56 protein-coding genes and 2 tRNA genes (3 of these 58 only partly in view) are annotated in these 56156 nt (G+C 69.2%); 31 read left to right on the forward strand and 27 right to left on the reverse strand.

The window, feature by feature from the left end:
- Window positions 1-14, forward strand: partial view of a dihydrolipoamide acetyltransferase family protein gene (locus F6A08_RS11130; protein WP_151459464.1) — the 3' end only. Its footprint begins 1345 nt before the window's first position; 14 of the gene's 1359 nt are visible here — the last part of the coding sequence; the start codon falls outside the window, past its left edge; it ends in the stop codon at window positions 12-14.
- Here the strand turns inward: F6A08_RS11130 and F6A08_RS11135 are convergent.
- Window positions 1-609: the 5' portion of a TetR/AcrR family transcriptional regulator gene (locus F6A08_RS11135; protein ID WP_017202075.1), read on the reverse strand. Its footprint begins 42 nt before the window's first position; the window shows 609 of its 651 coding nt (coding positions 1-609); it begins with the start codon at window positions 607-609; its stop codon lies beyond the left edge, outside the window. The two genes, F6A08_RS11130 and F6A08_RS11135, sit on opposite strands and share 56 nt — an antisense overlap.
- A gap of 111 nt (window positions 610-720) precedes the next feature.
- Between F6A08_RS11135 and F6A08_RS11140 the strand changes: the two genes are divergently transcribed.
- Genes F6A08_RS11140 through F6A08_RS11160 form a run of 5 tightly spaced genes read left to right on the forward strand, consistent with a single transcriptional unit; the run spans window position 721 to window position 6681 of the window.
- Window positions 721-2274, forward strand: coding sequence for a carboxyl transferase domain-containing protein (locus F6A08_RS11140; protein ID WP_225855811.1), 1554 nt, complete (start codon window positions 721-723; stop codon window positions 2272-2274).
- 5 nt (window positions 2275-2279) lie between these two features.
- On the forward strand, window positions 2280-4196 hold the full coding sequence (locus tag F6A08_RS11145) for an acetyl/propionyl/methylcrotonyl-CoA carboxylase subunit alpha (protein ID WP_151459465.1): 1917 nt from the start codon (window positions 2280-2282) through the stop codon (window positions 4194-4196).
- Entirely contained in the window at window positions 4193-5347 is a 1155-nt protein-coding gene (locus F6A08_RS11150; protein ID WP_151459466.1) for an acyl-CoA dehydrogenase family protein, read from the forward strand. The genes F6A08_RS11145 and F6A08_RS11150 overlap by 4 nt, the downstream gene beginning before the upstream one ends.
- 9 nt (window positions 5348-5356) lie before the next feature.
- On the forward strand, window positions 5357-5878 hold the full coding sequence (locus tag F6A08_RS11155) for a MaoC family dehydratase (RefSeq protein ID WP_151459467.1): 522 nt from the start codon (window positions 5357-5359) through the stop codon (window positions 5876-5878).
- Window positions 5875-6681, forward strand: a complete 807-nt coding sequence (locus F6A08_RS11160; protein WP_151459468.1) for an HpcH/HpaI aldolase/citrate lyase family protein — start codon at window positions 5875-5877, stop codon at window positions 6679-6681. Before F6A08_RS11155 ends, F6A08_RS11160 begins: the two co-directional genes overlap by 4 nt.
- Before the next feature lie 18 nt (window positions 6682-6699).
- Here F6A08_RS11160 and F6A08_RS11165 read toward each other — a convergent pair whose 3' ends face one another.
- Together F6A08_RS11165 and F6A08_RS11170 are read right to left on the reverse strand one after the other, a co-directional pair.
- The gene (locus F6A08_RS11165; protein WP_017202081.1) at window positions 6700-7287 is read right to left on the reverse strand and encodes a histidine phosphatase family protein; all 588 of its coding nucleotides are present in this window, start codon (window positions 7285-7287) and stop codon (window positions 6700-6702) included.
- Complete coding sequence (locus F6A08_RS11170) at window positions 7284-8123, reverse strand: Sir2 family NAD-dependent protein deacetylase (protein WP_151459469.1); 840 nt, start codon at window positions 8121-8123, stop codon at window positions 7284-7286. The genes F6A08_RS11165 and F6A08_RS11170 overlap by 4 nt, the downstream gene beginning before the upstream one ends.
- Before the next feature lie 91 nt (window positions 8124-8214).
- Between F6A08_RS11170 and F6A08_RS11175 the strand changes: the two genes are divergently transcribed.
- Complete coding sequence (locus F6A08_RS11175) at window positions 8215-9015, forward strand: TrmH family RNA methyltransferase (protein WP_151459470.1); 801 nt, start codon at window positions 8215-8217, stop codon at window positions 9013-9015.
- Between the two features lie 3 nt (window positions 9016-9018).
- Here the strand turns inward: F6A08_RS11175 and F6A08_RS11180 are convergent, their stop codons facing one another.
- Window positions 9019-9846, reverse strand: a complete 828-nt coding sequence (locus F6A08_RS11180) for an SGNH/GDSL hydrolase family protein (protein WP_151459471.1) — start codon at window positions 9844-9846, stop codon at window positions 9019-9021.
- Window positions 9847-9993: 147 nt separating this feature from the next.
- Here F6A08_RS11180 and F6A08_RS11185 point away from each other — a divergent pair, with 147 nt between their 5' ends.
- Together F6A08_RS11185 and F6A08_RS11190 are read left to right on the forward strand one after the other, a co-directional pair.
- The gene (locus F6A08_RS11185; RefSeq protein WP_017202085.1) at window positions 9994-11736 is read left to right on the forward strand and encodes a DEAD/DEAH box helicase; all 1743 of its coding nucleotides are present in this window, start codon (window positions 9994-9996) and stop codon (window positions 11734-11736) included.
- Window positions 11737-11888: 152 nt separating this feature from the next.
- A complete protein-coding gene (locus F6A08_RS11190) occupies window positions 11889-12986 on the forward strand; it encodes a VIT1/CCC1 transporter family protein (RefSeq protein ID WP_151459472.1) in 1098 nt (365 codons plus the stop codon).
- A 94-nt stretch (window positions 12987-13080) separates the two neighbouring features.
- Here the strand turns inward: F6A08_RS11190 and F6A08_RS11195 are convergent.
- Window positions 13081-13163 (reverse strand) — tRNA-Leu (locus F6A08_RS11195).
- A gap of 112 nt (window positions 13164-13275) precedes the next feature.
- Between F6A08_RS11195 and F6A08_RS11200 the strand changes: the two genes are divergently transcribed.
- Together F6A08_RS11200 and F6A08_RS11205 are read left to right on the forward strand one after the other, a co-directional pair.
- Complete coding sequence (locus F6A08_RS11200) at window positions 13276-14571, forward strand: M20/M25/M40 family metallo-hydrolase (RefSeq protein ID WP_017202087.1); 1296 nt, start codon at window positions 13276-13278, stop codon at window positions 14569-14571.
- 40 nt (window positions 14572-14611) lie between these two features.
- Window positions 14612-15436: an undecaprenyl-diphosphate phosphatase gene (locus F6A08_RS11205; protein WP_017202088.1), complete on the forward strand. Its 825-nt coding sequence runs from the start codon at window positions 14612-14614 to the stop codon at window positions 15434-15436.
- Between the two features lie 6 nt (window positions 15437-15442).
- On the opposite strand, the gene F6A08_RS11210 is transcribed toward F6A08_RS11205, so the two are convergent.
- Window positions 15443-16291, reverse strand: a complete 849-nt coding sequence (locus F6A08_RS11210; RefSeq protein ID WP_124895519.1) for a PAC2 family protein — start codon at window positions 16289-16291, stop codon at window positions 15443-15445.
- A 79-nt stretch (window positions 16292-16370) separates the two neighbouring features.
- On the opposite strand from F6A08_RS11210, the gene F6A08_RS11215 reads away from it, so the two are divergent.
- The 9 genes from F6A08_RS11215 to lnt are packed head-to-tail and all read left to right on the forward strand — an operon-like array spanning window position 16371 to window position 26100.
- The gene (locus F6A08_RS11215) at window positions 16371-17063 is read left to right on the forward strand and encodes an HAD family hydrolase (protein ID WP_263971440.1); all 693 of its coding nucleotides are present in this window, start codon (window positions 16371-16373) and stop codon (window positions 17061-17063) included.
- Window positions 17060-18079 (forward strand): tRNA (adenine-N1)-methyltransferase, encoded by a 1020-nt coding sequence (locus tag F6A08_RS11220; RefSeq protein WP_017202091.1) that lies wholly within the window; start codon window positions 17060-17062, stop codon window positions 18077-18079. The genes F6A08_RS11215 and F6A08_RS11220 overlap by 4 nt, the downstream gene beginning before the upstream one ends.
- A 10-nt stretch (window positions 18080-18089) precedes the next feature.
- The gene (locus F6A08_RS11225; RefSeq protein ID WP_151459473.1) at window positions 18090-19022 is read left to right on the forward strand and encodes an FKBP-type peptidyl-prolyl cis-trans isomerase; all 933 of its coding nucleotides are present in this window, start codon (window positions 18090-18092) and stop codon (window positions 19020-19022) included.
- Window positions 19022-20014, forward strand: coding sequence for a helix-turn-helix transcriptional regulator (locus tag F6A08_RS11230; RefSeq protein ID WP_124896846.1), 993 nt, complete (start codon window positions 19022-19024; stop codon window positions 20012-20014). Before F6A08_RS11225 ends, F6A08_RS11230 begins: the two co-directional genes overlap by 1 nt.
- Window positions 20011-20997, forward strand: a complete 987-nt coding sequence (locus F6A08_RS11235; RefSeq protein ID WP_017202094.1) for a helix-turn-helix transcriptional regulator — start codon at window positions 20011-20013, stop codon at window positions 20995-20997. Before F6A08_RS11230 ends, F6A08_RS11235 begins: the two co-directional genes overlap by 4 nt.
- A 44-nt stretch (window positions 20998-21041) precedes the next feature.
- A complete protein-coding gene (tatA, locus tag F6A08_RS11240) occupies window positions 21042-21278 on the forward strand; it encodes a twin-arginine translocase TatA/TatE family subunit (protein ID WP_124895522.1) in 237 nt (78 codons plus the stop codon).
- Between the two features lie 57 nt (window positions 21279-21335).
- On the forward strand, window positions 21336-22094 hold the full coding sequence (gene tatC, locus F6A08_RS11245) for a twin-arginine translocase subunit TatC (RefSeq protein WP_151459740.1): 759 nt from the start codon (window positions 21336-21338) through the stop codon (window positions 22092-22094).
- Entirely contained in the window at window positions 22091-24565 is a 2475-nt protein-coding gene (locus tag F6A08_RS11250) for a DEAD/DEAH box helicase (protein ID WP_151459474.1), read from the forward strand. Before tatC ends, F6A08_RS11250 begins: the two co-directional genes overlap by 4 nt.
- Window positions 24566-24576: 11 nt before the next feature.
- Entirely contained in the window at window positions 24577-26100 is a 1524-nt protein-coding gene (gene lnt / locus F6A08_RS11255; protein ID WP_151459475.1) for an apolipoprotein N-acyltransferase, read from the forward strand.
- Here the strand turns inward: lnt and F6A08_RS11260 are convergent.
- The 4 genes from F6A08_RS11260 to F6A08_RS11275 all read right to left on the reverse strand — a co-directional run bounded on the left by F6A08_RS11260 (window position 26097) and on the right by F6A08_RS11275 (window position 28788).
- Window positions 26097-26480: an RNA polymerase-binding protein RbpA gene (locus tag F6A08_RS11260; protein WP_151459476.1), complete on the reverse strand. Its 384-nt coding sequence runs from the start codon at window positions 26478-26480 to the stop codon at window positions 26097-26099. The two genes, lnt and F6A08_RS11260, sit on opposite strands and share 4 nt — an antisense overlap.
- 122 nt (window positions 26481-26602) lie before the next feature.
- Window positions 26603-27379 carry a glycerophosphodiester phosphodiesterase family protein gene (locus F6A08_RS11265; RefSeq protein WP_017202100.1) on the reverse strand — a complete coding sequence of 259 codons (777 nt, stop codon included), beginning with the start codon at window positions 27377-27379 and terminating at the stop codon, window positions 26603-26605.
- Entirely contained in the window at window positions 27376-28305 is a 930-nt protein-coding gene (locus F6A08_RS11270) for an SPFH domain-containing protein (protein WP_017202101.1), read from the reverse strand. Before F6A08_RS11270 ends, F6A08_RS11265 begins: the two co-directional genes overlap by 4 nt.
- Window positions 28306-28314: 9 nt before the next feature.
- The gene (locus tag F6A08_RS11275) at window positions 28315-28788 is read right to left on the reverse strand and encodes an NfeD family protein (protein WP_017202102.1); all 474 of its coding nucleotides are present in this window, start codon (window positions 28786-28788) and stop codon (window positions 28315-28317) included.
- A 122-nt stretch (window positions 28789-28910) separates the two neighbouring features.
- Between F6A08_RS11275 and F6A08_RS11280 the strand changes: the two genes are divergently transcribed.
- Window positions 28911-29675 (forward strand): SDR family oxidoreductase, encoded by a 765-nt coding sequence (locus F6A08_RS11280; protein WP_151459477.1) that lies wholly within the window; start codon window positions 28911-28913, stop codon window positions 29673-29675.
- 71 nt (window positions 29676-29746) lie between these two features.
- Here F6A08_RS11280 and F6A08_RS11285 read toward each other — a convergent pair whose 3' ends face one another.
- Window positions 29747-30337 (reverse strand): HdeD family acid-resistance protein, encoded by a 591-nt coding sequence (locus F6A08_RS11285; RefSeq protein ID WP_017202104.1) that lies wholly within the window; start codon window positions 30335-30337, stop codon window positions 29747-29749.
- A 181-nt stretch (window positions 30338-30518) separates the two neighbouring features.
- On the opposite strand from F6A08_RS11285, the gene F6A08_RS11290 reads away from it, so the two are divergent.
- From F6A08_RS11290 to F6A08_RS11300, 3 genes are read left to right on the forward strand one after another with little or no spacing between them, the layout of a single operon-like run.
- The gene (locus F6A08_RS11290) at window positions 30519-30917 is read left to right on the forward strand and encodes a helix-turn-helix transcriptional regulator (protein ID WP_051000833.1); all 399 of its coding nucleotides are present in this window, start codon (window positions 30519-30521) and stop codon (window positions 30915-30917) included.
- A 5-nt stretch (window positions 30918-30922) separates the two neighbouring features.
- Window positions 30923-31333, forward strand: coding sequence for a VOC family protein (locus F6A08_RS11295; RefSeq protein ID WP_026049712.1), 411 nt, complete (start codon window positions 30923-30925; stop codon window positions 31331-31333).
- A 29-nt stretch (window positions 31334-31362) separates the two neighbouring features.
- Entirely contained in the window at window positions 31363-33720 is a 2358-nt protein-coding gene (locus F6A08_RS11300) for an ATP-binding cassette domain-containing protein (protein ID WP_151459478.1), read from the forward strand.
- 47 nt (window positions 33721-33767) lie between these two features.
- On the opposite strand, the gene aspS is transcribed toward F6A08_RS11300, so the two are convergent.
- Window positions 33768-35072 (reverse strand): aspartate--tRNA(Asn) ligase, encoded by a 1305-nt coding sequence (gene aspS / locus F6A08_RS11305; RefSeq protein WP_151459479.1) that lies wholly within the window; start codon window positions 35070-35072, stop codon window positions 33768-33770.
- Window positions 35073-35368: 296 nt separating this feature from the next.
- Window positions 35369-35917 carry a dihydrofolate reductase family protein gene (locus F6A08_RS11310; RefSeq protein ID WP_151459480.1) on the reverse strand — a complete coding sequence of 183 codons (549 nt, stop codon included), beginning with the start codon at window positions 35915-35917 and terminating at the stop codon, window positions 35369-35371.
- Between the two features lie 118 nt (window positions 35918-36035).
- Here F6A08_RS11310 and F6A08_RS11315 point away from each other — a divergent pair, with 118 nt between their 5' ends.
- The 3 genes from F6A08_RS11315 (at window position 36036) to F6A08_RS11325 (ending at window position 38521) form a co-directional block, all read left to right on the forward strand.
- On the forward strand, window positions 36036-36662 hold the full coding sequence (locus tag F6A08_RS11315; RefSeq protein WP_151459481.1) for a TetR/AcrR family transcriptional regulator: 627 nt from the start codon (window positions 36036-36038) through the stop codon (window positions 36660-36662).
- Between the two features lie 131 nt (window positions 36663-36793).
- Window positions 36794-37255 (forward strand): HIT family protein, encoded by a 462-nt coding sequence (locus F6A08_RS17925; protein ID WP_225855840.1) that lies wholly within the window; start codon window positions 36794-36796, stop codon window positions 37253-37255.
- Between the two features lie 162 nt (window positions 37256-37417).
- On the forward strand, window positions 37418-38521 hold the full coding sequence (locus F6A08_RS11325) for a hypothetical protein (protein WP_151459483.1): 1104 nt from the start codon (window positions 37418-37420) through the stop codon (window positions 38519-38521).
- Window positions 38522-38535: 14 nt separating this feature from the next.
- On the opposite strand, the gene F6A08_RS11330 is transcribed toward F6A08_RS11325, so the two are convergent.
- Window positions 38536-39081 (reverse strand): GNAT family N-acetyltransferase, encoded by a 546-nt coding sequence (locus F6A08_RS11330; RefSeq protein ID WP_225855812.1) that lies wholly within the window; start codon window positions 39079-39081, stop codon window positions 38536-38538.
- A 50-nt stretch (window positions 39082-39131) separates the two neighbouring features.
- Window positions 39132-39500, reverse strand: a complete 369-nt coding sequence (locus tag F6A08_RS11335) for a VOC family protein (RefSeq protein WP_017202115.1) — start codon at window positions 39498-39500, stop codon at window positions 39132-39134.
- 54 nt (window positions 39501-39554) lie between these two features.
- Here F6A08_RS11335 and F6A08_RS11340 point away from each other — a divergent pair, with 54 nt between their 5' ends.
- Together F6A08_RS11340 and F6A08_RS11345 are read left to right on the forward strand one after the other, a co-directional pair.
- Window positions 39555-40880, forward strand: a complete 1326-nt coding sequence (locus tag F6A08_RS11340; RefSeq protein ID WP_124895534.1) for an MFS transporter — start codon at window positions 39555-39557, stop codon at window positions 40878-40880.
- An 18-nt stretch (window positions 40881-40898) separates the two neighbouring features.
- Window positions 40899-42074, forward strand: coding sequence for a DUF4232 domain-containing protein (locus tag F6A08_RS11345; protein WP_151459484.1), 1176 nt, complete (start codon window positions 40899-40901; stop codon window positions 42072-42074).
- A gap of 32 nt (window positions 42075-42106) precedes the next feature.
- Here F6A08_RS11345 and F6A08_RS11350 read toward each other — a convergent pair whose 3' ends face one another.
- The 7 genes from F6A08_RS11350 to polA are packed head-to-tail and all read right to left on the reverse strand — an operon-like array spanning window position 42107 to window position 51385.
- Window positions 42107-42919 carry an arginase family protein gene (locus F6A08_RS11350; protein ID WP_151459485.1) on the reverse strand — a complete coding sequence of 271 codons (813 nt, stop codon included), beginning with the start codon at window positions 42917-42919 and terminating at the stop codon, window positions 42107-42109.
- Window positions 42920-42973: 54 nt separating this feature from the next.
- Window positions 42974-43720, reverse strand: coding sequence for a formylglycine-generating enzyme family protein (locus F6A08_RS11355; protein WP_151459486.1), 747 nt, complete (start codon window positions 43718-43720; stop codon window positions 42974-42976).
- Between the two features lie 31 nt (window positions 43721-43751).
- On the reverse strand, window positions 43752-44507 hold the full coding sequence (locus tag F6A08_RS11360) for an SGNH/GDSL hydrolase family protein (RefSeq protein WP_192576754.1): 756 nt from the start codon (window positions 44505-44507) through the stop codon (window positions 43752-43754).
- Between the two features lie 35 nt (window positions 44508-44542).
- Entirely contained in the window at window positions 44543-45895 is a 1353-nt protein-coding gene (locus F6A08_RS11365; protein WP_151459487.1) for an MFS transporter, read from the reverse strand.
- A 49-nt stretch (window positions 45896-45944) separates the two neighbouring features.
- The gene (locus F6A08_RS11370; protein WP_151459488.1) at window positions 45945-46979 is read right to left on the reverse strand and encodes an LLM class flavin-dependent oxidoreductase; all 1035 of its coding nucleotides are present in this window, start codon (window positions 46977-46979) and stop codon (window positions 45945-45947) included.
- A 55-nt stretch (window positions 46980-47034) separates the two neighbouring features.
- Window positions 47035-48711, reverse strand: coding sequence for a DUF885 domain-containing protein (locus F6A08_RS11375; RefSeq protein WP_151459489.1), 1677 nt, complete (start codon window positions 48709-48711; stop codon window positions 47035-47037).
- A 40-nt stretch (window positions 48712-48751) separates the two neighbouring features.
- Entirely contained in the window at window positions 48752-51385 is a 2634-nt protein-coding gene (polA, locus tag F6A08_RS11380) for a DNA polymerase I (protein ID WP_192576755.1), read from the reverse strand.
- A 45-nt stretch (window positions 51386-51430) separates the two neighbouring features.
- Here polA and F6A08_RS11385 point away from each other — a divergent pair, with 45 nt between their 5' ends.
- Window positions 51431-51859 (forward strand): hotdog fold thioesterase, encoded by a 429-nt coding sequence (locus tag F6A08_RS11385; protein ID WP_017202125.1) that lies wholly within the window; start codon window positions 51431-51433, stop codon window positions 51857-51859.
- Here F6A08_RS11385 and F6A08_RS11390 read toward each other — a convergent pair.
- On the reverse strand, window positions 51834-52397 hold the full coding sequence (locus tag F6A08_RS11390) for a GNAT family N-acetyltransferase (RefSeq protein WP_124895540.1): 564 nt from the start codon (window positions 52395-52397) through the stop codon (window positions 51834-51836). The two genes, F6A08_RS11385 and F6A08_RS11390, sit on opposite strands and share 26 nt — an antisense overlap.
- A 4-nt stretch (window positions 52398-52401) precedes the next feature.
- Window positions 52402-53022, reverse strand: a complete 621-nt coding sequence (locus tag F6A08_RS11395) for an ANTAR domain-containing response regulator (protein WP_017202127.1) — start codon at window positions 53020-53022, stop codon at window positions 52402-52404.
- A 100-nt stretch (window positions 53023-53122) separates the two neighbouring features.
- Between F6A08_RS11395 and F6A08_RS11400 the strand changes: the two genes are divergently transcribed.
- A tRNA-Leu gene (locus tag F6A08_RS11400) sits at window positions 53123-53208 on the forward strand.
- A 15-nt stretch (window positions 53209-53223) separates the two neighbouring features.
- Here F6A08_RS11400 and F6A08_RS11405 read toward each other — a convergent pair.
- From F6A08_RS11405 to pyk, 3 genes are all read right to left on the reverse strand, one after another.
- Entirely contained in the window at window positions 53224-53826 is a 603-nt protein-coding gene (locus F6A08_RS11405) for an esterase/lipase family protein (protein WP_225855813.1), read from the reverse strand.
- 50 nt (window positions 53827-53876) lie between these two features.
- Window positions 53877-54683 (reverse strand): alpha/beta fold hydrolase, encoded by an 807-nt coding sequence (locus F6A08_RS11410; protein ID WP_151459490.1) that lies wholly within the window; start codon window positions 54681-54683, stop codon window positions 53877-53879.
- 107 nt (window positions 54684-54790) lie between these two features.
- Window positions 54791-56156 carry the 3' portion of a pyruvate kinase gene (pyk, locus tag F6A08_RS11415; protein WP_017202130.1) on the reverse strand. The gene runs 83 nt beyond the window's last position, so only the last 1366 of its 1449 coding nucleotides appear in the window; its start codon lies off the right edge, out of view; its stop codon occupies window positions 54791-54793.

The following is a 56156-nucleotide window of genomic DNA, read 5'->3' on the forward strand; positions in this document are numbered from 1 at the left end:
TGCTCCTCGCGTAGCTGCGCGCAGCGCCGCCTCCGCCATCGCGATCAGGACGCTCGCGGTGGCGGAGTGTCGCCGCGCGGTCGCGCGGGTGCTGTGCGGAGTCGAGTTGATCAGTCCGAAGCAGGCCTGGACCCGGAGCCGCAAGGCGTCCCTGTCGTCGGCGAGGGTCTCGTCGAGAGCGGCGAGGGCGTCCATCCACAGTTCGATGTACGCGCGCTGCAGACGGCGCACCTCGGCTCGATCGCTGTCCGACAGGTAGGCGACGTCACGGTCCTGCACCTGGATGACCTCGGCATTGCCGAGCGCGAAGTCGACGTGGAAGCGGATCAGTCCGTGCATGCGCTTCTCGGGTTCGGACACGTCGGTGCCGACCTCGTCGCCGCCGCGCAGCAGGTCTTGGCTGACCTTGATCAGCACGGCGCCGAGCAGGGCCTGCTTCCCCGCGAAGTGCCGGTACACCGCGGGTCCGGACACGCCGACGGCTGCACCGATCTCCTCGAGGCTCACCCCGCTGTAGCCCCGGGCGGCGAAGAGACGTGCAGCCGCGTGCAGAAGGGCGTCGGAGCGCTCCGCCTTCGCGCGATCCCGTGCGGTGACCGGGGTTGTCATCTCAGTTAATCCTCGCTAACCTGAAGCATCGGGTTAGTGAACACTAACCGAAAGTGCATGCACCGCGCCAGGCCCTCGGCCGCGCGGACGTGGGTCAAGGAGGACATCACGATGCCCGCTACCCAGGAGTCCCTGGCGCAGGAGCTGCGCGACCGTCTCGCCGTGGCCGCCAGGGGAGGCCCGGAATCGTCGCGCGAGCGGCATGTCGCTCGGGGCAAGATGCTTCCCCGCGACCGCGTCGCACGCCTGCTCGACGAGGGCAGCCCGTTCCTCGAAGTGGCGCCGCTCGCGGCCCACGGGCTGTATGGGGGAGAGGCTCCCGGAGCCGGCGTCATCGCCGGGATCGGACTGGTCCACGGCCGACACGTCATGGTCGTGTGCAACGACGCGACCGTGAAGGGCGGGACGTACTTCCCCCTCACGGTCAAGAAGCACCTGCGGGCGCAGGAGATCGCGTTGGAGAATCGCCTGCCGTGCCTCTACCTCGTCGACTCCGGCGGAGCCTTCCTGCCCAGACAGGACGAGGTGTTCCCCGACCGCGAGCACTTCGGACGCATCTTCTTCAACCAGGCCCGGATGTCGGCGGCCGGCATCCCGCAGCTCGCCGCGGTGCTCGGTTCCTGCACGGCAGGCGGCGCCTACGTACCGGCGATGAGCGACGAGACGATCATCGTCCGCGGGCAGGGCACGATCTTCCTCGGCGGCCCACCGCTGGTCAAGGCCGCGATCGGCGAGGTCGTCACGGCCGAAGAGCTCGGCGGCGGAGAACTCCACGCCCGCCGCAGCGGCGTCGTCGATCACCTCGCGGAGGACGACGAGCACGCGCTCGAGATCCTCCGCGACATCGTGGCCACCCTCCCGCCGCCCGTCGCACCCGCGTGGGACGTGGCGGAGAGCCGTGCCCCGTCCGAGCAGGGCTCGCTGTACGACGTCGTGCCCGTGGACGTCAACGCCGCCTATGACGTGCACGAGGTCATCGAGCGACTGATCGACGCCGACACCTTCCTCGAGTTCAAGCCCGAGTACGGCACCACACTGGTGACCGGGTTCGCGCGACTGCACGGGCATCCGATCGGCGTGATCGCCAACAACGGCGTCCTGTTCAGCGAATCGGCCCTGAAGGGCGCGCACTTCATCCAACTGTGCGACCAGCGCGGCATCCCCCTGCTCTTCCTGCAGAACATCACCGGGTTCATGGTCGGCTCCGACGCGGAGGCCGGCGGCATCGCGAAGGACGGCGCGAAGATGGTCACGGCCGTCGCCAGCACGCGCGTTCCCAAGCTCACCGTCATCATCGGCGGGTCGTTCGGCGCCGGGAACTACTCGATGTGCGGGCGGGCGTACTCGCCGAGGTTCCTGTGGAGCTGGCCGGCCAGCCGGATCTCCGTGATGGGCGGCCCTCAGGCGGCCTCGGTGCTCGCCACGGTCAAGGAGGACCAGCTCGGCGGTCGCGGAGAGAGCTGGAGCGACGAGCAGCGTGCGGCCTTCGAGGCCCCGATCCGCGAGCAGTACGAGCAGCAGGGCGAGCCGTATTACGCCACCGCGCGGCTGTGGGACGACGGCATCGTCGATCCCGCGCAGACCCGCGACCTGCTGGGTCTCGCCCTCGACGTGGTCGCCCGCAGCCCCCTGCCCGAGCCGCGTTTCGGCCTCTTCCGGATGTGAGTGCGATGTCTTCCTCCCGAGCTGTCTCCTTCCACACCGTGCTCGTCGCCAATCGCGGCGAGATCGCCCGGCGCGTCATCCGCACGCTGCGGGCGCTCGGCATCCGCAGCGTCGCGGTCTACAGCGATGCCGACGCCGCGGCACCCCACGTGCGCGAAGCCGATGTCGCCGTCCGGATCGGGCCGGCGCCCGCAGCCGAGTCCTACCTCGACATCGATGCGGTGATCGCGGCCGCCCGCCGTACCGGTGCGCAGGCGATCCACCCCGGCTACGGCTTCTTGTCCGAGAGCGTCGGACTGGCGGAGGCGTGCGCGGAGAGCGGCATCGTCTTCGTCGGGCCCTCGGTCGAGGCGCTCCAGATCATGGGCGACAAGGCGCGCGCCCGGGAGCACGTCCTGCGGTACGGCGTCCCGGTCGTGCCCGGCTTCGACGCAAAGGGCCCTTCCGACCTGGAGATCGCCGAAGAGGCGGAGCGGGTGGGCTACCCCCTTCTGGTCAAGCCCAGTGCCGGCGGCGGCGGGAAGGGCATGGAGGTCGTCTTCGATGCCGGAGGACTCGCATCCGCACTCGCCTCGGCTCGCCGCGTGGCGTCGGCGGCGTTCGGGGACGACTCCCTCATCCTCGAACGCCTCATCCGCCGCCCGCGCCACATCGAGGTGCAGGTCTTCGGCGACGCGACCGGGAAGGTGGTGGCTCTCGGCGAGCGCGAGTGCACCCTGCAACGTCGGCATCAGAAGGTCATGGAGGAGGCGCCGTCCGCCGGGATCCCGATGCCGACCAGAGAGCGGCTGCTCTCCGCCGCGGTGCTGGCGGCCGAGAGCGTCGCGTACGTCGGGGCGGGGACCGTCGAGTTCCTGATCGACGCCGACGCGCCCGACGACGTCTTCTTCATCGAGATGAACACCCGGCTCCAGGTCGAGCATCCCGTGACGGAGGAGGTCACCGGCCTTGATCTCGTCGCGCTGCAGCTGCGAGCGGCGGACGGGCGTGCGCTCGACATCGACGTGCACGTGCACGGTCACGCGGTGGAGGCCCGCGTGTACGCCGAGTCGCCGGAGCGCGGCTTCCTTCCGTCCACCGGCTCGGTGCTCCTGTTCGAGGCGCCCCCGGGAGTGCGGGTGGACGCGGCTATCGAGACCGGCAGCGATGTGACGGGGTTCTACGATCCGATGATCGCGAAGGTGATCGCCTTCGCCGAGGATCGCGAGACCGCACTGGCGCGGCTGGACGAGGCGCTGTCCCGCACGGTCGTGCTGGGCGTCGAGACGAACATCGCGTTCCTGCGCACGCTGTGCCGCAACCCGCGTGTCATCGCCGGCGATCTGGACACCGGTCTCATCGAGTCCCTGCTCCCGATCGAGCCGCAGGCACCGTCGCGCGCGCAGGTCGCCGCCGCGTCCGCCGCGAGCCGGACGGAGGCTCCGATCCGGACGAGTCCGCTGTGGCGGGATCTGCCGGGATGGCGGCTCGGCGCGGATCATGCGGAGCGCGCTCCGTTCGTGGTGCTCACCGACTCCGAGGAGCTCGTGGAGTACGACGGCGCGGCGGGCGCACTGCCGCAGGGCGTCCGTGCGGCCGTGGACGCGGACCGTGCGGTCTGGGTGGCGGAGGAGGGGCGGACGGTGCGCCTGCGCCCCCTCGACAGGCGCGCCCGGCTGCGTCGCCGTCTCGCCGACGGCGTCGCCGGATCCACCGCCACGGAGCCGGAGGGACGAGCCCCCATGCCCGGGAGCGTCGTGGCGGTGCATGTGACGGACGGAGCGGAGGTCTCAGCCGGAGCCCCGCTCGTCTCGATCGAGGCGATGAAGATGGAGCATCAGGTGCTCGCGCCGCACGACGGCGTGGTGCGGCTGCTGGTCGCCGTGGGCGATCAGGTGCGGCGCGATCAGCCGGTCGCCCGCGTGACGACGGAGGAGAGATGAGCATGGAAGACCTGTCCGAGGAGGAGCGCGAGCTCGCCGCGATGGTGCGGGATTTCGCCGACACCGTGGTCGCGCCGCAGTCCTATGAGGCTGATAGGACGCACACCCTGTCCATGGAGGTCGTCTCGCAGATGGGCGATCTGGGGCTGTTCGGGCTCCCGTTCCCCGAGGAGTACGGCGGGCAGGGCGGCGACTACATGGCGCTCGGCATCGCGATCGAGGCCCTCGGCCGCGTCGACCAGTCCATCGCCATCACGCTCGAGGCCGGCGTGAGCCTCGGCGCCATGCCGATCCACCGTTTCGGCACCGACGCTCAGCGTCAGGAGCTGCTTCCCGACCTGCTGGCCGGACGCGCACTCGCGGGCTTCGGGCTCACCGAACCCGAAGCAGGCAGTGACGCCGGCGCCACCAGGACCACGGCCCGGCTCGACGGCGACGAGTGGGTGATCGACGGATCCAAGCAGTTCATCACCAATTCGGGGACGCCGATCACCCGCTTCGTCACCGTCACCGCCGTGACCGGGAGCGAGAACGGTCGCAAGGAGATCTCGACGATCATCGTCCCGAACGGCACGCCGGGGTTCACCGTCGAGGCGCCCTACGACAAAGTCGGCTGGAACGCGTCGGACACGCATCCGCTGACTTTCGACGGCGCGCGGGTGCCGGCGGCGAACCTGGTGGGCGAGCGGGGGAGCGGCTTCCGCAACTTCCTCAGCATCCTAGACGAGGGCCGGATCGCCATCGCGGCGCTCTCCACCGGGGCCGCGGAAGGATGCCTGGAGGCGGCCGTCGACTACGCGAAGAGCCGCACGATCTTCGGCAGTGCGCTCAGCACGCGCCAGAACGCCCAGTTCACGCTCGCCCGGATGCGGGCACGTGTGCACACGGCCCGGCTGGCATGGCACCACGCCGCTCGTCTGCGCGATGCCGGGAAGCCGTTCGCGGAGGCGGCGGCGATCGCCAAGCTCGTCGCCGGAGAGGCCGCGATGGACAACGCGCGGGATGCGACGCAGATCTTCGGCGGGAACGGCTTCATGAACGAGTTCCCGGTCGCCCGCCACTACCGTGATTCGAAGATCCTCGAGATCGGAGAGGGCACCACCGAGGTGCAGCTGCTCGTGATCGCCCGGGGTCTCGGACTGGCCGGGTAGCGTGGCTTCATGCGCCGCTCGGAGCGACCGGAAGGAGCCGACGTGACGACCACCGACATCCTGCAGAGGGGGCTGTACTACGAGGAGTTCGCGGTCGATGCCCGGTACCTGCACCGGCCGGGCCGCACGGCGACCGAAGCGGACAACGTGCTGTTCACGACGCTGACGATGAACACCCAGGCACTCCACCTCGACGCCGCGTTCGCCGATGCCCAGGCACCCTTCCACGCGCGGCTGATGAACTCCATGTGGACGCTCTCCACGATGGTGGGCTCATCGGTCGCACAGCTGACGCAGGGGACCCTGGTCGCGCAGCTCGGCTTCGGCGACGTGGCCTTCCCGCATCCGCTCTTCGCCGGTGACACGCTGTACACCGAGAGCGTCGTCGTGGACAAGCGCCTCTCCTCGTCGCGACCGGGTCAGGGGATCGTGACGATCGCGCACACGGGCCGCAATCAGGACGACACGGTGGTGGCGACGGCCGTCCGGACCGTGCTCGTGCACCGTCTGCCGGAAGGGGGCGCATCATGACCTTCGACCTCGGACCGGCGCTGCTGTTCTGCCCTGCGGATCGCCCGGAGCGGTTCGGCAAGGCGCTCGACCGTGCCGATGCGGTGATCCTCGATCTCGAGGACGCGGTGCTTCCGGAGGCGAAAGCCGCCGCGCGGGAGCACCTCGTCGGCGCAGACCTCGACCCCGCACGCGTGATCGTGCGGGTGAACGCCCCGGCGGGTGAAGACTTCGGCGCGGACCTCGAAGCGGTGGCCAGAACCGCTTTCCGCACGGTCATGGTCGCCAAGACGGAGAGCGCGGACGCCCTCTCGACGTTCTCGGAGGACTATTCCGTGATCGCGCTGTGCGAGACGGCGCGCGGCATCCATGCGGCGGCGGAGATCGCGGCCCACCCCCGGATCGTCGGCATGATGTGGGGGGCGGAGGACCTGGTGGCCTCGCTCGGCGGGACGTCGTCGCGGCGTCCGGATGGCGGTTACCGGGACATCGCCCGCCACGCCCGATCGCGGGTCCTGCTCGAAGCCGGGGCGCAGGGGAAGGCGGCGATCGACGCGGTGCACATCGACATCGACGACGTCGCCGGACTCGAGGAGGAGGCGCGCGATGCGGTCGCCTCCGGGTTCCGAGCGACCGCGTGCATCCACCCGGCGCAGGTCGAGGTGATCCGCGCCGCCTACCGGCCGGACGAGGCGACGGTCGCCTGGGCGCGCGACATCCTTGCCGCGGCCGAGGGGGAGCGGGGCGTGTTCCGTTTCCGAGGACGCATGGTCGACGAGCCCGTGCTGCGCCACGCGCGCTCGGTCATCGTCCGCGCCGGCTGAGCGCGGAGAGGGGGCGGATCAGAGGACCGGGCTCTCCTCGAGAAGTCGCAGATACCCGGGCGCGGCGACGAAGCGATGGACCGAGCCGTTCTTCAGCACCTCGCCGTCGCGCGGGAGGGTCCCGCCAGAGACGTGATCGATCACGGCGCGGATGACGCCGCCATGGGCGACGACGAGGACGGACTCGGCACGCGGCGAGGAGCGGCGACGCGCCTCCCTGGCGATCGCGTGCAGAGCCGAGATCGCGCGCTCTCCGACCTCGTGGAGGGACTCGGCGCCGGGGACCTCGGCGTGCCAGTCCCCGTAGGTCTGGATGTAGTCGGGGACGAGCATTCCCTCTCCGTCGCCGAACTCGCGCTCGCGCAGGTCGGGCACGATGCCCGTGATCTGCAGGCCGAGCCGCTCCGCGATGATCTCGGCGGTCTCCCGCGCGCGCAGCAGCGGACTCGTGTAGACCGCGTGGTGCGTGCTCCCGGCGAGCTTCTCCGCCGCCCAGCGCGCATCCTCGCGGCCGGTGTCGTTGAGGGGGATGTCGGTGGACCCCTGGATCCGCCGAGCGAGATTCCAGTCGGTCTGACCGTGGCGGATGAGGGTGAGGTGGGTCACGGGAGCAGCTCCTGGAGGGCGGGAAGGACGTCACTGGTACCGGCGGCGATCGTGAGATCCGCCCAGGCGTCCGCGCGGGTGGGTTCGCGGTTCACGATGATGAGGGGGATGCTGCGTCGCCGCGCCCGCTCGACGAGGCGCACGCCCGAGTTCACCACGAGCGACGAGCCGGCGACGATGAGCGCCGAACTCGATCGCAGGAGGGACTCCGCCGCACGGAACCGCCCCTGGGGAACGTACTCCCCGAAGAACACGACGTCCGGCTTCAGCATCCCGCCGCACACGGTGCAGACGGGGACGATGAAACCGTCCGTGGTCTCCGGGAGGACGTCGCCGTCGGGGTTGAGCGCCACGTTCTCCGGGACCGTGATCCACGGGTTGAGCTCTTCGATCTGCACCGCGATGTCGCGGCGGTCGAACACCTGGCCGCAGTGCAGGCAGAGGACCCGGCGCATCGTGCCGTGCACCTCGATCACGTGCGAGCTGCCCGCGCGCAGATGCAGTCCGTCGACGTTCTGGGTGATGACGCCGGAGACGCTCCCCGCGGCCTCGAGCTGGGCGAGGGCGATGTGCCCCGCGTTGGGCTCGGCGCGGGCGAAGGCACGCCACCCGAGGTGACCGCCCACCCAGTACCGGCGGCGGGCCGCTTCGTCGCCGAGATAGGTCTGGATCGTCATCGGATCGCTGCGGGTCCTGGCGCCTTCGCCGCGGTACGCGGGGATGCCGGAGTCGGTGGAGATGCCGGCCCCGGTGAGGAGGGCGATGCGCCTGCCCCGCAGCAGGTCGGCGGCGCGGGCGACAGCGGCCGACAGCTCGGCGGGGCTCGACACGCTCACAGGACCTCCTCCGGCAAGTCTACGGGGCGCTTCCGACCCCGCGCCCTGTCCTCGACGCGGGGGAGCGCGCTCCGGATGGCAGAGTGGTCGGGTGGAACTCCTGCATGTGGACGACGCCGACGATGCTCGGCTCGACGACTACCGCTCGCTCACCGACACCGCACTCCGCGCGGCGCGGGAGCCCGAGGGCGGTCTGTACATCGCGGAGTCCGCGAAGGTCATCGCGCGCGCTGTCGAAGCCGGGCACCGCCCGCGATCGGTGATGGTGCAGCGGCGCTGGGTGGAGGGGATGCGCGACCTGCTCGACTCGGTCGACGTCCCGGTCTACGTCGTGCCGGACGCCGTGGCGGAGGCGGTGACGGGGTTCGCCGTGCACCGCGGCGCACTCGCGTCGATGCACCGACCGTCGCTGCCCGCCGTCGCCGACGTGCTCGCCGATGCCTCGCTCGTGCTGGTGCTGGAGGACATCGGCGATCACACCAACGTCGGCGCCGCATTCCGCGCGGCGGCCGGGCTGGGCGCCGACGCTGTGCTTGTCTCTCCGCGGTGCGCCGATCCGCTCTACCGCCGCAGCGTGCGGGTGAGCATGGGAACCGTCTTCCAGGTGCCGTGGACCCGCATGCCGGATTGGGCGTCGGCTGTGGCGGACCTGCACGGGGCGGGCTTCGACGTCGCCGCCCTCGCCTTGAGCGAAGATGCCGTGACGCTCGACGCCTACGTCGCTCGACGCCCGGAGCGCGTCGCCCTGGTCCTGGGCTCGGAGGGGGACGGGCTCTCGCGGGCGGCGATCGAGAGCGCTGACACGGTGGTGACGATCCCGATGTCCGGGGGAGTGGACTCGCTCAACGTCGCCTCGGCTGCCGCCGTCGCACTCTGGGCGTTGAAGAGCTGACCGTCAGTCCCGCTCGGGCAGGATGACGGGGGCCGGCTCAGGGCGCTTGGCCGCGATGTGGTCACCCGACGACTGGTGGCGGAGCCGGCGCAGCACCCAAGGGACCAGGTGCTCGCGCGCCCAGCCGAGGTCCTCCGAGCGCGCCGCACGCCAGGTGCGCAGCGGGAGAGGCTCGGGCTGCATCGCCTCCAGGTCGTTCGGGACGTTCAGCGCCCGCAGCACCATACGCGCCACCTCGTGATGGCCGAGCGCGTTGTAGTGCAGCCGGTCGTCGTCGAAGAAGCGCATGTCCTGCACGACCTTGAGCGCCCACTGGTCGGCGACGATGCAGTCGTGGCGCTCGGCGATCGCCCGCACGTTCTCGTTGTAGATCGCGACCTTGCCGCGGAACGGGCGGAACACCGGGGTGAAGCCGGTGTCGATCCCGGTGAACAGGAGCACCGCCGCCCCGGTCGACGACAACCGGGCCACGGCGTCCTCGAGCTGGTTCGCGATCGCGTCGGGATCGGTGCCGGGGCGGATCACGTCGTTGCCGCCGGCGCAGATCGACACCAGATCGGGGCGCAGCGCGACGGCGGGCTCGACCTGGTCGGCGACGATCTGCGCGATCAGCTTGCCGCGTACCGCGAGGTTCGCATAGGCGAAGTCATCCACCTGCGCCGCGAGCACCTCGGCGACACGATCCGCCCATCCTCGGTGACCACCGGGTGCCGCCGGGTCGGGGTCGCCGATGCCCTCGGTGAACGAATCGCCGATCGCCACGAACCGGCGCCACGGGTGCGCCGTCTCGTTGGGGACGTAGGGGGTCCGCGTCGAATCCTGATCGGTCATCCCGCTCTCCTTCACGAACGATCCGCGCTGCGGCGGCGACCGCAGCGCAGTGACCGAGCCTACCCGCCGCGACGTGGTGAGGGGAGGGCGCGCGCCGGACACGCGGCGTGCGACGCGGTGTCCCCGACAGCGTTTATCGTGGAGTCGATGCTCTCTCCGTCCTTTCCCCAGCGTGCTCCGTGGGGTACCGCAAGCAAGCTGCGCGCCTGGCAGCAGGAGGCGCTCGAACAGTACTTCCAGGCGGACCAGCGCGACTTCCTGGTCGCCGCGACGCCCGGCGCCGGCAAGACGACATTCGCGCTGACCCTCGCAGTGGAGCTCATGCGCATGGGCGAGGTCAACCGGATCATCGTGGTCGCGCCGACCGAGCACCTCAAGACGCAATGGGCCGACGCCGCCGCGCGCGTGCACATCCGCCTCGACCCGCGCTTCCGCAACAGCGACTGGGCGCCGGCCCGGCACTATCACGGCGCCGTGGTGACGTACGCGCAGGTCGCCGCCAAGTCCTCCGTGCACCGGCACCTCACCGAGGATGCGCAGACCCTCGTGATCCTCGACGAGGTGCACCACGGCGGAGACGCCCTCAGCTGGGGTGACGCCATCCGCGACGCCTACGGTCCCGCGAAGCGGCGCCTCCTGCTGTCCGGAACCCCGTTCCGCAGCGATACGGCACCGATCCCTTTCGTCGAGTACCACCCCGACGAGTCCGGCGCACGGGTGTCGCGCACCGACTACAACTACGGCTACGGACGCGCCCTCGCCGACGGTGTCGTGCGCCCCGTGCTGTTCCACATGTACGCGGGCAAGATGCGCTGGCGCACGAGCACGGGCGACGAGCTCGAGACGCACCTCGGCCAGGACAACACGAAGGACGTCACCTCCCAGGCCTGGCGCACCGCGCTGGATCCGGAGGGCGAGTGGATGCCTGCCGTGTTGTCGGCAGCCGACCGGCGCCTCACCGAGATCCGCCACCACGTGCCCGACGCCGGTGGACTCGTGCTCGCGACCGATCAGACCGTCGCCAGGGCGTACGCGAAGATCCTGCACAGCATCACGGGACAGCAGCCCACGATCGTGCTCTCCGACGACGCGACGGCGTCGGAGCGCATCGAGAAGTTCAGCGCCAGCGACGCACGGTGGATGGTCGCGGTGCGGATGGTGTCCGAGGGTGTCGACGTCCCCCGGCTCGCGGTCGGCGTCTACGCGACGTCGTCGTCCACCCCGCTGTTCTTCGCCCAGGCGATCGGCCGCTTCGTGCGAGCCCGCCGACGCGGTGAGGCGGCGAGCGTGTTCCTGCCTCAGGTCCCGGTGCTCATGGGGCTCGCGAACGAGATGGACAAGCAGCGCGACCATGCGCTCGATCGCCAGTCCAAGGAGGACGACGGGCTGGACGACTCCCTGCTGGAGAGCGCGAACCGCGAGGAGGAGACCTCCGACGCGCTGACGCAGGAGTTCACCTACCAGGCGCTGTCGTCGGTCGCGCACTTCGACCGCGTGGTCTTCGAGGGGCAGGAGTTCGGTCAGCTCGCGGAGCCGGGCACGCCGGAGGAGGAGGAGTTCATCGGGTTCCCCGGCCTCCTCGAGCCGGAGCACGTCCACGAGCTGCTCATGCAGCGTCAATCGCGACAGTCCCGACTGCGCGAAGCACGGGAGGCGTCCGCCGGACCGACCGAGTCGACCACCCTCCCGCCGCCCCTCCATCGCACGCTGAAGGAGCAGCGCCAACTGCTCAACAGCCTGGTCGGGCTGTATGCCCGCCAGAGGGGCGAACCGCACGGCGCCGTGCATGCCGAGCTGCGCCGCATCTGCGGCGGTCCTGCGGTGGCGCAGGCGACCGTGACCCAGCTGCAGGCGCGCATCGAAGTGCTGCGCAAACGCGTCCGCTCCTGACCGTCCCTGCACGTCGAGGTGACGACGCGCGGCGCCGGTGTTCGGATGCCCGAAATGCTGTCAATCCGCGTCCTGACGCGGCTCCCCAGCGCCTCCGCGGCTAGCGTGGAACGGTTGCCCGCGGACCGGGCTCCGTGACATCTGGAGGAAGAATGACAGCGCCTGGCGCCCCCGCACCGACTGCTGCCGATCGCCGGCGGTGGGCTCGATACCTCGTCGAGGAGCGCGCGGAGGGCGCCGTCTATCAGCGGCTCGCCGCGCGTCGGGAGGGCGAGGAGCGCGAGATCCTCCTCAGCCTGGCGGAGGCGGAGCGGCGTCACGAGCAGCACTGGCTCGATCTGCTCGGCGGCGCTCCCGCCCGTCTTCCCCGCGCCGGGATCCGCTCGCGGCTTCTGGGATGGATGGCCGGCCGATTCGGTTCGATCTTCGTCCTGGCGCTCGCGCAGAGCGAGGAGGCGCGGTCGCCGTACGACGCGGAGCAGTACGCCACACCGGCGATGCGCGCGGACGAGAAGGTCCACTATGAGGTCGTGCGCGGACTCGCCGCCCGCGGCCGTCGCCGTCTGTCCGGGTCGTTCCGCGCCGCGGTGTTCGGGGCGAACGACGGCCTGGTCAGCAACCTCGCGCTGGTCCTCGGCATCGGCGCCACGGGTGTCAGCTCGGGGTTCGTGCTCTTCAGCGGCATCGCGGGACTGCTCGCCGGTGCGCTCTCGATGGGCGCGGGGGAGTTCGTGTCGGTGCGATCGCAGCGGGAGCTCCTGGCCGCCACCGAGGCGAACGAGGACGCGGCGGCCTCGGCCGGTGACCTCGACATCGACGAGAACGAGCTCGCCCTGGTCTACCGGGCGCGGGGCATGGATCCAGCCGAGTCGCTCGACCGAGCCCGCCGGATCGTGACCGCAGCCCAGGCCGGCGTGCGGCACGCGGCGACAGGCCCGGTCCGCGTCGCGGGCGGAGACGACCATGAGATCGTCGGCAGCGACTGGATGGCGGCGATCTCGAGCTTCCTGCTGTTCGCCTCCGGGGCCATCATCCCGGTCCTGCCCTGGATCTTCGGCCTGCAGGGGACGGTCGCGATCGTGCTGGCGCTGGTGCTGGTCGGGATCGCGCTGCTGAGCACCGGCGCGATGGTGGGCGTCCTCTCCGGAGGCCCACCCCTGCGTCGCGCACTGCGTCAGCTCGCGATCGGCTTCGGCGCGGCCGCGATCACCTACGCTCTCGGCCTGCTGTTCGGGGTGGGGGCGGTCTGAGGAGATGCCCCGCCGACCACGGCGGGGCTTCTCCACGGCGAAGAGGGAACGAAGAAGGCCCCGGATCCTGGGATCCGGGGCCTTCTTGTTCCTGTGCGCGGAGGGGGACTTGAACCCCCACGCCCTTACGGGCACTACGACCTCAACGTAGCGCGTCTACCATTCCGCCACCCGCGCAGGTGTTGGATGATCGTTGCCGACCGAAGAATGACATTACCACGTCCTCCACGGCCTCTCGAACCGAGGCCTCCGCCCGGGCGTGGCGTGCGGTTTCGATAGCCTGGAGCACATGACCGATCCCTCCCTCCCGGAGGTCGCCCGCATCGCGAGCGACCTCATCCGCTTCGACACCTCGAACTTCGGCGGAGGCAACGCGAAGGGCGAGCGTGAGGCCGCCGAGTACGTCGGCGCCTATCTTCAGGGTCTCGGCCTCGAGGTCGAGTACTACGAGCCGATCCCGCGCCGCACGAACGTGATGGCACGGGTCCCGGGCAGGGACCGGAGCAAGCCGGCCCTCGTGGTGCACGGCCACCTCGACGTCGTGCCGGCGATGGCCGAGGACTGGAGCGTCGACCCGTTCGCCGGGATCGTGAAGGACGGCATGCTCTGGGGGCGCGGCGCCGTCGACATGAAGAACATGAACGCCATGATCCTCACGTCGGTCGCGGACATCCTCCGCGCGGGAGAGCAGCCGGAGCGCGACCTCGTGCTGGCCTTCTTCGCCGACGAGGAGAACGGCGGGGTCGAGGGCTCGGCGCTCGTCGTGCAGAATCGCCCCGAGTGGTTCGAGGGCGCCACGGCCGCGATCAGCGAGGTCGGCGGGTACTCGATCACGGTCGACGACCGCCGCGCGTATCTGCTGCAGGTGGGGGAGAAGGCGCTGATCTGGATCCGCCTCGTCGCGAAGGGGCGTGCCGGTCATGGCAGCCGCCTGCACGAGGACAACGCGGTGACGAAGCTGGCGGAGGCCGTCGCCGCGATCGGAAGGACGCGCTGGCCGCTCCGGCTGACCCCCACGACGGAGGCGCTGCTCGAGGGTCTCAGCGCCCTCAGCGGACGCAGCACGGACGACCCCGATGCCCTCGCGGCGGCCGCCGGTCCCGCCGAGGCTTTCCTGCGCTCCACCTTCCGCACCACGACCAACCCCACCGCACTCACGGCCGGCTACAAGCACAACGTGATCCCGGAGCGGGCCGAGGCGCTGATCGACGTCCGAGTGATCCCCGGCACCGAGGACGACGTGCTCGCCGAGCTGCAGCAGATCGTCGGCGACGACATCGTCATCGAGACGGTCGTGCGTGATATCGGCATGGAGACGCCGTTCGAGGGGGAGCTCGTCGAGGCCATGGTGGCGAGCATCGGCCGACACGACCCCGGCGTGCCGGTGATCCCGTACCTGCTCGGCGCGGGGACGGACAACAAGGCGCTGGCCTTCCTCGGCATCACCGGATATGGATTCGCCCCGCTGCGGCTGCCTGCCGACCTCGACTTCACGGGCATGTTCCACGGAGTCGACGAGCGCGTTCCCGTAGAATCGCTTGTCTTCGGCCAGCGGGTGCTGACCGATCTGCTGCGCACGTACTGAGCGCCGCCCGCTCCGTGCCACCCTGACCTGAAGGCCCTCCATGCATCTGCTCGAAGCACTGATCCTCGGCATCGTCCAAGGGCTCACCGAGTTCCTCCCGATCTCGTCCAGCGCGCACCTGCGCATCCTCGGCACGTTCCTGCCGTCGGGGGAGGACCCAGGCGCGGCGTTCACCGCGATCACCCAGATCGGCACCGAGGCGGCCGTGGTGGTCTTCTTCTGGCGCGACATCGTGCGCATCGTCACGCAGTGGTTCCGCTCGCTGGTCGGCAAGGCGCCCCGGAACGACCCGGACGCCAGGATGGGCTGGCTGATCATCATCGGCAGCATCCCGATCGTCCTGCTCGGCCTGCTGTTCCAGGATCAGATCGAGACGGTGCTGCGGTCGATGTGGATCGTCGCGATCATGCTGATCGTGTTCGGCATCCTCCTGGGAGTAGCCGACTACGTCGGCGCGAAGCGCCGCAAGCTCGACGACCTCACGTACCCGCACGGCATCGCCTTCGGCTTCGCCCAGGCGCTCGCGCTCATCCCCGGCGTCTCCCGCTCGGGCGGCACCATCACGATGGGGCTCTTCCTCGGCTACGAGCGTGCCGCCGCCGCGCGCTACGCCTTCCTGCTCGCGATCCCCGCGGTGTTCGGCAGCGGCTTCTACCAGGTGTTCAAGAGCTGGGACGAGCCGTCGTTCTTCTCGTTCGGCGACACGCTCGCCGCGACCGGCATCGCGTTCGTGGTGGCGCTCGGCGTGATCGCCTTCTTCATGAACTGGATCTCGAAGCGCAGCTTCCTGCCGTTCGTGATCTACCGGATCCTGCTCGGCACCGTGCTGCTGGTTCTCCTCGGCACCGGCGTGATCGCGGCCTGACCCGCGTCAGCGCTTACGGTCTCCGGAGCCGTCGTCGCGGCGCCGGAGGTACCGTTCGAACGCCTGCGCGATCGCATCTCCCGAGGCGTCGGGCGAGTCCCACGTGTCGCGCGTGCGCTCGAGCTGGCGGATGTACTCCGCCATGTCCTCGTCCTCGGAGGCGGCCGCATCGATCGAGGCCTCCCATGCTGCGGCCTCCGTGCGCAGACGCTGACGATCGACGTCGACCCCGGTCAGCTCCTCCAGCCGGTCCAGCAGGGCGAGGGTGACCTTAGGCGAGGGCGCCGCAGACGCCACGTAGTGGGGGACGCTGGCCCAGAGACTCGCGGTGGGGATGCCCGCGTTCTCGGCGAAGTGCTCGAACACCGAGAGGATGCCGACCGGTCCTTCGTACATCGACCGCTCGAGGCCGTGCGCCTCGCGCACCTGCTCGTTCTGGCTCGAGGCGAAGATCGAGATGGGGCGCGTGTGCGGGACGTCGGAGAGCATCGCGCCCAACGTCACGAATCCGGTGATGTCGTCACGGAGCGCCACGTCGATGAACTCCGCGGCGAACGACTGCCAGGTGCGCGCAGGCTCCGCGCCGGTCAGGAGCCAGAACTCCGGACCCGGACCAGGGTCGCGCGGGCGCCAGAGCCCCGCCTCCGGCCAGCTGAGCTGGCGCCGCCCCTCGGCGTCCATGCGGGTGGACGGGCGCGTGTACTGATAGTCGAAATACAGCTCGGGGTCGACCGAGTGCACGAGGTCGTATTCGCGTGACGAGCGCAGCGCCTCGACCGCGCCGCTCGCCGCCTCGCCTGCATCGTTCCAGCCGTCGAAGGCGGCGATGATGATGCGCGGACCGAGAACATCCATCGATGGCTCCCTTCGACGTCGCGGATGTGATCCCTCCAGGCTAGCCCGCGACGACGGGATGTGGGCGGCCCCGGCTAGCATGGGTTCAGTGAGCAGAAAACCCAGCGCGGTCCTTTGGGACATGGATGGAACACTCGTCGACACCGAGCCCTACTGGATGGCGGCGGAGACGGCGCTGGTGGAGTCGTTCGGCGGATCGTGGAGCCACGCCGATGCCCTGCAGCTGGTCGGAAGCGGGCTGCTCGACAGCGCAGTGATCCTGCAGAACGCGGGCGTGGCGATGGAGGCGGAGGCCATCGTCTCGCACCTGACCGACGTCGTTCAGAACTCGTTGCGCACCCAGGGAGTGCCGTTCCGGCCGGGAGCGCAGGAGCTTCTGCGCGATCTGCGGGACGCCGGAGTGCCGACGGGGCTGGTGACGATGTCCCTGCGGCGGATGGCGCTGAGCGTCGTCGACCTGATCGACTTCGAGCCCTTCGACATCGTCGTCGCCGGCGATGACGTCGACAACCCGAAGCCGCACCCCGAGCCGTACCTCCAGGCGGCCGCGCTCCTGGATATCGACATCGCCGAGGCGATCGTGATCGAGGACTCGCCCACGGGCGTCCGCGCCGGTCTCGCCTCCGGCGCACTGACCCTCGCCGTGCCGCACATCGTCTCGCTCGACGGTCTCGGAGCGCATGAGCTGTGGCCGACGCTCGACGGGCGCGGCAGCGTCGACCTCGTCGATCTGCACCAGCGTCGGAGCGCCGTGATGGGAGCGACGCGATGACCGAGACGCGCGCTCCGCGGCCCAGCGGTCCGTTCCGGGTGGGCGACCGCGTACAGCTCACCGGGCCCAAGGGGCGGCTGCACACCGTGACGCTGCGCGAGGACGGCGAGCTGCACACCCACCAGGGCGTGCTCCGTCACCGCGATCTCATCGGCCTCCCGGACGGCTCCGTCGTGGCGAACAGCTCCGGCCATGACTATCTCGCCCTGCGTCCGCTGCTGCGGGACTTCGCGATGTCGATGCCGCGAGGAGCGGCGATCGTCTACCCGAAGGACGCCGCGCAGATCGTCATGCAGGCCGACATCTTCCCCGGCGCCGTCGTCGTCGAGGCCGGCGTGGGCTCGGGGGCGCTGTCCCTCTCGCTCCTGCGCGCGGTCGGTCCCGCGGGCTCTCTGATCTCGTTCGAGCGCCGCGAGGACTTCGCCGATGTGGCGAAGGGCAACGTGGAGACCTTCTTCGGCGAGCGACCGGACACCTGGCGCGTCGTCGTGGGCGACCTGGTCCAGGCACTGCCGGCCGAGGTGTCGCCGGGGAGCGTCGATCGCGTCGTCCTCGACATGCTCGCGCCCTGGGAGTGCATGGACGTGGTCGCCGACGCATTGACACCGGGCGGGGTCGTGCTCTGCTACGTGGCGACCGCGACCCAGCTGTCGCGCGTGGCCGAGTACATCCGCGCCACGGGGCTCTTCACGGATCCGGACGCGTCCGAGACGATGGTCCGCGGCTGGCACGTGGAGGGGCTCGCCGTGCGCCCTGACCACCGCATGGTCGCCCACACCGGTTTCCTGCTGACCGCCCGCCGGCTGGCCCCCGGGGCGGTCGCTCCCTCGGTCAAGCGTCGCGCCTCGAAGAGCAGCTATGGCGACGCGGACGTGGAGGCGTGGACGCCCGGCGCTCTCGGGGACAGGGAGATCAGCGACAAGAATCTCCGCAAGCGCGCCCGGGAGGCCGAGAAGGCAGCAGAAGGGGCGCGTCAGGCCGCGGCGACGCGCGAATCGGGGCACGCGACGGAATAGACTGGAGCGCGTGCGTAAAACGTCCGCCGTTCTGGCATCCCTCAGCCTCGCCGTCCTCGCCCTGACGGGCTGCACCGCCGTCTCCTCCGAGGCGTCGCCCGCATGCGATCGCAGCGCCGATGACGCGGGGATCCGGGATGCAGTGACCGTGGAGGGGCCCATCGGCCAGACGCCGGATGTGTCGGTGTTCGCGCCGCTGCAGCTCACGAAGTCCGCCGTCGCCGACGCGACGGTGGGTGACGGACGCCAGATCGTCGACGACACCCAGGGGCTCGTCGCCGAGATCTCGATCTTCCGCGGTGACACGGGGGAGCAGATCTTCGCGACCTCCTACGACAAGAACCGCGGCCAGATCTCCACGGCCGCGCACTGGGCACAGCAGTCGCCGGGCCTTGCGACCGTCTTCGACTGCGCCACCGCCGGCACCCGGATCGTCGCCGGCCTCACGCCCGAGGACTTCGGAGAGAACAACGTCCAGGGCTTCGGCCTCGACCCCGACACGAACGTGGTGTTCGTGATCGACGTCGTCGACGTGTTCCTGGACCGCGCGGAGGGCACCCTCCAGTTCAACGATGCCAAGGGCATGCCCACCGTCGTGCGCGCCTCGGACGGCACGCCGGGCATCATCATCCCGGATGCCGCAGCGCCGACGAAGCAGCAGATGCAGACGCTCATCAAGGGCGACGGCGACCCCGTGACCGCCGACCAGCTGCCGCTCGTCAACGTGATGGCCGTCGGCTGGGACGACAAGCAGGTCATCTCCAACACGTGGGAGCAGACCTTCAGCGTCGATCTCGCCTCGAGCGCCCCCACGGTCGCCGAGGCGCTGGTGGGACAGCCCGTCGGCTCCCAGGTCCTCGTGGTCACCCCTGCCGCTGACGGGGCACCCGCCGTCGCCTACGTCGTCGACATCCTGGGCGCAGTGACGGCGCCCACGCAATGATGGCCGCCCGGATCCCCGCGGAGGAGCGCCTGACGAACCTCGTCGTGGCGCTCATGTCCACGGAGATCGGGCTGACGAAGCAGCAGATCCTCGACAACGTGTCCGGGTACCGCCAACGCGCGGACGCCGGGACGCGGTCCGACGCCCTCGAGAAGATGTTCGAGCGCGACAAGGAGGAGCTGCGCGCACTCGGAGTGCCGATCGAGACACTGGGGGACGCCGCAGATCCCAACGATCTCCGCGAGGCCCGTTATCGCATTCCTCAGGCGGAATACGATCTGCCAGGAGACATCGAGTTCTCGCCGGCGGAGCTCGCCGTGCTTCGTCTCGCCGGGAGCGTCTGGAGCGCGGAATCCGTCTCCGGCGACGCGCAGTCCGGCGTCCGGAAGATCCGAGCGCTGGGCATCGACGGCGACGAGCCGATCATCGGATTCGCGCCGCGCATCACGGCACGGGACGCGGCCTTCGCGCCGCTGCAGGACGCGATCGAGCGGTGCCGAGTGGTCACCTTCGACTATCTCAAGCCCGGTGAGGATGCGCCGCGCCGTCGAACCGTCCGGCCGCTCGCGCTGGTCGACTACGAAGCGCGCTGGCACGTGTTCGGCGTGGACGTCGACGCCGACGGGGACCGGACGTTCCTGCTCAGCCGGATCGTGGGGGATGTCCGCGTCACGGCCAAGAGCTTCGACGCGACGCTGCGCGACGGAGCGGGGGAGAGGGCGCTGGCCGGGCTCGAGCGCGTCGCCTCGGCGAACTCCGCACTGCTGGAGGTCACGCCCGGAACCGAGGCAGCGCTCCGGCTCGGTCGTCGGGCGACCGCCGCCGCGCAGGGGATCACCGTGCCCTTCGTCGACCTGCACATCCTCGCCGACGAGCTCGCGTCGTACGGCCCCGAGGTGCGGGTGGTCGAGCCGGCGCCGCTGCGCGAGGCCGTCATCGCCCGTCTCGAGGCCGTGGTCAGGGCGCACACCGATGAGGGGGAGACGCGATGAGCGAGAAGTCAAAGCCCCTGCTGGCCGCCGACCGCGTGCGGCTCTACCTCACCCTCGTGCCCTATCTCCTCGAGCACGGGCAGGTGTCGCTCGCCGAGGCGGCGGCGGAGTTCGGCGTCACCCCGCAGGAGATGCGCGGGATGGTCGAGAAGCTCACCGTGATCGGGCTGCCGGGAGAGTCGGGCTATTGGCAGCAGCCCCAGGAGATGTTCGACATCAACTGGGATCTGCTGGACCTCGAGGACGTCATCGAGATCACGAACGACGTCGCGCTCCGTCGCGTTCCCCGGTTCACCGCGCGCGAGGCCGCCGCGCTCCTCGCCGGGCTGCAGATGGTGGCGGCCGTCCCGGCGGTCTCCGACTCCGGCCTCGTCGCCGGCCTGATCTCGAAGCTGTCGCGGGGCGCGGCGGATGCACCGGCGGATGTGGTCGTGGCGCCCAGCGCCGTGGACGAGGTGCGAGAGGCGGTCGCGCGCGGTCTCCAGCACGGCGTGGCGCTCTCCTTCACGTACCAGGCTCCGGATGCCGCACCGACGACGAGGACCGTCGATCCCGTGCAGATCCTGATCACCAACGGGCAGTGGTACCTCCAGGGCTGGTGTCACCTGCGCCAGGCCATGCGCACCTTCCATCTGGATCGGGTCAGTGCGCCCGTCCTCACCGACATCCCCATCACCCATGGCGGCGATCTCGTGCCGGAGGCGTTCGTCGGTCTCGACGCCGAGCGCGAAGTCACCGTGCGCGTGCCGGAGAGACTGGCGCCGCTGCTGACCGGGTTCCTGCCGCGCGGCACGGAGCACACCGTGGTGAACGGCACCGTGACGATGAAGCTGCACCTCGCGGATCCGCGCGGCATCAAGCGGCTCGCGGCTCGATTCGGGGGCTCGATGGTGGTGCTCGATCCGGGCATCGCGCGTTCGGCGGCGAGGGACTGGGCGGCGTCAGGACTCGCGCTCTACCGTCGCCCCGATCCCGAGGTTTGATCTGTAGACTGGACCGAACGATCACGACGACGGGAAACCCTGACATGTTCGCTGGAATGCAAGGTTGGCACCTGCTCATCGTGCTGGCCGTTATCCTCCTTCTGTTCGGCGCGGCCAAGCTGCCGGCCCTCGCGAAGAGCATGGGCCAGTCGGCCCGCGTGTTCAAGGGCGAGATGAAGGCGATGAAGGAGGAGGACGCCGCTCGGACGGACTCCACGGTCGCCGAGCCCTCGTCGGCGAAGGACTCGGGCATCGACCCTGAGACTCCGCCCCGCGCCTGACCGGCCGTGGCAGCCCTCGAACCGACGGTGATGCCCAAGGCGGATCGGGAACGGCGGATGTCGCTCGGTGCGCATCTCGTCGAACTCCGCAAGCGCCTGATGATCGCGGCGCTCGCTCTCGTGCTGGGCATGGTGGTGGCGTTCCTGGTCACCGACCCCGTCATCAGTTTCATCACCAAGCCGATCAATGACATCGCCGAGCAGCGTGGCGAGGATGTCGCGGCACTCGTGTACTCGACGATCACCGGTCCGTTCGACATGCGCATGCGGATCGCCTTCTCGCTCGGACTGTTCATCTCCGCGCCGGTCTGGTTGTGGCAGATCTGGGCGTTCATCATGCCGGGGCTCACGCGCAAGGAGATCCGGTACACCGTGGCCTTCGTCGCCGCCTCGGTGCCGCTGTTCTTCGCCGGCTGCTACGTCGGGGTGATGATCCAGCCGCACATCATCGAGCTGATGGCCAGCTTCACGCCGGAGGGGGCGAAGAACCTCTTCCAAGCGCAGGAGTACTACGACTTCATCTTCAAGCTGATGATCGTGATCGGCATCTCGTTCGTGCTCCCTGTCTTCCTGGTGGCGCTGAACGTCGCCGGCGTCATGTCGGGTCGCGCGATCCTCAAGGGGTGGCGCGTGGCGATCATCATCGCGACGGTCTTCGCCGCCCTCGCCACGCCCGCGGCCGACGTGATCAGCATGCTGATGCTCGCCGGGATCCTGATCGTCCTGTTCTTCGCTGCGGCCGGACTCTCCCTGCTCTTCGATCGCCGCAAGCGCAAACGCGATGAGGCCGCGGGGCTCCTGCCGGACGCGGCATGAGCTCGCCCTCCGAGAAGTACGCGCAGGCTCGCGCGGCCGCGGAGCACCCGGAGTCGACGGCGTTCGCCGCGCTGCAGAAGTTCCAGCTGGATCCCTTCCAGGTGGCCGGATGCCACGCCCTCGAGAACGGCCGGAGCGTGCTCGTGGCAGCGCCGACCGGCGCGGGCAAGACCGTCGTGGGGGAGTTCGCGATCCACCTCGCGATGCAGAGCTCCAGCGACAAGGCGTTCTACACGACGCCGATGAAAGCCCTCTCCAACCAGAAGTTCCGCGAACTGGTCGAGGTCTACGGTGCCGATCAGGTCGGTCTGCTCACCGGTGACACGAACATCAACGGAAACGCACGCATCGTGGTGATGACCACCGAGGTGCTCCGGAACATGATCTATGCCGACTCCGCGGCGCTGCGCGATCTGCGGTACGTGGTCATGGACGAGGTCCACTATCTGGCCGACCGCTTCCGCGGCGCGGTGTGGGAAGAGGTCATCATCCACCTCCCTGCGCGGGTGCGCCTGGTGTCGCTGAGCGCGACGGTGTCGAACGCCGAGGAGTTCGGCGACTGGCTCGACACGGTCCGCGGCGACACCGAGGTCATCGTCTCGGAGATCCGGCCGGTACCGCTGGAGCAGCATGTGCTCGTCCGCGACGACCTGCTCCCGCTGTTCGACGACCGCGCAGGGCTCGCGACAGCTCAGGTGAACCAGGAGCTCATGCGCATCCGCTCCTCGACGGGGTCGAACTACGACAACAACCGCCAGGCGCAGTCCTACCGCAGCAACAGGCACGCAGGTCGGCAGGCGCAGCGGCCTCCGCGCGGTGGGCGGCGTCCGGTGCGCGCAGCGAATGCCCGGCGGATCGAGCGCATGGATCGCCCGGACGTCGTGCGGCTGCTGGAACGCGCGAACCTACTTCCCGCGATCTTCTTCATCTTCAGTCGTGTCGGCTGCGACGCGGCCGTGCAGCAGGTGCGGCGCTCCGGCATCCGACTGACCACGAACGAGGAGCGCGCGGAGATCCGCGCGATGGTCGAGGACCGCACCCGGTCGCTCCAGGACGAGGACCTCGACGTCCTCGGGTACTGGGAATGGCTGGACAACCTCGAGCGCGGTGTCGCCTCGCATCATGCGGGACTGCTCCCGGCGTTCAAGGAGGTCGTGGAGGAGCTCTTCCGGCGCAAGCTCGTCAAGGTCGTCTTCGCGACGGAGACGCTCGCGCTGGGCATCAACATGCCCGCGCGCACCGTGGTGCTGGAGAAGATGGAGAAGTTCAACGGCGAGGCTCGTGTCGCCATCACCTCGGGCGAGTACACGCAGCTGACCGGCCGCGCCGGCAGGCGGGGGATCGACGTCGAGGGCCATGCCGTCGTGCAGTGGACCGAGGGCATGGATCCGCAGGCGGTCGCGGCACTCGCTTCCCGACGGACGTATCCGCTCAACTCGAGCTTCCGGCCGACCTACAACATGGCCGTCAACCTCATCGACATGTTCGGCAAGGTCAGGGCTCGCCAGATCCTCGAATCGTCCTTCGCACAGTTCCAGGCCGATCGTGCGGTCGTCGGGCTGGCTCGACAGGTCAGGGAGGCCGAGGAGTCGTTGGCGGGCTATCAGGCCGCCATGGCCTGCGAACACGGTGACTTCTCGGAGTATTCGGCGATCCGGCGCGAACTGAGCGACCTGGAGAAGAAGAACCGTCAGGACTCGAACGCGCCGCGCGCGGCGCGGGACAAGCGGATGAAGCGGATCCAGACGCTGCGGACGCAGATGCAGCGTCACCCGTGTCACCGCTGCCCGGACCGTGAGGCGCATGCTCGCTGGGCGGAGCGGTACTGGAAGCTGAAGCGTCAGACGGACAGGACGCGGCGGCAGATCGAGACGCGCACGGGAACCGTGGCACGCGTGTTCGACCGGGTGGTGGAGGTGCTCGAGACCCTGGACTACCTGACCGGCGAGGGCCCCGAGACCGCGCTGACGGAAGCGGGGAGGACGATGCGACGCATCTACGGCGAACGCGACCTCCTCGTCGCGGAGTCGCTGCGGCAGGGGCTGTGGAACGGCCTCGATGCTCCCTCTCTCGCGGCCATGGCCTGCTGCCTCGTGTACGAGCCCCGCCGCGATGAGGCGAACTCGGGGGAGAGGGGTCTTCCGCGCGGTGCGTTCCGTGCCGCGTACGAGAAGACCACGACCCTGTGGGCCGAGCTCGATGATCTGGAGCAGGACCATCACCTTCCCGGGAGCGAGCCGCTGGCCGCGGGCCTGGCCGGCGCCATGCATTCCTGGGCGCGCGGCGGTCTGCTCGACCGCGTGCTGATCGACGCGGACATGGCGGCGGGAGATTTCGTGCGCTGGGCGAAGCAGACGATCGATCTGCTCGATCAGCTGTCGATTGTCGCAGAGGACGCCGCGCTCGCGCGGACGGCTCGAGCCGCGCTGGACGGCGTGCGCCGCGGAATCGTCGCCTACTCGTCGATGTGAGGATGGACGGGATGACCGACTCCCGCGCGCGCGAGCGCGCCCTGCTCCCGCTCTGGGCGGCCGTTCCGGCAGCCGCCCTCGCCGCCCTGCTGATGGATCTCGCGTACCCGGAGGCCGGGATCTGGATCCTCGCCTTCCCGTCTGCCGCCCTGCTGCTGCTGTCGTTGATCGGGCGGCGCTTCGGCGGTGCACTGTTGGTCGGCCTGGTCTACGGGGTGCTGTTCTTCGGCATGCTCGTGTCGTGGACCTCGCGCTATCTCGGTCCGATCCCGTGGGCGGCGCTCAGCGTCGTCGAAGGAGGGCTGACGGCCCTGGCACTGGTGCCGACGGCCCTGGCATACCGCTGGCTCCTTCGGGCCTTCCCCGGCACAGCAGGCCGGCTGTTCGTCCTCCCCGTGGTCGTCGCCGCGCTGTGGGTCGGGCGCGAGGTCTTCCTCGGCTCCTGGCCGTACGGAGGGTTCCCCTGGGCGCGTATCGGCATGAGCCAGGCGGAGAGCCCTCTGGCACCGCTGTCGTCGTGGGTGGGGGTGAGCGGGCTCGGTTTCCTCATGGTCCTCCTGGTCGCGATGCTCATCGAGGTCGTCCGGCTGCGGGCGTGGCGTCGACCGATCCGTCTGGTGGCACCCGCCGTACTGGCCGTGGTCCTGCTGTTCACCCCGCTCTTCCCGACCTCGGTCTCGGGGTCGATGCGCATCGCCGCCGTTCAGGGCAACGGCCCCACCGGTTACTTCGACGAGCGCGAGCCGTTCTCGGTCATCCAGGCGCAGACCGACGCGACGGCACCGCTGTACGGCGAGGACGTGGACCTGCTGGTGTGGCCGGAGGGATCGCTCGACGCCGATCCGTTCCAGAACGAGGCGATCGCCCGGCGAATGACCCTCGTGTCGACGCGGGTCGGCGCGCCGCTGCTGGCCAACGCGGCGACGGGCCGGGACGACCGCTATTACAACACCTCGATGCTGTGGAACAGCGACGGCACCGCGGAACAGACGCACGACAAACGGCACCCCGTGCCCTTCGGCGAGTACGTGCCGGATCGCGCGTTCTACAACGCGCTGGTCCCCGATCTGATCGGCCTGATCCAGCGCGAGTACACCCCGGGGACGAACCCCCCGATCGTGGAGGTCGGCGGAGTGCCGGTGGGTCTGGCGATCTGCTTCGACGTCATCTACGACGACGTGATCACGGAGAGCTTGAACAACGGCGCGCAAGTGCTCGTCTTCCAGACGAACAACGCGGACTTCCGTGGCACAGACGAGAATCTGCAGCAGCTGTCCTTCGCGCGCATGCGGGCGATCGAGACGGGACGCAGCGTCGTGAACATCTCCACCGTCGGCACCAGCCAGGTCATCCGCAGCGACGGCTCGACCGTCACCCGGCTAAATGCGGATGAGGCCGGAGCGATGCTCGAGGATGTCGAGCTTCGGTCCGGCCTCACAGCGGGGGTTGTTCTGGGGCCCTGGCTCCAGCTGCTGCTGGTCTGGGGCGGTCTGGGCGCGCTCGTGTTCGGGTGGTGGCGCGCCCGGAGGCGCTAAGCGCCGATCTTCTCCCTCGTCGGGTCTTCGCCGGCACCCCGGCGGGCCCGGATGAAGGCGAACCGCTCCTCGAGCAGCTCCTCGAGCTCCGCACGGGTGCGGCGCTCCATCAGCATGTCCCAGTGGGTGCGAGCGGCCTTCTCGTCGGTCGCTTCGAGCGTCACGGCCTGGCCGTCGACGTTCAAGCGGGCCTCAGCACCGCAGGAGCGGCACTCCCAGGTCTGGGGCGGCTCGGCGTCCGCCGCGAACATCAGGTTCGTGACGTGGCCGCATGTGTCACAGGTGTAGGTGGTCTCACGGCGCTCCATGAAAACGACGCCCTCTTCGCTCTGTAGGCTCTGGGCGCCGAGTCGGATGCCGCGCAGGCTGCGATCTGCCATTTTGTGGTCCTCTCGTCGCTGTCAGGTATAACGCTCCAGCCTGTGCGCTTCATCCACGCGGGCGGCTTCCCGGCGGAACTCACAGGTTAATCCCAGCGCCGGAGGTTATGGGGCGCGGCGGATCACCGAGGGGAGAGGGTCCGAAGCGCGAGGTCCGCGCGATCGGAGACGATGCCATCGGCGCCCAGCGCGATCAGGCGCCGCATGTCCTCGGGCTCGTTCACGGTCCACACATGGACTTCTACTCCGTGCCGATGCGCCGCACGCAGCAGCGCCGGGGTGAGCACCTGGAGAGCACGGTGCCTCTCGGGGATCTGCAGCGCGTCGATGTCGCGGAGGATGCGAGCGGGGGAGAGGTGCAGAGCGGACAGCGCGCGGAGGGAGGCGATCGTGGCGCTCCCGCCGGAGGTCGCGGGGCGCAGGGCCGCGCCGGCCCGCAGCACGGATGCGAGCGCTGCGCGACGGTTGCGGTCTGAGAAGCTCGTCAGGAGGACGCGGTGGGTGTCCTCGACGAGGATCGGTCCGATCGGATCGACGGCCGCCGCGGTCTTGACGTCGATGTTGAAGCGCACCTCCGGGAAGGACGACAGGGCCTCCGCCACGGTCAGGAGTCCGCCGTGGTCCGCGAACAGAGCTCGGAGCTCCCTCGTCCGGACCTCATGGACGCCGCGTCGGTCGTCGGCGAGACGGACGAGGTTCGCGTCGTGGAACAGCACCACGTCGCCGTCCGCGGTGACCTGGCAGTCCGTCTCGATGTACTCCGCACCGGCGGCATGAGCGGCTGCGAAGGCCGCGGCCGTGTTCTCCCAGATGCCGGAGTCCTCGCCCTCCGCGGTGACGAGACCGCGATGGGCGAGGACTCGGGGGTGCCGCGTCTTCGTGAAGTACGGGTGCGTCACGCGCCGGGGAGCGTGTTGGTCGGGCCCTGTCCGGGCTTCGGCGTGAACGCGCTGCCGATTCCCTTCAGTGCCTCGGTGAGCTCGCTCGGGATGATCCAGAGCTTGTTGGACTGGCCCTCGCTGATCTTCGGCAGCATCTGCAGGTACTGATAGGCGAGCAGCTTGTCGTCCGGCTCGCCCTGGTGGATAGCACTGAAGACGTTCTGGATGGCCTCGGCCTCACCCTGCGCGCGAAGGACCGCGGCCTGCTTGTCGCCCTCGGCTCGGAGGATCTCCGCCTGTCGCGCACCCTCGGCTTCGAGGATCGCTGACTGCTTCGTGCCCTCCGCGGTCAGGATCGCGGCGCGACGGTCACGCTCGGCGCGCATCTGCTTCTCCATCGAGTCCTGGATCGAGATGGGCGGGTCGATCGCCTTGAGCTCGACGCGACCGACGCGGATGCCCCACTTGCCGGTGGCCTCGTCCAGCACCACGCGGAGCTGGCCGTTGATGTTGTCGCGGCTGGTGAGCGCTTCCTCGAGGTTGAGCCCACCGACGACGTTTCGGAGTGTGGTCGTCGTCAGCTGCTCGACCGCGCCGAGGTAGTTGGCGATCTCGTACGTCGCCGCGCGTGCGTCGGTGACCTGGAAGTAGACGACGGTGTCGATCGAGACGACGAGGTTGTCCTCGGTGATCACCGGCTGCGGCGGGAACGACACGACCTGCTCTCGCATGTCGATGAGGGGGCGCAGCCGGTCGATGAACGGCACCAGCAGGTTCAAGCCGGGTGTGAGGGTCTTGTGGTAACGCCCCAGGCGCTCCACCACGCCGGCGGTGGCCTGCGGGATGATGCGGATGGCACGCGCCACCGTGACCACCACGAAGATGAGCACTGCGATCGCGAGTATCCATCCGATCGCGGTGGGGATGAACGAGGCGTCGTTCACGAGGTTCTCCTAGTCGTTGACGGGACGGACGATGACGGTGGCGCCGTGGACCGAGGTCACGGCGACCGGCGCACCCTGCGGGATCGCGACGGGTGTGGCGGCGCGCGCAGTCCAGGTGTCGCCGTTGGCGAGCTTGGCCTGCCCGGAGATCTGGGTGACCTCGCTGAGGGCGATGCCGCGGAGGTCGATGAGGGCATCGACGTTCGACTTCGTCGGATCCTCGCCGCGATGCAGCCGCCGCAGCAGCGGAGGGCGGAGGAACAGGATGAAGAGCGCGGCGGCGAGGGCCGCGATGATGACCTGCGCCCAGACCGGCACGCCGACCAGGTCGCTGAGGAGCCCGATCACGCCGCCGAAGCTCAGCATGAGGAATGTGAAATCGAGCGAGAGCATCTCGATCACGAGGAAGACGGCGATCAGGACCAGCCAGCCGATCCAGGCCCATTGGTCGATGAACGTGACGAATGTCGTGAAGTTGTCCATGCGGCCTCCTTTGGGGTCAACGTATCACGCGCGCGGGTCCGGATCGGGGCGCCACAGCGCACGCTTGGTAGGGTGTGAGGGCCGTGCGATCACGGCGTATTCACGCATCATGAGGAGTCACCGTGACCGACGTTCTTCCCGCAGGTTCCCTCGACGGCAAGGTCGCCCTTGTCACCGGTTCGTCGCGGGGGATCGGGGCGGACACCGTCCGCTATCTCGCCGAGGCCGGCGCCGACGTCGTCATCAACTTCCGGAACAAGGCTCCGCGTGCCGAGAAGCTCGCCGCGCAGCTTCGCGAACTCGGCCGCCGCGCACTCGTCGTCGGCGCTGACCTGACAGACCCCGCCTCCGTCGCCGAGATGTTCGAGGCGGTCCGCGCCGAGTACGGTCGCCTCGACGTCCTGGTGCTCAACGCCTCCGGGGGCATGGAATCCGGCATGGCTGAGGACTACGCGCTCACGCTGAACCGCGACGCGCAGCTCAACGTCCTGAACGCGGCGACGCCGCTGCTGGGGGAGGGGGCGCGGGTGGTGTTCGTGACCAGCCACCAGGCGCACTTCATCCGGACGACCCCGACCATGCCGGAGTACGAACCCGTGGCCCTCTCGAAGCGCGCGGGCGAGGATGCTCTGCGTGAGCTGATCCCCGGCCTCGCCGAGAAGGGGATCGGCTTCACCGTCGTCTCGGGCGACATGATCGAGGGAACCATCACGGCCACGCTCCTCGAGCGAGCGAACCCTGGCGCCATCGCCGAGCGCCGCGAGTCGGCGGGCAAGCTCTACAACGTCTCCGAGTTCGCCGCCGAGGTCGCCAAGGCCGCCGTCGAGCCGGTGCCGACCGACAACACGCGCTTGGTCGGCGACGTGAGCGCCTTCGTCGCCGAGTAGCCGTCGAACGAGAGAACGGCCCCGTCCTGCGTGAAGCAGGACGGGGCCGTTCCGTCGTTCGGGATGATGCGTCAGATGGTGGCGCCGTTCTGCGCGGCGACATACTCCTTCTCGTCCTTGCCGAGAGTGATCGCCCGGACGATCTGGATGATTCCGAGGACCACGAGCGAGATGCCGAGCAGCAGCCAGAAGGCGAAGCCGGCGACCAGCGGCGAGAACAGCACGATGATTCCGGCGACGATGCTGAGGATGGCGTAGAGCACCGTCCAGACGCGGGAGCCGTCGCTGCCGAGAAGGCTGAGCGCGACGACGCCATCGACGATCCAGCTGACGCCGATGAAGATCACGACGACGAACGCCAGCGTCGCAGCGGCGACGTTCAGGTTGAAGAAGGCGATCACGCCCGCGACGATGTACAGCAGTCCGAGGACGATGTGGCCCACACGGGCCCAGCCGCCCTTGGTGCTGGAGAAGATGCCCAGGCCGATGTAGACGAGACCGGCGATGATCAGGTAGGACGCGAAGATCGCGGTCACGATGACAGCCGACTTCACCGGCCAGACGAGCAGGACGATGCCCGCGATCAGCGCGAGCACACCGGCGACGGCGAGCGTGACGCGGATCGACTTGAACAGCGACTTCGTTGCGAGTGGTTCAGACATGGTGGGGACCCCTTTCTGAAAAGATCCTGTGAGGATGCCCCCTCAGGGTAGCGCTCCCGCGGTCCCAGGTGGGGAGAAGCGCGCGCCCGCGTTTCCTTTGGTCATTCCGCGACTCACGGCGTCATGACAGGATCGATCCGTGAATGCCCCGGATGACGCGCGCCTGCGCGAGCTCGTTGTGATGCGGAAGGTCAGGGACCGCATCGATCGGGAGTACGCGAAGCCCTTGGACGTCGAGGCGCTCGCCCGCGGGGTCCACATGTCCGCCGGGCACCTGAGCAGGCAGTTCCGCGAAGCATACGGCGAGTCGCCGTACTCGTATCTGATGACCCGTCGGATCGAGCGGGCGATGGCTCTGCTGCGTCGCGGGGACCTCACGGTGACGGAGGTGTGCTTCGAGGTCGGCTGCTCGTCCCTCGGCACCTTCAGCACGCGTTTCTCCGAACTCGTCGGTGTCGCACCCAGCGTGTACCGTGAACGCGCCGCCGACGTCGAGGGCATCCCGTCGTTCCAGGCGAAGCATGTGACCAGACCGATCAGGAATCGAGAAGCGCCGCGCACCGACGCGCATCTAACGTGAACACCATGAACATCAGCATCCACTACGCCTTCCTTCCGCACACGGACGCCGACGCCGCGCTGGCCTTCTACCGAGACGCCCTCGGCTTCGAGGTGCGCAACGATGTCGGCTACGACGGCATGCGGTGGCTCACGGTCGGTCCCGCGGGGCAGCCGGAGACATCGATCGTGCTGCACCCGCCGGCAACCGACCCCGGCATCACCGACGCCGAGCGCCAGACCATCCTGGAGCTCATCGCGAAGGGCAGCTACGGGGCGCTCACCCTCGCGAGCGACGATCTGGATGCGCTGTTCGACCGCCTCGTGCAGCGCGGCGCCGACGTGGTGCAGGAGCCCATGGATCAGCCCTACGGGGTCCGCGACTGCGCTTTCCGGGACCCGTCGGGGAACCTGCTCCGTATCAACCAGACCGCCTGATCCGCACACCCACGACACGAAGGACGCCGATGACCGCTGACGCGCATCCCGCCGACACCCACGACCTCATCCGCGTGCAGGGCGCGAGGGAGAACAACCTGAAGGACGTCAGCGTCGACATCCCGAAGCGACGCCTGACCGTGTTCACCGGCGTCTCCGGCTCCGGCAAGAGCTCGCTGGTGTTCGACACGATCGCCGCGGAGTCCCGGCGCATGATCGACGAGACGTACAGCGCCTTCGTCCAAGGCTTCATGCCGTCGGTGCCGCGCCCGGACGTCGACGTGCTCGAAGGCCTCACGACCGCGATCATCGTCGATCAGGAACGCCTGGGAGCCAACCCGCGATCGACGGTGGGGACGGTCACGGACGCCAACGCGATGCTGCGCATCCTCTTCAGCAAGCTCGGACAGCCGTACATCGGCGGACCCACCGCATTCTCGTTCAACATCCCCACGCAGAAGGCGAGCGGAGTGATGACCGGGCCGGGTGGGGAGAAGAAGATCGTCAAGGACGCGATCTATCTCGGCGGCATGTGCCCGCGCTGCGAGGGCAGGGGAGCGGTCTCCGACCTGGATCTGGCGCAGATCGTCGACGAGTCGAAGTCGCTCGATGACGGCGCGATCATGGTGCCCGGATACACCGCAGACGGCTGGATGGTGAAGGGGTTCTCGCAGTCGGGGTTCTATCCCGCCGACAAGCCGATCGCGGAGTTCACGGAGAAGCAGCGGCATCTCTTCCTCTACGGCGAGGTCACCAAGGTGAAGATCTCCGGCATCAACATGACCTATGAGGGTCTGATCCCGAAGATCACCAAGTCGATGCTGTCCAAGGATCTCGACGCGCTGCAGCCGCACATCCGTGCCTTCGTCGAGCGTGTGGCAACGTTCGCGGTCTGCCCCGAGTGCGACGGCACACGGCTGACGGAAGGGGCGCGATCCTCGAAGATCGAGGGCGTGAGCATCGCCGACGCCTGTCGGATGCAGGTCACGGACCTCGCTGCCTGGGTGCGCGGACTCGACCTCCCCGGCGCGGGTCCGCTGCTGCAGGCGCTCAGCGCGAACCTGGACGCGTTCGTGACTCTCGGCCTCGGCTACCTGAGCCTGGAGCGCCCGTCCGGGACGCTGTCCGGGGGAGAGGCCCAGCGGATCAAGATGCTCCGCCACCTCGGCTCATCGCTGACCGACGTGACCTACGTGTTCGATGAGCCGACCATCGGGCTGCACCCGCACGACATCCAGCGGATGAACGGGCTGCTGCTGCAACTGCGCGACAAGGGCAACACCGTGCTGGTCGTGGAGCACAAGCCGGAGACCATCGCGATCGGCGATCACGTGATCGACCTCGGTCCCGGCGCGGGGACGGCCGGGGGAGAGATCTGCTTCGAAGGCACGGTCGAGGGACTCAAGGCGAGCGGCACCCGAACCGGCGATCACCTCGACGACCGGGCGCAGGTCAAGGAGACGGTGCGCCCGCGTTCCGGCGCCATCGAAGTCCGTGACGCCACGGCGAACAACCTGAGGAACGTGGACGTCGACATCCCGACCGGAGTCCTCACGGTCGTGACGGGCGTCGCCGGTTCGGGCAAGAGCTCGCTGATCCACGGTTCCGTGTCGAAGCGCGAAGGCGTCGTCGCCATCGATCAGGGCGCCATCAAGGGCTCCCGTCGCAGCAACCCCGCGACCTACACCGGGTTGCTCGAACCGATCCGCAAGGCCTTCGCGAAGGCGAACGGCGTGAAGCCCGCCTTGTTCAGCGCGAACTCCGAGGGCGCGTGCCCCTCCTGCAAGGGCGCCGGGGTCATCATCACGGAACTCGGTTTCATGGACACGATCGAGACTCCCTGCGAGGACTGCGGCGGCAAACGATTCCAGGCGAGCGTGCTCGAGTACAAGCTCGCAGGCAAGGACATCACCGAGGTGCTCGACCTCCCGGTCGCGGAAGCCCGGGTCTTCTTCAGCGAGGGCGAGGCCAAGCTCCCTGCCGCTTCGGCGATCCTGGGGCGGCTCGAGGACGTGGGGCTGGGATACCTGTCGCTCGGGCAGCCGCTGTCGACACTGTCCGGCGGTGAGCGTCAGCGGATCAAGCTCGCGATCCAGATGGGGGAGAGGGGCGACGTCTACGTTCTGGATGAGCCGACGACCGGCCTGCACCTCGCCGACGTCGACAAGATCCTCGGCCTGCTCGACCGACTGGTCGACTCCGGGAAGACGGTCATCGTGATCGAGCACCATCAGGCCGTGATGGCCCACGCCGACTGGATCATCGATATCGGTCCCGGCGCCGGCCACGACGGCGGAACAGTGGTCTTCGAGGGCACCCCAGCCGATTTGGTATCCCAGAAGAGCACGCTGACGGGGGAGCACCTCGCCGCTTACGTCGGAGCCTGACGACCGGGAAGGGCGCGGTGGGCGCCCTTCCCGGCGTCACGCGGCCGCTAGGGCGCGAGACGGTGCAGATCGCGCGGGAACAGCGTGACCTCGCGGACGTTCGCCGCTTCGAGGAGTCTGGCGACCCAGCGTTCCAGTCCGATCGCGAATCCGCCGTGCGGTGGCATGCCGTGGGCGAAAGCGGACAGGTAGTCGGCGTAGGCGGACGGCTCCTCACCGCGGGAGGCGAGCGCCGACACGTAGTCCTGATGGCGGTGCAGCCGCTGCCCACCGGTCACGAGCTCCAAGCCACGGAACAGCAGGTCGAAGCTGTTGCTCCAGCGTGCGTCCGTCGGTTGCGGGTGGGTGTAGAACGGTCGCTTCGTCATCGGATAGCCCTCGACGGCGAGGAAGTCGCTGCCGTGGGTGTCTTTGACCCAGGCCCCGAGTGCTCTCTCGTGCGCGGGCGCCAGGTCGGGCTCGTCCTCCGGGGCGCCCACGAGCCGGAGAGCGTCGCGGAAGTGGATCACGGGGATCTCGTCCGGGATCTCCGGCAGCACAGGGGAGAGGGCCTCGAGCGCCGGGCCCGCGTGCGTGCGGATCCCCTCCGTCATCCCGGCGAGCACCTCCCGCAACAGCGCGAGGACATCGCGGTGGTCGTCGATGAATCCGAACTCGACGTCCAGGGACGTGTACTCGGAGAGGTGTCGGACCGTGTCGTGAGGCTCGGCACGGAACACCGGCCCGATCTCGTACACGCGTTCGAACACGCCGACGAGCTGCTGCTTGTAGAACTGCGGACTCTGGGCGAGATACCCAGCGCGTCCGAAGTAGTCGACCGTGAAGAGATCCGCCCCTGATTCGGTCGCGGACGCCACGAGCTTGGGCGAGCGGACCTCTCGGAACGCGCGTGCGTCGAGCGTCTCACGGAAGCCGCGCATGCTGGCGGCCGCGATCTCCCAGACGGCCCGACGACCGGGATGCCGCCAGGTCACGGCGGCGTTGTCGAGCACGACGGGAAGTCCGGCGGTGAGCGATGGACGCCACAGTTCGACGGGAGGCGTCTCGGCGTGGTCTCCGAGCACCTCGATGTCCGGGGCGGTCAGCTCGACACCCATCGGGGCCTGCGGGTTCGACGTCACGGTGCCCGTCACGCGGACCACCGTCTCCTCGGGTGGCGCGTCGCCGCGTTCGAGGTCACTAGGACCGAGGACGACCTGCGTCAGTCCCGAACGGTCTCGGACGATCAGGAACGTGACGGAGGACAGTGCCCGCCTGCGGTGCACATGACCCATCACGGTCGCGCGGGTGCCCGGACTCGCGGTGGGGATCTCCGCTGCGAGCGTGCGCTGTGGGTTCGGTGGTCTTCTCATCATTCCTCCAGTGGTGAAAGCCCTGGAGGTGCGGGCGGGGGCTATGTCGCTGTGCCACCACACCTTCGTCGACGATGAGTCGACCTCTCGTCGGTACGCCGGGACGCGCGGGTGTCGTCTGCCGAGTCGGACCCGGCGCGAGGTTCGTCACGCCTCACGACCACCACGAGCGACCATACCGGGAGGCCGAGGCGCCCGTCCACCTCACGCCGCGACTGCCCTCGCCACTCTCGAGATATATCCGATAATGCACATTATGTCAGTACGAACAGGAGTCGCCCCTCCCCGGGTTGGCGTCATCCCTTCGGTACCACGCGATACCTGAGATGCGTCTCGCTGGCGAAGGCCGACGTCTCGATGCGTTCCAGTGGGACGCGCGTGCCGAGGCCCGCGAAGAGCGAGATGCCGTCTCCGAGCAGGAGCGGCACCACATCGAGGTGGATCTCATCGACGAGTCCGAGTGCGAGACACTGCCGTGAGATGCTCCCGCCGAGCAGGCTGACCAACTTCTCCCCTGCTGCCTGCTTCGCCAACGCGACGGCCCGCGCGATGTCGTCCACGACGAAGGAGTACGTGACGCCGTCCTTCTCGATCGGTTCATGCGGAGTGTGCGTCATCAGGAACACCGGCACTTTGACGATGGCCCCGTAGGGAACCTCGCCGTCTTCGATGGTCTGCGTCTTGTTCGCCCCTCCGACCACGGCGCCGAGCTCCTGCACCACTCGGTCGACGATCTCCTGGTCTTCGGGGGCCGACGGGAAGCCGAACATCCAGTCCACTCCCCCGTCGACGTCGGCCATGAACCCGTCGACCGTGATGGTCGCATGGATGATCACTTTCGCCATGACTACTCCCTGGGGTGGCTACCGCGTCGTTGAGGTGAGTCGATCAACTCATCTCTGCACAGAGTAACCAGCGGGCCATCGTGAGCCAAGGCACTCACCACTGCGCCATACTGGGAGGATGACCCGCCACCTCTCCGAGTATCACCGCCGCGTCGCAGCGCAGAACCGCGGGGCGATCCTCACTGCAGCGACTGATCTGTTCCTCGAGGTCGGCTACGACCGGACGTCGCTGGCCCGCGTGGCAGAGAGTGCCGGCGTCTCGAAGGCGACGCTGTTCAAGCAGTTCCCGACGAAGGCGGAACTCTTCGAGGCGACCGTGCTCGGCGCGGGGAGCCCGTCCGAGGCGACACCCGTGGAGCCGCCGGCCGGCGACTTCCGTTCCGGGCTGGTCGTCCTGGGCACGGCGTACGCGGAACTGCTGTCCCGGCCCCGCATGGCTGATCTGATGCGCGCTGTGATCGCCGAATCAGCGCGGTTCCCGGAGCTGCGGGAGCGGACTTTCGACTTCGGCACGCTCCCCGTCCTCCGCGCCCTCCATCGGTTCCTCGAGGCGGCGAACGCGGACGGAAGGGCGAGCGTGGACGACCCGGACGTGGCGGCCTCGCAGTTCCTCGGCATGATCGCCACCGTCGTCTTCTGGCCCCGTCTCGTGCACGGCGGCTGGGCCCTGACGGACGAGGAGACTGCGCGCACCGTCGACGAGGCCGCACGGACGATCGCCGCCCGCTATTCAGCGGAAGGCTAACGCCCCTAGTCGGCTCCCCTGATCAGCGGTTCACGACCTCGCGCCGTATCTTCCGGGCATCCGGCTACGCTCATCGAATGTGGTGGTCTGGTGACGAGTGGGAAGCGCTGCTCGATCCTGGCCAGTGCGGCATGTGTCGCGACGCGCATCTTGCCGAGAACGAGCACAGCGTCCTGATCGTCTCGACACCGACATCGCATCTCCGTCTCGCACGCAACCAGGCTCACGCCGGGTACTGCCTGGTGATCCTGCGAGAGCACGTCACGGACATGGGGCGCCTCCCGAGCGAGCAGCTCCATGCCTTCTGGACCGACGTGCAACGCGCGGGTCGAGCCGTCGAATCCGTGTACGCACCGCGAAAGATCGACTACCTGGTCATGGGTCACCGGATGCCGCATCTGCACTGTCATGTCTTCCCACAGCATCACCAGGATGATCCGAAGCGGAACGTGGACATCTCGGACGGGCCGGTGACGCTCGCGCCCGGAGAACTCAAGGACGCCGTGCACGCACTCGGAAGAGCATGGAGCACGACCGCAACGGGAGCCACGGTCCGATCTGGCGGATACATCCCTCCCCGAGCTGAACAGTGAACGAAAACCGGGTCGCGACGGAGAAGACTCAGAACAGTCTGCGAACTGGCATGATCCAGCGGTAGGTTCATCCTCAGTGGCAGAGAACGTCGCGACCGGGGCGAGATCGACGCGGGGCCTGATCCGCCGCCGGCACTCTGGGGAGATGGGTGGGGCGAGCGAATGGACGCCGACGACGAGAAGGGCGGTGGGCTTCTTAAGCCCACCGTCGTGGGGTTGGCGCTCGCGCTGTTCAGTGCAGCACTGGCGCTCACCGCTATATTCCTGATCGCCGATCCGCGGATCGGCGTTCTCGCCGCGGTGATGCTGTCGTTCGGGTGCGTCGGTGTGGCGGCCGGCCTTGTGCTCACGAGGCGAAGGAGCTGGGCCGACCCCTCGTGGCCACCTGACATGGAGTCGAAGCCCTGGAGCACCCGCCGCACCCGCCGGGTCTCCTTCCTGTACGGAGTTTTCCTTCTCCTCATCTCCGTGGGCGGCGTGGTCACACTGGTGGGCGCGGATCAGAACGAGACCGACGACCCCGTGCGTGGATGGGTGCTGGTCACCGTGCTGGCACTGTTGGGGTCGGCGTTGATAATCAGAGGAGCACGACGGGAGCAGGAAGCGGTGCACTCGTCCGATCGACCGGAGAGCGAGCCGATCGTTGACGCGCAGGAGTGGGTGCCGCTGGGACCTTCTCGCACGCACGGCCTCTTCCCTTGGTGGGCGCTTCGCGTCTTCTCCGGGCAGCCGCTTCTCGTTCCGATGGTCTGCGCGTTCCTCTTCCCAGTGACGGCGTTGCGGCTCGGAGCGTGGACGTGGCTGTTCGGGGCGGTCGGGCTGGCTGTCGCGGCGGTCATCGTCAGCATCGTCGTGCGTCGGCGTTCGCGACCGCCGTGCATCTCGCGCGACGCCACCCGTCTGCTTGTCGGCGCGAGGGAGATCCCGACCGCGAGCATCACGACCGCGATGGTAATCGCGGGCCCCTGGGAACCGGACGCCACAGCCCGGAACCTTGCGATCGTCCTCACGGCATCCGATCACACGCGAACCGTGGTGGGGCTGCGGGAACGGGGACGCCTCGCGTTGACGGAGAACCAGACAGAGCTCCTCATGGCTGCGATCGAGCGAGCCGACATCGTGCTCCCTCACGATAAAGACGACCCTCGCGGAAGGTTCTCACGGATGCTGTATCCGAACCATCTGACGAAGACGGAAGCTCTCCAGTTGGTGCGGGAGCCCCCGGGGGACGGCGAGGCGCTACCGGTCGGGTCCGCCTCTACGTGACGCCGAGCGCCGCATCACGGCGTGCTCTTCCCTCCCGCAGAGAGCGTCCTGACTGTCAGGATGTTGCGGCCGTGGTCGGACGACGGGCGCTCCCGCCCCGACTCGATGAAGCCGAGCTTCTCGAGCACGCGCCGAGACGCGAGGTTCCATTCCCAGACTCCGGCCCAGACGCGGTCGAACCCTGCCCTGACAGCCCAGTCCAGGACGGCTCGGGCGGCTTCGGTGGCGTAACCCCGGTTGTGCTCGGTGCGGAGCAGCTCGAACGCGAGCTCCGGTTCGTCGCCCACGCCGTCGCCGCCGTACACGAGACCGCAGTATCCGATCGACTCCCCCGTGTCGATGCGTTCCACGGTGAGGAGGGACGATCCTTCAGCGTCGCGGATGTGCGCGCGGATGTCGTCCAGGTCTGGACGGCCGTCCGCATCGATCCGGCGGTGTGCGGGCACGCGTTCGTCGCGTTCGGTCCACAAGTGTCGGAACACAGGCGCGTCCTCGAGGGCCTGTTTCCGGAGGCGGAGGCGCGGCGTCGCCATCTCCGGGATCCGCGGTTTATCGCTCACCCTCGCAGTCTGGCACTTCCCCGCCGCAACGAGGGTGACCAGGATCGGGCCTACTGCGAGGACCAGACACCGAGCTCGTTGCCGGTCGGGTCGGCGAAGTGCAGCCGTCGCCCGCCGGGAAATGCGTACGGTTCCTGCAGGATGCGACCGCCCGCCTCTTCGATCGCCACCCTCGTCGCATCGAGGTCGTCGGAGTAGAGCAGCACGAGAGGCCCGCCTACCGGTCGCGGCTCGTCGGCGAGGAGGAGCCCACCGACTTCGCTCCCGTCTCCGCGCGGCGACAGGATGCCCGCATAGCCGGGGCCGTAGTCCTGGAAGCTCCAGCCGAACGCGGTCGTGAAGAAGCGTTTCGCCACCTCGAGATCGGTGACGACGAGTTCGACGTAGTCGAGGGCATGGTGCTGCGAGGTGGCTGTCATGCGGGCACTCTAGCCACGGCGTCGGACATCGCCGCGCAGGAGTAGCGTGGAAGGGTGCCTCAGGTCTCCCACTCCCCCGTCTCCACACCGGGGTGGAGGGCCTGGGCGATCTGGTCGGTCGGCGTCGCCGCCTACGTGCTCGCGATCACCAACCGCACGTCTCTGGGCGCAGTGGGTGTCGAGGCCGCCGACCGCTTCCAGGCGGATGCCTCCACGCTCGCGTTGTTCGCCGTCGTGCAACTCGCCGTGTACGGCGGGATGCAGATCCCGGTCGGGGTCCTCCTCGATCGCTACGGCTCCCGTCCGATCATCACCGCCGGGATGCTGCTCATGGCCTTCGGGCAGCTCACCATGGCCCTCTCCCCCAGCATCGGCATCGCCATCGTCGCGCGCATCCTGCTCGGAGCCGGCGACGCCGCCGTCTTCCCGGCCGTGCTGCGCCTGGTCGCCACGTGGTTCCCCGCGCAGCGCGGCCCCGTCATGGTGCAGTTCACCGGGATCATCGGGCAGGCCGGTCAGCTGATCGCCCTGGTGCCCGTCGCCGCTCTGCTGCACGCCACCACCTGGTCGATCACGTTCGGCAGCATCGCCGGTCTCGGCCTGCTCTTCACGATCCTCGTGTGGCTCATCGTCCGCAACAACCCCGCCGAGAACGGGCCCGACGTGTCGGTCAACACGGACACCGGAGTGGTGCGCGTCGTGACGTCGGCGATCGACACCGGCGTCGGCATCCGGGCCGCCTGGGCGCATCCCGGCACCCGACTCGCGTTCTGGTCGCACTTCACCACCCCGTTCGCGGGAACCGTGTTCGTCCTGCTGTGGGGCATGCCGTTCCTCACGGCCGGCGAGGGACTCAGCACGGCCCACGCGGCGGGCATCATCTCGATCTATGTCGTCGCGGGCATGATCCTCGGCCCGATCATCGGCGACCTCTCCCGCCGCCTGCCGAACCACCGCTCCCTCGCTCTCGTGCTCCCCGCGGTCGGCGTGCAGATGGCCGCGTGGATCGCGGTCATCGCCTTCCCCGGTCCCGCTCCGGACTGGCTGCTCTGGATCCTGGCGATCGCCCTGGCGACCGGTGGCCCTGCGTCGATGATCGCGTTCGATCACGCCCGCACGCACAACCCTGCCCACCGCCTCAGCACCGCGACCGGGGTCACGAATGCCGGGGGCTTCATCGCCGCCCTGATCGCGGTCTTCGTGATCGGCCTCCTTCTCGACGCGCAGGGCGCAGGCACCCCGGACACGTACTCGCTCGATGCCTTCCGGATCGCGTTCGTCACCCCCATCCCCCTCTGGCTCCTCGGCACGGTCTTCATCCTCATCGAACGCAAGCGCACGCGGATCCGGATGGGACTCGACCCCGAGCGCCGCCGCTGAGCACTCATAGGATGAGGCATGGCCTCCGCTCCCGTGCTCGCACCCCTGCCCGCTGACGATCTGAGGCCGCGGCACCCGCGTACGCTCCCGTCCGGTGTTCTGGCGGGGCTCATCCTCGCCGCACTCTGGATCATCGCCGGCGGCATCGGCCGCCTGACGGGCAGCGACGTCGTCATCACCCGACTGCTCAGCTTCGTCGGTGTCGGCGCGCTCCAGGTGAACGAGTGGATGCTTCCCGGACTCTGGACGCTCGCGACTCTGCTGGGCGCTGCCGCGGTGCTGACGTCGGTCACGTGGTTCGTCGCCGAGCGCGCGCACGGCGGGCGCCGTCCCTTCGTCGCGCTGTGGTTCGCCGCCATCATCGCGAGTACCGTGCTCGGGCTCTGCGTCGACCTCACGCGGGCGCTCACCTACCTCGCGGACTTCGGTGTCCGCGGCGCCACCGCGGTCGTCGTGGAGGTCGCCCCGGTGGCGGTCTACTGGGGCGTGGTCAGCGGTTGGATCCCGGCACTGCTCGTCTTCCGCCGCGTGCAGCCGGACGGACCGCGCCCGAGAGCATGGCCGGCGATCGTGGCGGTCCTGGTGAGCGCGACGCTCCTGGTCGTCGTGAGTTCCCTGGCGGACGCGGCTCGGCAGCAGCAGATCATCCAGGAGAACGCCGAAGCACAGGGCCTGACCGAGGAGGGTGGCGCCTTCCCCGACCCGACCGCGGAGGGCGACCCCGTTCCCGCCGTGGCGCCCGGCGTCTCTGCTCCCGAACTCGAACCGGAATGGTGCACGAGCGACAAGGCGATGCTGCTGCTGGGAGGTTCCGATGCGGCCACCGGCCACCGCGGGCAGGTGATCCACCTGATGAACTTCAGCGACGAGCCCTGCGTCGTGGAGGGTTACCCGGACATCGCGTTCGCCGATCAGAACGGCAACCTGCTGGACGTGGAGGTGCTGCCGGGGTCGTCGTTCATGGCTGCCGATCCGGGCGTGGCTCGTATCACCGTGCCCGCTCAAGGCCAGGCGACGAGCGTGATCGGCTGGGATGCGAATGCGACCGACGGAGCTCTTGTCGCGCGGCAGCTGTATGCCGCGCCGATCCCCGGCCTCGAACGCGGTTCATGGCCGGTCGAACTCGACGTGGTCGCCGGGTCCGGCGTCGAGGTGACCGCCTGGACGCTCGATCCCGGCGTCACCGTTCCCTGACTCGGCCTGCAGATCCGCGAGCGTACTCCCGCTCAGTGCAGGAGGTGCTGGACCGTCTCGATGATGAGCTCCACGCTGACGCGCTCCGGCACGTCGGGGTCGCCCGCCTCGAACTCGGCCAGCTCCACGCCGCGCACGCTCGTCCGAGGAAGCGCAGCGAAGATGGCGGCGATCTGGTGCGGGAACAGCCCGTCGCCGACGCGATACGCCGCGGGGATGAACCCGGGCTCGAGCACGTCCCAGTCGACGTGGATCCACACGGGCCGCCCTGCGACGAACTCGAGGACGCGTTCAGGAGTGCTCTCCGCGGGGCTGAGCACCGTCACACCGGCGTCCGACAGCAGCTCCGCCTCGGCGGGATCGATGTCACGACCGCCCACCACCGCGACCTGACGGGGATCGATACCCGCTCCGTGGCCACTGTCCCACAGGCCGCACGCTGCCGCGAGCACCATTCCGCCGAGATACCCCGACTCGGTCGTCTCCGGGGTGTTGAAGTCGCCGTGCGCATCGATCCAGAGCACCACCGCATCGGGATGCCGCTCTGCGACCGTCGGCAGGGTGCCGAGGCTCGCGGCGCAGGTGTTGGTGACGAGCAGCGGCGTCGAATCGGCCGTGATCGCCTCCGCCACGGCGGCCCGCAGCCCGTTCAGCGTCTCGGCAGCCTCCGGGAGGGCGACCGACCAGTCGTCCACGCGGCCAGCCTTCGGGGTCCCCACGACGCGGGCTTCGATCGACAGCAGGTCCGACAGCGCGTCGGCCGTGCGGCGGGCGCCGACGAGAGCTCCATCGGTGCGGTCGGCGACCCGCCCCTGAGACACGATGAGTGAGTACGCGGAAGACACCGTCTCAGTCTTCCATCCGCATCCGGCGCGAACCAAAAGCACCGCCCGCGATCGTCACCGCCCTCGTGGCGTCCAGCCGGACGGAAGCGGTCCGTCGTATGCGCCGCGTTCCCTGTCCGTCCAGGCGGACCAGCCCTGTGCGGCGTCCTCCGTGTCGAACCCGCCCCGGGCGAGGCGGAGGCCGAGGTCCTCGTGGTGCATGCGCGGCGCTCCCCCGCGTCGGACCGAGGCCCGAACGCTCCACGCGTCATCGGCGAACCCACCGCCGCGGAAGACGCGGTAGTCGTCGTAGCGGGCAGGATCCAGAAGGTCCCAGCACCACTCCCAGACATTGCCGAGCGTGTCGAACAGGCCGTGCAGATTGGGCAGCTTCCCTCCGACTTTCTGGGGTGCGCCGACGCCGTCCGCGGCGGTCCAGGCCGCGTCGGCGAGGGGTGCATAGTGCGGACCGGTCGATCCCGCCCGGCAGGCGTACTCCCACTCGGCCTCGGTGGGAAGTCGATAGCCGTCGGCCGTCGTGTCCCAGCTCACGTCCTCGCCGTCGAACAGGTAGACGCGATCGAGCCCCTCCCACTCCGAAGCCGCGTTGCAGAAGTGCACGGCGCGCAGCCAGCTCACGTCCGCTGCCGGCCGGTCCGGGTACCGGGCGGGCACGCCGAGGATCTCGGCGAACTGCTCCTCGGTGACGGGGTACACCCCGATCTCGAAGGCTTCGAGAACGACCTCGCGCTGTGCGGAACGACGTGCGTCACGCAGCGTCAGCTTCCCCGCGGGGATGCGCGCCATCTCGAAGTCGGTCACGCCGTCGCGCACCTGTCCCGAGCGCCGCGGGTCACGACGGAACCCGCTCGACCCAGGTCGGGAACTTCGCTGTCCGGCCATCGCCGGACGAGGTGCGCGTCACGCGCCGACGGACCCAGGGACCGACGAACTCCCGGTAGTACGCGAGTCCAGACGGCCCGGCACCGAGCCGGTCGCTCGGCGCCCACCAGTTCTCCGGCGGCTCGAAGCCCAGCGCGTGCAGCACGCGCGCGGCGACCCGATGATGACCCGCCGCATTCATGTGCAGACGATCCTCGGACCAGTACGCGCCGCGCGCGAGTTCCCGATCGGGCCAATTGAGGGCGCGGATCACATCAGGGCGATCCTCGATACGCCGCAGCACGGCATCCGAAAGCAGGTCGCCTCTCCGCTGGACCAGGGATCCCATCGGCAGCTGACCGCTCGGGTTCGCGCCCGAAAGCAGGATCATCGTGACGCCCTCCTCATCACACCGCCTGAGCACGCGACTGAAGGCATCGGCGATGTGCTCCACATCGGTGCGCGGACGCAGCATGTCATTGCCGCCGCCGTTGAAGGAGAGATGCGTCGGGCGCAGAGCGAGCGCCGGTTCCAGCTGCTGCTCGACGATGGGCCAGGCGAGCTTTCCGCGGATCGCCAGGTTCGCGTACTGGATCGGGTGCCCAGCGGCATCCGCCCATCCCTGTGCGGCGAGGTCTGCCCACCCGCGCTCCCGTCCGTCGGGAAGGACGTCGCCGACACCCTCCGTGAACGAGTCTCCGATCGCCACGAACCGCACATCTGCCATCGTGCCAGCCTATTGCCGTCGGAGCGCCGTGGCCGTCACCGATCGTCGAGCGCCGCCCCGCCCCGGTCGACGAGTCCCCAGGCCGCCGCAGCCGCCACCAGGAAGCAGCAGCCGAACACGGCGAACAGCACCGGAGCGCCGCCGACCCCGAGCAGGACCGGCACGGAGAGCGGGGCGACGATCGACGCGATCCGGCCGACCCCGGCTGCCCACCCTGCACCGGTGCCGCGGAGCGAGGTGGGGTAGATCTCCGGCGTGACCGCGTACAGCGCGCCCCACGCACCGAGGTTGAAGAACGACAGCGCCATCCCGGCGCCGATGATCGCTCCCTCCGTCGACGCGGTGCCGAAGACGACGGCCGCGACGGCGGAGCCGAGGAGGAACACCGACAGGGTGACCCGTCTCCCCCAGATCTCGATCAGCCAGGCGGCGACCGCGTATCCCGGCAACTGGGCGAGCGTGATGATCAGGGTGAAGCCGAAGGAGCGCACCAGGTCGAAGCCCGCGTCGACGAGGATGCTCGGGATCCAGATGAACGCTCCGTAGTATGCGAAGTTCACCCCCAACCAGACGAGCCAGAGGCACATCGTGCGCACGCGGAACTCCGCATTCCACAGCGTCGCGAGTCGGGCGCGGGCCGTGACGGCGATGGCCCGGGACGCCGGCTCTCTGCGGATCGCGGGTGCGGTCGCCACGCGGGCGTCGGCCTCGAACGCCGATACGATGCGGTCGGCTTCGGCGATGCGACCGCGGGAGGCGAGCCACCGCGGCGACTCGGGCATCCGCCACCGCACGAACAGGGCGTACACGGCCGGGATGGCCCCCAGGGCGAACGCCCAGCGCCAGCCGTCGTCCGATGCGGGGATCACGAGGAATCCGATCACGGCGGCAGCGGTCCACCCGAGCGCCCAGAAGGCCTCCAGGACGACGATCAGCCGACCGCGGATGCGGGCCGGGGCGAACTCGCTGACGTAGGTCGAGGCGACGGGCAGCTCGGCGCCGAGACCGAGCCCGACGAGGAACCGCAGCACGAGCAGCGCGGCAACCCCTCCGACGAGCGCGCTGGCGCCGGTCGCGACACCGTAGATGAGCAGCGTGAGGGCGAACACCTGACGTCGCCCGAAACGGTCGGCGAGCAGACCGCCGAGCGTCGCACCGATCGCCATCCCGATGAAGCCGACGGAGGCGATCCACCCGGCCTCGCTCTTGGACAGATCCCACTGCTGGGTGAGCGCGGCGATGATGAAGGACATGAGACCGACGTCCATCGCATCGAGCGCCCACCCCACACCGGAGCCGCTGAGCAGGCGGAGATGACGGCGCGTGAACGGCAGCACATCCAGCCGCTCGGACAGCGACGAACGGCTCGGCAGGGCGGTATCGACCATGCTCCTCATCGTAGAGCCGCGCCGACACCGCCCTCCGCCTCGTGACGGCTCAGTCGCGGTCTGCGAGGAGCTTCCGAACGCGAGGGATGACCTCGGTGCCGTACAGCTCGATGCTGCGCATCATCGAGTCGTGCGACAGCGTGCCCGTGGCGTACTTGAGGTCGAAGCGACCGAGCCCGAGCGTCGTGATCGTGTCCGCGATCTTCGTCGCGACGCGATCGGGAGAGCCGGAGTAGATGGCACCCTCGGGGCCGACGTCGTTCTGGAACCGCGCTCGACTGTAGACGGGCCAGCCGCGCTCGCGCCCGATGGTGTTGTTCATGGCCTCGAACCCCGAGTACGCCTGGTCCCACGCCTCCGCGTCGGTATCGGCGATGTGACCGGGAGAGTGCACCGCCACGGGATGCGCTGTGGTGCCGAACGAGGCGACCGAGCGGTGATACAGGTCGACGAACGGCTTGAACCGGCCGGCCGGACCGCCGATGATCGCGAGCATCAGTCCCAGACCGTGACGTGCCACACGCACGACAGACTCCGGGCTCCCGCCGACGCCCACCCAGGTGCGCAGGCCGTTCTCCGTCTTGGGGAAGACGTTCGCGTTCTCGAGCGAGGCGCGCATCGAGCCGGACCACGTGACCGGCTCCTCCTTGAGGAGCTCGACGAACAGCTCGAGCTTCTGCTCGAACAGCGCTTCGTAGTCCCGGAGGTCGTATCCGAACAGGGGGAACGACTCGATGAACGATCCTCGTCCGAGCACGACCTCGGCGCGCCCGTTCGACAGCGCGTCCAAGGTGGAGAACCGCTCGAATACCCGCACGGGGTCGTCGGACGACAGCACGGTCACCGCGGTGCCGAGCCGGATGTGCTCGGTGCGGGCCGCGATCGCCGCGAGCACCATCTCCGGCGCGGAGACGGCGAACTCCGGACGGTGGTGCTCCCCCACTCCGAAGAAGTCCACGCCGACCGCGTCCGCGAGCTCCGCCTGCGCCACGATGTTGCGGATCGTCTGCGCCCCGGTGAGCAGCTCTCCGTCCGCGTCCCGGGTGATGTCGCCGAAGGTGTCCAGCCCGAATTCGATGCTCATGTCATCCCTTTCCTATTCAGGTGAATGAACACTGCGCAGCCGGGCGGCATTCCCGTCAGCGCGGCAGCAACGCCGTCCGCAGGGTGTCCAGGCCCACACCGCCCATGTCGAGTGCGCGCTTGTGGAAGTCCTTGAAGGAGAACGCCTCACCTTCGGCCGCGCGCACCTCGTCGCGGACCTGCTCCCAGATGCGCTGGCCGACCTTGTACGACGGCGCCTGTCCGGGCCAGCCGAGGTAGCGGTTCACCTCGAACTGCACGAACTGGTCCGACATGTTGACGTTGCGACGCATGAAGTCGAGCGCGTACTCCGCATCCCAGACACCGGTGCCGTCCAGACGCGGCTTGCCGAGGTGCACTCCGATGTCGAGCACGACCCTGGCCGCGCGCATCCGCTGTCCGTCGAGCATGCCGAGGCGGTCGGCCGGATCATCGAGGTAGCCCAGCCGCTCCATCAGCCGCTCGGCGTAGAGGGCCCAGCCCTCGGCGTGGCCGGAGGTGCCGGCGAGCAGTCGGCGCCACGAGTTGAGCTCCGCACGGTTGTACACGGCCTGGGCGATCTGCAGGTGATGCCCGGGGACGCCCTCGTGGTACACGGTCGTCAACTCGCGCCAGGTGTCGAACTCGGTGACGCCCTCCGGAACGGACCACCACATGCGCCCGGGGCGGGAGAAGTCGTCCGTCGGACCCGTGTAGTAGATCCCGCCCTCCTGGGTGGGAGCGATCATGCACTCGATCGTCCGGATCGCCTCGGGGATGTCGAAGTGCGAGGCGGCGAGCTCGGCGACAGCCCGGTCGCTCGTCTCCTGCATCCACTTCTGCAGCGCGTCGGTGCCGACGAGCTTGCGGGCGGGATCCGCCTCGAGGTGCGCCACAGCCTCCTCGACAGAGGCGCCGGGCAGGATCTCATTCGCGATGGCGGTCTGCTCAGCCACCATACGGGCGAGCTCCTCGCGACCCCATTCGTAGGTCTCGTCCAGGTCGATCGTCGCTCCGAGGAACCGGCGCGAGTTCAGGGCGTAGAGCTCGCGCCCGACGGCGTCGACCTCTCCGGCGACGGGAGCCAGCTCCTCGGCGAGGAAGCGACGCAGCTCGCCGTAGGCGACGCGAGCGGCTGCCGAGTTGTCGGCGAGAGTCCGTGCGAGCGACGCCGGCAGCTGTCCCTCCTCCGGGTCCGCGTGCGCGACGAAGGCGGCGAAGAAGCCGTCGTCGGCTGTGTACCGGTCGATCTGCAGCGCCACCTCGGTGACCTGGCGGCGCGCGGGCGTGACGCCCTCGGCGATCCCGGTCCGGAGCGTCTCGACGTATCCCCGGAGGGCGTCGGGGACGGCCGCCAGACGCGTGGCGATCACGTCCCAGTCCTCGACCGTGGCCGTCGGCATCAGGTCGAACGCGGAACGGACATCCTGAGCGGCTGAAGCGATGACGTTGAGGTCGCGCAGGTGCCACTTCGCCTCGTGCAGCTCGAGGTCCAGGCGGAGCTCAGCGCTCAGGTCGGTCTTGGTCACCTCGTCGATGGCGTCGACGGGCTCCAGCGCGGACAGCTTGTCGAGCGTCGCCCGCGTCGCCGCGGCGATCTCCTCGTGCCCGGCGGGGCTGAGGTCGCCGAAGCGGTCGTTGACCTCGTCGCGGCCGATGTAGGTGCCGAGCGTGGGCGCCAGAACCGCGATGGTGTCGACCCATTCATCGGCGACGGCGTCGATCGCGGAGGGGGTGCGGGGAGCTGAAGTCATAACCTTCAGCCTAATCCCCGGCCCCTCCCGGCACGGGAGGTCAGTGCGCCGCTTCGTTCCAGTCGCGTCCGCGTCCCACCTGCACGTCGAGCGGAACGGAGAGCGTCGCCGCGTCCCCCATGCGCTCACGCACGATGCGCTCGGTCGCGTCCCACTCCCCCGGTGCGACCTCGACGACGAGTTCATCGTGGATCTGCAGGAGCACGCGGGAGGACAGTTCCTGCGACCGGAGATCGTCGTGGATGTGCAGCAGAGCGATCTTCATGATGTCGGCCGCGCTGCCCTGGATCGGCGCGTTCAGCGCCGCACGCTCGGCGTTCTCACGCAGCACCCGGTTCGGGCTCGCCAGGTCCGGGAACGGACGACGACGCCCGAAGATGGTCTCGGTGTACCCGACCTCCTTCGCCTTCATCACGGACGCCCGCAGGTAATCGCGCACCGCGCCGAATCGGGCGAAGTACTCCACCATCAGCTGCTTGGCCTCCGACTGTTCGATGCGCAGCTGCTTCGACAGACCGAACGCCGAGAGTCCGTAGACGAGGCCGTACGACATCGCCTTGACCTTGGTGCGCATCGCGGGGGTCACATCGCCCGGCTCCACGCCGAACACACGCGCACCGACGAACCGATGCAGGTCCTCGCCGCTGTTGAACGCCTCGATCAGCCCCTCATCGCCGGACAGGTGCGCCATGATGCGCATCTCGATCTGGGAGTAGTCCGCCGTCAGGAGGGTCTCGTAGCCCTCGCCGACCTCGAACGCGCTGCGGATGCGGCGGGACTCCTCGGTGCGCACGGGGATGTTCTGCAGGTTCGGGTCGGTGCTCGAGAGTCGTCCGGTCTGGCTTCCGGTCTGGACGTAGGTCGTGTGCACGCGGTGATCGTCGCCGATGGCCGTATCGAGGGACTCGATGATCTGGCGCAGCTTGGTCGCCTCACGGTGCTGCAGCAGCAGGCTCAGGAACGGGTGCGGGTGGCTCTCCTGCAGATCCGCCAGCACCGCCGCATCGGTCGAGTAGCCCGTCTTCGTCTTGCGCGTCTTGGGGAGCTGGAGGTCTTCGAACAGCACCTCCTGCAGCTGCTTCGGAGAGCCCAGGTTGAACTCGCGACCGACGACGGAGAAGGCCTCCTGTGCGAGCACATCGGCGCGGGCTGCGAGCTCGCCGGAGAACGTCGAGAGCACCTCGTGCGACACCGCGACGCCCGCGATCTCCATGTCCGCGAGAGTGAGCAGCGTCGGCAGCTCGATCTCGTCGAGCACCGTGGCGACGGACTCGGGGATGTCCTCGCGCAGGGCTTCCGCGACGCGCAGGGCGAACCAGGCCTCCTGAGAGGGCGTGGCGCCTTCCGTCTCGGGGACGAGCTGCGAAGGGTCGGCGACGGGGAGCTTCTCCCCCAGGTACCGCTCGACCAGGTCGGCGAGGGTCTTGTCCGGGAAGCTCGGCCGCAGCAGCCATCCGGCGAGGCTGGTGTCGTAGGCGAGCCCGCCGAAGCGGATGCCCTGACGCAGCAGCGCCTTCACCTGCGGTTTCGCGTCGTGCAGGACCTTCGGCTTCGTGGATCCGATCCACGCGCGCAGCGCCTCCGGTGCGGCCTCGTCCCAGGCGGCTTCGCGCAGCTCCGTCACGGTCGCGACGCCGATCCGCGCCGGAGCGCCGCCCTGCGTCGTCAGTCGCACCGCCACCGCGCCCTCCTGAGCGGTCGCCCAGGTCGCGAGATCCGCCGCCGACACCTCGACCGGCACCGGCAGCACCACCACGGAGGCCGGGTCGTCCGCGACCTCTCCGGCGCCGACGGCTTCGAACACCCGCGGAAGCAGGGTGCGGAACTCGAGGCGGGCGAAGATGTCCCGAACGGCCTGCGGGTCGATCGGCGCGACGGCGAGGTCGCCGGGGGCGACGGGCAGCTCCACGTCGGTGAGCAGTCGGTTGAGCTTGCGGTTGCGGCGCACGTCGTCGATGTGGTCGCGGAGGTTGCCGCCGACGACGCCCTTGATCTCCTCCGCCCGGTCGAGGAGTTCGTCGAGGGAGCCGAACTGCGTCAGCCATTTGACCGCCGTCTTCTCTCCGACCTTCGGCACACCGGGGAGGTTGTCGCTGGTCTCGCCGACGAGAGCCGCGATGTCGGGGTACTGCTCCGGCCGCACGCCGTAGCGCTCCTGGACGGTGGCGGGGTCGTAGCGCTTGAGCTGGGAGACGCCCTGCACCGACGGGTAGAGCAGGGTGACCTCGTCGTTCACGAGCTGGATGGTGTCGCGGTCTCCGGAGACGACCAGCACGTCATACCCCTGCTCCGCGCCCTGCGACGCCAGGGTCGCGAGGATGTCGTCGGCCTCGATGCCCTCCTTCGCGAGGACCGGGATCGACATGGCCGCGAGGCAGTCCTGGAGCAGCGGGATCTGACCGCGGAACTCCTGGGGCGTCTCGGAGCGCGTCGCCTTGTACTCGGGGTATTCGTCGGTGCGGAACGAATGGCGCGAGGTGTCGAACGCGATCGCCATGTGCGTCGGCTGCTCGGCCTTGATGAGGTTCACCAGCATCGACAGGAAGCCGTAGATGGCGTTCGTGTGCTGGTTGTCCTTCGTCGTGAAGTTCTCGACCGGAAGGGCGAAGAACGCACGGTAGGCGAGCGAATGGCCGTCGACGACCATGAGGGTAGGCTTTGCGGAGTCCGTCACCCTGTCAGCCTAACGAGGACGACAGACACCCGCTGAGGAGGATGCATGAGCGACGTCGCGACGAGCGAAGGACTCGACTGGGCCACGGCCCGCGGGATGGGCGCGCTGGCCGAGAAGATGGGCATGCAGTTCGTCGAGTTCAGCGTCGACCGCTGTGTGGCGACCATGCCCGTCGAGGGCAACACCCAGCCGGTCGGACTGATGCACGGCGGTGCGTATGTGGTGCTGGGCGAGTCGCTCGGATCGATGGCGGCGAACCTGCACGCCGGCGAAGGACGCCTCGCGGTCGGCGTCGACATCAACGCCACGCACACCCGCTCCGCGACCTCCGGAGTCGTGACCGGCGTCTGCACGCCCGTCCACCTCGGGCGGAGCATCACGGTGCACGAGATCGTCGTGACCGACGATCAGGGCCGTCGCTGCTCCACGATCCGGATCACCAACATGATCAAGGACCTTCCCGCCGGGAGCTGAGCGGCTCCTCCAGCAGCAGCTGGAACAGCAGATGGTCCTGCCACTCCCCGGCGATGCGCAGGTACTTCGGTGCGAGGCCGATGCGCTCGAAGCCGTTCGCGGCGAGCACCCGCTGCGAGGCCAGGTTGTGCAGGAGCGTCGAGGCCTGCAGGCGGTGCAGCCCGAGCTCCTCGCGCGCGTGTGCGGCGACGAGGGCGACCGCACGACCCGCAAGACCGCGCCGGGTCCTGGTGCGGTCGATCCAATAGCCGAGGTCAGCGCTCCAGAAGGCCCCGCGCACGATGTTGTTGAGGTTCATCCGGCCGCGGATCTCGCCGTCGTCGGACTCGATCACGAAGCGCGCACCGCGCCCCGCGGCCGCATCGATCACGCACTGCTGGACGTGCCGCTCCTGCGACGCCTCGGTGAAGAAGCTCTCGTCCCTCGTGGGCTCCCAGGGAGCGAGGTGCTCGCGATTCGCGAGGTACGCCCGCGCGAGGGCCGCACCGTCTCCGGCGCGGACCGGCCGCAGGACGTGCTCCGCGTCGAGCCGCAGCACCGCTCTACTTCTTGGGCGCGAGCTGCTCGATGATCGCCTTCGCGACGTCCTGCATCGTCAGGCGGCGGTCCATGGACGCCTTCTGGATCCAGCGGAACGCCTCGGGCTCGCTCAGACCCATCTTCTCGTTCAGCAGGCCCTTGGCCCGGTCGACGAGCTTGCGGGTCTCGAAGCGCTCGACCATGTCGGCGACCTCGGCCTCGAGCGTGATGATCTGCTCGTGGCGGGCCAGCGCGATCTCGATGGCGGGGAGGAGGTCGTTCGGCGTGAACGGCTTCACGACGTAAGCCAGCGCACCGGCCTCGCTCGCACGCTCGACGAGCTCCTTCTGGCTGAACGCCGTCAGCAGCACGACCGGGGCGATGTTGCCCTTGTGCAGCTTCTCGGCGGCGCTGATGCCGTCCAGCTGGGGCATCTTGACGTCCATGATGACGAGGTCGGGCCGCAGCTCGGTCGCCAGCGCCACGGCCGTCTCTCCGTCACCGGCCTCACCGACGACATCGAAGCCGTTGTCGCGGAGGATCTCGACGATGTCGAGACGGATCAGCGACTCGTCCTCGGCGACGACGACGCGTCGGGGTGCGGATGACGTGGGCTGTTCGGCCTGCTCTTCGTGCTCTGTCACAGGACCATCCTAGTGGAGCCGCCTGTCAGCGGGCCGTAGACCGCGCCACGCGCAGGATCCTGTTCGTCCCCTGCGCTACAGTCGTAGACGCGACACACGAGCCGGCGTGGCGGAATGGCAGACGCGGAGCACTCAAAATGCTTTGTCCGAAAGGGCGTGTGGGTTCGAGTCCCACCGCCGGCACCAGTGCCGTCGCGTCCATCACTGCTCCGCGAGAACCGCCAGCTCCGCGAGGACCCGGGGATTCGCGAGGATGCGGAAATGCCCTCCGGTCTCCAGCCGGACGTTCTTCGCCCCCGGCAGCTCGCTCCCCTCGGGGATGTGCGGATCGAACTCGGCGTAGATCGACACGATCCGCTCGTTGACGGTGCGCTGCCGAGCCAGGCCCACGATCGACGGGTCGTCAGGTGAGAAGGCGCGCAGAGTCCGGGAGAGCATCAGACGCGCATACCGGGAGCCGCCGAACGGCGTGGCGACCGCGAGCATCGCACGCACGCGCGCTCCGGCCGGTCCGGTCATGACGAGCTTGCCGGCGAGTCCGCCCTTGCTGTGCGCGACGAGGATCACGTCGGTGAGGTCGTGCTCCTCCAGGAACTCGGCGACGCTCTGAGCCATGTCGACCACCGGGCGCTGGTTGCGGCGCAGGGCGTCGACGACGTGCACGGCGTGTCCGCGCGCGTGCATGGCGGTCACCAGGGGCTGCAGGAACTTCCACGTCTCGTACACGCCGGGAAGCACGACGATGTCCGCCGCCGTGCCCGTCGAGAAGGTTCCGGGGTCCGTCCGGTCGAACACGGCCCGCACCTGCCAGTAGCCGGCATAGGCGTAGTCGGCCGCCCACCAGGCGAGTCGTCTCAGGAATTCGATGTCGTCCTCCCCCGTCGGGTCCCGCCGGCCTCAGCCGACGCGGGCCACGTCCCGTCCGTATGGGTCCGGATCGCGGCCGCCACCGTCTTCGGCGCGGACTCCTGCACCACGTGGTGATGACCGGGGATCTCGATGAGGCGCCCCACCCCCGCGGCATCGCGCAGCGACCGGCACCACGCCCGACCGGCCACGGGATCGGCTCCCCCGCGCATCACCAGCACCGGCATCGGGAGCGAACGGAGCCGGAGCTTCAGCGGATAGGCGAGCATGTGGCGCACCTGCAGCAGGTACCAGCGCGGACCGCAGCGCAGGTAGTCGGTGAACACGAGCGTGTTGATCCGCGGCGACTCCCCGAGCGTGTCGATGGCCAGAGCCCGCGCCTGCGCCCCGATCGTGCGATGCCGATCGTCGACGACGGGGCCGATCAGGACGACCGCGCGCACCTTCTCCGGTCGCTGCGACGCGGTCTCCACGACCCACTGAGCGCCCATCGAGTGTCCGACGAGCACCAGCTGCTCCTCCCCCAGCCGGGCGACCACCTCCGCCAGGCCGGCGGCCATGCGCACGACATCGAGGTCGGCAGGCGGCTTCGGGAGGCCGCCGAACCCCGGCAGATCCACCGACACGACCCTGGTCTCCCGCGCGAGCTCGCGATGCAGTCGCGTGAGGTAGCGGTGCGACATCCCGATGCCGTGCACCAGCACGATCGCCGGCGCCGTCGAACCCCAGGGACGCGAGCTCTCGGTCAGCGCGAACGTGAGTCCGGAGACGACGACCTGGCGGCGAGAGGGCATGACGGGAAAGCTACCCGAAGCGGACGACGCGCGGGAGCGGGTTGACGCGACCCTCCGGGTACGACAGAGGGGCGGAGCCGAAGCCCCGCCCCTCCGGACGCATCGCGTCAGACGCCCGCCTTGTAGATCGGCGCCGCGCCACGGATGGCGTCGCCGACCTTGTGCACGCGGAGGTCGTTCGTCGAGCCGACGATGCCGGGAGGGGATCCGGAGATCACGACGACCTTGTCCCCTTCCTCGGCGAGACCGTTCTGCAGCAGGTAGTCGTCCACCTGGTGGTACATGAGGTCGGTGTGCTGCACCATCTCGACCAGCGTGGAGCGGATGCCCCAGGTGAGCGCCATGCGGCGGCGGATGTCCGGCTCGGGCGTGAAGGCGATCATCGGGATGCGCGACCGCAGGCGCGAGAGACGACGAGCCGAGTCCCCCGACTGGGTGAACACGCACAGGAACTTGGCGTCGACGAACTCGGCGACCTCGAGCGCCGCCAGGGTGATCGCGCCACCCTGGGTGCGCGGCTTCGTGGTGAGCGGCAGGATGCGCTCGAGCCCGTGCTCCTCGGTCGACTCGATGATGCGGGCCATGGTCTCGACGACCACGACAGGATAGTCCCCGACGCTGGTCTCGCCGGACAGCATCACGGCGTCCGCGCCGTCGAGGACGGCGTTGGCGACGTCCGAGGTCTCCGCACGCGTCGGGACCGGGCTGTTGATCATGGACTCGAGCATCTGGGTCGCGACGATGACCGGCTTCGCGTTGCGACGGGCCAGCTCCACGGCGCGCTTCTGCACGATCGGCACGGCCTCGAGCGGCAGCTCCACACCGAGGTCGCCACGGGCGACCATGATCGCGTCGAAGGCGTCGACGATCTCCTCGAGCGCGTCGACGGCCTGCGGCTTCTCGACCTTGGCGATCACGGGGACCTTGACGCCCTCTTCGGCCATGATCTCGTGCACACGGGTCACGTCGGCGGCGTTGCGCACGAAGGACAGGGCGATCAGGTCGGCGCCGATGCGCAGACCCCAGCGCAGGTCCTCCTCGTCCTTCTCGCTCAGAGCGGGCACGTTGACCGCGACGCCGGGCAGGTTGATGCCCTTGTTGTTGGACACGGCGCCGGCGACGACGACCCGGGTGGTGACCGTGACGCCGTCGGTCTCGACGACCTCCACGCGGACCTTGCCGTCGTCGATCAGGAGGAAGTCTCCCGGCTTGACGTCGTTCGGCAGTCCCTTGAACGTGGTTCCGGAGATCTCCTTGTTCCCGATGATGTCCTCGGTGGTGATCTTGAAGATGTCGCCCTTGGCGAGCTCGTACGGGCCGCCCTCGAACTTGCCGAGGCGGATCTTCGGTCCCTGCAGGTCGACGAGGATCGCGACGGCACGGCCGGCGTCGTCGGCCGCACGACGCACGTTGGCGTAGTTGTTCTCGTGCACGGAGTAGTCACCGTGGCTGAGGTTCAGGCGGGCGACGTCC

Source organism: Microbacterium algeriense (genome assembly GCF_008868005.1).
Classification (GTDB): domain Bacteria; phylum Actinomycetota; class Actinomycetes; order Actinomycetales; family Microbacteriaceae; genus Microbacterium; species Microbacterium algeriense.

Excerpts from the sequence above, each read along its gene's own strand:
- F6A08_RS11140 (WP_225855811.1), top strand. The coding sequence starts at position 721 with ATGCCCGCTACCCAGGAGTCCCTGGCGCAGGAGCTGCGCGACCGTCTC.
- F6A08_RS11145 (WP_151459465.1), top strand. The coding sequence starts at position 2,280 with ATGTCTTCCTCCCGAGCTGTCTCCTTCCACACCGTGCTCGTCGCCAAT.
- F6A08_RS11150 (WP_151459466.1), top strand. The coding sequence starts at position 4,193 with ATGAGCATGGAAGACCTGTCCGAGGAGGAGCGCGAGCTCGCCGCGATG.
- F6A08_RS11155 (WP_151459467.1), top strand. The coding sequence starts at position 5,357 with ATGCGCCGCTCGGAGCGACCGGAAGGAGCCGACGTGACGACCACCGAC.
- F6A08_RS11160 (WP_151459468.1), top strand. The coding sequence starts at position 5,875 with ATGACCTTCGACCTCGGACCGGCGCTGCTGTTCTGCCCTGCGGATCGC.
- F6A08_RS11180 (WP_151459471.1), bottom strand. The coding sequence starts at position 9,846 with ATGACCGATCAGGATTCGACGCGGACCCCCTACGTCCCCAACGAGACG.
- F6A08_RS11185 (WP_017202085.1), top strand. The coding sequence starts at position 9,994 with ATGCTCTCTCCGTCCTTTCCCCAGCGTGCTCCGTGGGGTACCGCAAGC.
- F6A08_RS11190 (WP_151459472.1), top strand. The coding sequence starts at position 11,889 with ATGACAGCGCCTGGCGCCCCCGCACCGACTGCTGCCGATCGCCGGCGG.
- F6A08_RS11200 (WP_017202087.1), top strand. The coding sequence starts at position 13,276 with ATGACCGATCCCTCCCTCCCGGAGGTCGCCCGCATCGCGAGCGACCTC.
- F6A08_RS11205 (WP_017202088.1), top strand. The coding sequence starts at position 14,612 with ATGCATCTGCTCGAAGCACTGATCCTCGGCATCGTCCAAGGGCTCACC.
- F6A08_RS11210 (WP_124895519.1), bottom strand. The coding sequence starts at position 16,291 with ATGGATGTTCTCGGTCCGCGCATCATCATCGCCGCCTTCGACGGCTGG.
- F6A08_RS11215 (WP_263971440.1), top strand. The coding sequence starts at position 16,371 with ATGGGTTCAGTGAGCAGAAAACCCAGCGCGGTCCTTTGGGACATGGAT.
- F6A08_RS11220 (WP_017202091.1), top strand. The coding sequence starts at position 17,060 with ATGACCGAGACGCGCGCTCCGCGGCCCAGCGGTCCGTTCCGGGTGGGC.
- F6A08_RS11230 (WP_124896846.1), top strand. The coding sequence starts at position 19,022 with ATGGCCGCCCGGATCCCCGCGGAGGAGCGCCTGACGAACCTCGTCGTG.
- F6A08_RS11235 (WP_017202094.1), top strand. The coding sequence starts at position 20,011 with ATGAGCGAGAAGTCAAAGCCCCTGCTGGCCGCCGACCGCGTGCGGCTC.
- tatA (WP_124895522.1), top strand. The coding sequence starts at position 21,042 with ATGTTCGCTGGAATGCAAGGTTGGCACCTGCTCATCGTGCTGGCCGTT.
- tatC (WP_151459740.1), top strand. The coding sequence starts at position 21,336 with ATGTCGCTCGGTGCGCATCTCGTCGAACTCCGCAAGCGCCTGATGATC.
- F6A08_RS11250 (WP_151459474.1), top strand. The coding sequence starts at position 22,091 with ATGAGCTCGCCCTCCGAGAAGTACGCGCAGGCTCGCGCGGCCGCGGAG.
- lnt (WP_151459475.1), top strand. The coding sequence starts at position 24,577 with ATGACCGACTCCCGCGCGCGCGAGCGCGCCCTGCTCCCGCTCTGGGCG.
- F6A08_RS11260 (WP_151459476.1), bottom strand. The coding sequence starts at position 26,480 with ATGGCAGATCGCAGCCTGCGCGGCATCCGACTCGGCGCCCAGAGCCTA.
- F6A08_RS11275 (WP_017202102.1), bottom strand. The coding sequence starts at position 28,788 with ATGGACAACTTCACGACATTCGTCACGTTCATCGACCAATGGGCCTGG.
- F6A08_RS11285 (WP_017202104.1), bottom strand. The coding sequence starts at position 30,337 with ATGTCTGAACCACTCGCAACGAAGTCGCTGTTCAAGTCGATCCGCGTC.
- F6A08_RS11290 (WP_051000833.1), top strand. The coding sequence starts at position 30,519 with ATGCGGAAGGTCAGGGACCGCATCGATCGGGAGTACGCGAAGCCCTTG.
- F6A08_RS11295 (WP_026049712.1), top strand. The coding sequence starts at position 30,923 with ATGAACATCAGCATCCACTACGCCTTCCTTCCGCACACGGACGCCGAC.
- F6A08_RS11300 (WP_151459478.1), top strand. The coding sequence starts at position 31,363 with ATGACCGCTGACGCGCATCCCGCCGACACCCACGACCTCATCCGCGTG.
- aspS (WP_151459479.1), bottom strand. The coding sequence starts at position 35,072 with ATGAGAAGACCACCGAACCCACAGCGCACGCTCGCAGCGGAGATCCCC.
- F6A08_RS11310 (WP_151459480.1), bottom strand. The coding sequence starts at position 35,917 with ATGGCGAAAGTGATCATCCATGCGACCATCACGGTCGACGGGTTCATG.
- F6A08_RS11315 (WP_151459481.1), top strand. The coding sequence starts at position 36,036 with ATGACCCGCCACCTCTCCGAGTATCACCGCCGCGTCGCAGCGCAGAAC.
- F6A08_RS17925 (WP_225855840.1), top strand. The coding sequence starts at position 36,794 with ATGTGTCGCGACGCGCATCTTGCCGAGAACGAGCACAGCGTCCTGATC.
- F6A08_RS11325 (WP_151459483.1), top strand. The coding sequence starts at position 37,418 with ATGGACGCCGACGACGAGAAGGGCGGTGGGCTTCTTAAGCCCACCGTC.
- F6A08_RS11335 (WP_017202115.1), bottom strand. The coding sequence starts at position 39,500 with ATGACAGCCACCTCGCAGCACCATGCCCTCGACTACGTCGAACTCGTC.
- F6A08_RS11345 (WP_151459484.1), top strand. The coding sequence starts at position 40,899 with ATGGCCTCCGCTCCCGTGCTCGCACCCCTGCCCGCTGACGATCTGAGG.
- F6A08_RS11360 (WP_192576754.1), bottom strand. The coding sequence starts at position 44,507 with ATGGCAGATGTGCGGTTCGTGGCGATCGGAGACTCGTTCACGGAGGGT.
- F6A08_RS11365 (WP_151459487.1), bottom strand. The coding sequence starts at position 45,895 with ATGGTCGATACCGCCCTGCCGAGCCGTTCGTCGCTGTCCGAGCGGCTG.
- F6A08_RS11370 (WP_151459488.1), bottom strand. The coding sequence starts at position 46,979 with ATGAGCATCGAATTCGGGCTGGACACCTTCGGCGACATCACCCGGGAC.
- F6A08_RS11375 (WP_151459489.1), bottom strand. The coding sequence starts at position 48,711 with ATGACTTCAGCTCCCCGCACCCCCTCCGCGATCGACGCCGTCGCCGAT.
- F6A08_RS11385 (WP_017202125.1), top strand. The coding sequence starts at position 51,431 with ATGAGCGACGTCGCGACGAGCGAAGGACTCGACTGGGCCACGGCCCGC.
- F6A08_RS11410 (WP_151459490.1), bottom strand. The coding sequence starts at position 54,683 with ATGCCCTCTCGCCGCCAGGTCGTCGTCTCCGGACTCACGTTCGCGCTG.